The organism is Mycobacterium sp. 23, from assembly GCF_048287075.1.
Lineage (GTDB): Bacteria > Actinomycetota > Actinomycetes > Mycobacteriales > Mycobacteriaceae > Mycobacterium > Mycobacterium gordonae_B.
In genome coordinates this window covers 2,961,972-3,018,308 of the sequence record NZ_JBLVUX010000005.1, presented here as the reverse complement: position 1 = coordinate 3,018,308, position 56,337 = coordinate 2,961,972, and the positions used below count along the sequence as shown (strand labels likewise).

Annotated in this window: 53 protein-coding genes and 3 tRNA genes (2 of these 56 running past the window's edge); 33 read left to right on the top strand and 23 right to left on the bottom strand. The window is 66.5% G+C overall.

Annotated elements, in window-relative coordinates; all coding sequences use genetic code 11:
• Together ACNQS7_RS15215 and ACNQS7_RS15210 are read right to left on the bottom strand one after the other, a co-directional pair.
• Positions 1-318, bottom strand: partial view of a mycofactocin-coupled SDR family oxidoreductase gene (locus tag ACNQS7_RS15215; RefSeq protein WP_418013168.1) — the 5' portion only. 486 nt of this gene lie to the left of the window's left edge; only the first 318 of its 804 coding nucleotides appear in the window; its start codon is at positions 316-318; the stop codon falls past the left edge of the window.
• Positions 319-372: 54 nt separating this feature from the next.
• A complete protein-coding gene (locus ACNQS7_RS15210; protein WP_418013167.1) occupies positions 373-618 on the bottom strand; it encodes a hypothetical protein in 246 nt (81 codons plus the stop codon).
• Positions 619-686: 68 nt separating this feature from the next.
• Here ACNQS7_RS15210 and ligD point away from each other — a divergent pair, with 68 nt between their 5' ends.
• Positions 687-1,646 carry a non-homologous end-joining DNA ligase gene (gene ligD / locus ACNQS7_RS15205; protein WP_418013166.1) on the top strand — a complete coding sequence of 320 codons (960 nt, stop codon included), beginning with the start codon at positions 687-689 and terminating at the stop codon, positions 1,644-1,646.
• A 3-nt stretch (positions 1,647-1,649) separates the two neighbouring features.
• On the opposite strand, the gene ACNQS7_RS15200 is transcribed toward ligD, so the two are convergent.
• Both ACNQS7_RS15200 and ACNQS7_RS15195 read right to left on the bottom strand, forming a co-directional pair.
• Complete coding sequence (locus tag ACNQS7_RS15200) at positions 1,650-2,018, bottom strand: hypothetical protein (RefSeq protein WP_418013165.1); 369 nt, start codon at positions 2,016-2,018, stop codon at positions 1,650-1,652.
• The gene (locus ACNQS7_RS15195; RefSeq protein ID WP_418013164.1) at positions 2,005-2,712 is read right to left on the bottom strand and encodes an SDR family NAD(P)-dependent oxidoreductase; all 708 of its coding nucleotides are present in this window, start codon (positions 2,710-2,712) and stop codon (positions 2,005-2,007) included. The genes ACNQS7_RS15200 and ACNQS7_RS15195 overlap by 14 nt, the downstream gene beginning before the upstream one ends.
• A gap of 83 nt (positions 2,713-2,795) precedes the next feature.
• Between ACNQS7_RS15195 and ACNQS7_RS15190 the strand changes: the two genes are divergently transcribed.
• Positions 2,796-3,737, top strand: coding sequence for a carbohydrate kinase family protein (locus tag ACNQS7_RS15190; RefSeq protein WP_418013163.1), 942 nt, complete (start codon positions 2,796-2,798; stop codon positions 3,735-3,737).
• Here the strand turns inward: ACNQS7_RS15190 and ACNQS7_RS15185 are convergent.
• Positions 3,716-5,059, bottom strand: a complete 1,344-nt coding sequence (locus ACNQS7_RS15185) for a hypothetical protein (RefSeq protein WP_418013161.1) — start codon at positions 5,057-5,059, stop codon at positions 3,716-3,718. The genes ACNQS7_RS15190 and ACNQS7_RS15185 overlap by 22 nt on opposite strands.
• A gap of 181 nt (positions 5,060-5,240) precedes the next feature.
• Between ACNQS7_RS15185 and ACNQS7_RS15180 the strand changes: the two genes are divergently transcribed.
• Both ACNQS7_RS15180 and ACNQS7_RS15175 read left to right on the top strand, forming a co-directional pair.
• Positions 5,241-6,101 (top strand): lysophospholipid acyltransferase family protein, encoded by an 861-nt coding sequence (locus tag ACNQS7_RS15180; protein WP_418013160.1) that lies wholly within the window; start codon positions 5,241-5,243, stop codon positions 6,099-6,101.
• Between the two features lie 84 nt (positions 6,102-6,185).
• Complete coding sequence (locus ACNQS7_RS15175) at positions 6,186-7,628, top strand: amidase (RefSeq protein WP_418013159.1); 1,443 nt, start codon at positions 6,186-6,188, stop codon at positions 7,626-7,628.
• A 169-nt stretch (positions 7,629-7,797) separates the two neighbouring features.
• On the opposite strand, the gene ACNQS7_RS15170 is transcribed toward ACNQS7_RS15175, so the two are convergent.
• From ACNQS7_RS15170 to ACNQS7_RS15160, 3 genes are all read right to left on the bottom strand, one after another.
• Positions 7,798-7,974: a hypothetical protein gene (locus tag ACNQS7_RS15170; protein ID WP_418013158.1), complete on the bottom strand. Its 177-nt coding sequence runs from the start codon at positions 7,972-7,974 to the stop codon at positions 7,798-7,800.
• 88 nt (positions 7,975-8,062) lie between these two features.
• A complete protein-coding gene (locus ACNQS7_RS15165) occupies positions 8,063-9,304 on the bottom strand; it encodes a cytochrome P450 (protein WP_418013157.1) in 1,242 nt (413 codons plus the stop codon).
• A gap of 322 nt (positions 9,305-9,626) precedes the next feature.
• On the bottom strand, positions 9,627-9,830 hold the full coding sequence (locus tag ACNQS7_RS15160; RefSeq protein ID WP_055578804.1) for a cold-shock protein: 204 nt from the start codon (positions 9,828-9,830) through the stop codon (positions 9,627-9,629).
• A 294-nt stretch (positions 9,831-10,124) separates the two neighbouring features.
• Between ACNQS7_RS15160 and ACNQS7_RS15155 the strand changes: the two genes are divergently transcribed.
• The 10 genes from ACNQS7_RS15155 to ACNQS7_RS15110 are packed head-to-tail and all read left to right on the top strand — an operon-like array spanning position 10,125 to position 19,869.
• Positions 10,125-11,474: a cytochrome P450 gene (locus ACNQS7_RS15155; RefSeq protein WP_418013156.1), complete on the top strand. Its 1,350-nt coding sequence runs from the start codon at positions 10,125-10,127 to the stop codon at positions 11,472-11,474.
• Entirely contained in the window at positions 11,471-12,484 is a 1,014-nt protein-coding gene (locus ACNQS7_RS15150; RefSeq protein ID WP_418013155.1) for a 1-aminocyclopropane-1-carboxylate deaminase/D-cysteine desulfhydrase, read from the top strand. Before ACNQS7_RS15155 ends, ACNQS7_RS15150 begins: the two co-directional genes overlap by 4 nt.
• A 10-nt stretch (positions 12,485-12,494) precedes the next feature.
• Positions 12,495-13,673, top strand: a complete 1,179-nt coding sequence (locus tag ACNQS7_RS15145; protein ID WP_418013154.1) for an acyl-CoA dehydrogenase family protein — start codon at positions 12,495-12,497, stop codon at positions 13,671-13,673.
• A gap of 4 nt (positions 13,674-13,677) precedes the next feature.
• Positions 13,678-14,784 carry an acyl-CoA dehydrogenase family protein gene (locus tag ACNQS7_RS15140; RefSeq protein WP_418016002.1) on the top strand — a complete coding sequence of 369 codons (1,107 nt, stop codon included), beginning with the start codon at positions 13,678-13,680 and terminating at the stop codon, positions 14,782-14,784.
• Positions 14,768-15,265, top strand: coding sequence for a MaoC family dehydratase (locus ACNQS7_RS15135; protein WP_418013153.1), 498 nt, complete (start codon positions 14,768-14,770; stop codon positions 15,263-15,265). Before ACNQS7_RS15140 ends, ACNQS7_RS15135 begins: the two co-directional genes overlap by 17 nt.
• Positions 15,262-15,687: a MaoC/PaaZ C-terminal domain-containing protein gene (locus tag ACNQS7_RS15130; protein ID WP_418013152.1), complete on the top strand. Its 426-nt coding sequence runs from the start codon at positions 15,262-15,264 to the stop codon at positions 15,685-15,687. The genes ACNQS7_RS15135 and ACNQS7_RS15130 overlap by 4 nt, the downstream gene beginning before the upstream one ends.
• Positions 15,684-16,886: a thiolase family protein gene (locus tag ACNQS7_RS15125; protein WP_418013151.1), complete on the top strand. Its 1,203-nt coding sequence runs from the start codon at positions 15,684-15,686 to the stop codon at positions 16,884-16,886. Before ACNQS7_RS15130 ends, ACNQS7_RS15125 begins: the two co-directional genes overlap by 4 nt.
• A 1-nt stretch (position 16,887) precedes the next feature.
• Complete coding sequence (locus ACNQS7_RS15120) at positions 16,888-17,304, top strand: Zn-ribbon domain-containing OB-fold protein (protein WP_418013150.1); 417 nt, start codon at positions 16,888-16,890, stop codon at positions 17,302-17,304.
• Positions 17,304-18,878, top strand: a complete 1,575-nt coding sequence (fadD1, locus tag ACNQS7_RS15115; RefSeq protein ID WP_418013149.1) for a fatty-acid--CoA ligase FadD1 — start codon at positions 17,304-17,306, stop codon at positions 18,876-18,878. The genes ACNQS7_RS15120 and fadD1 overlap by 1 nt, the downstream gene beginning before the upstream one ends.
• 37 nt (positions 18,879-18,915) lie before the next feature.
• Entirely contained in the window at positions 18,916-19,869 is a 954-nt protein-coding gene (locus ACNQS7_RS15110; protein ID WP_418013148.1) for a helix-turn-helix domain-containing protein, read from the top strand.
• Here ACNQS7_RS15110 and ACNQS7_RS15105 read toward each other — a convergent pair.
• Complete coding sequence (locus ACNQS7_RS15105; protein ID WP_418013147.1) at positions 19,833-20,552, bottom strand: GAF and ANTAR domain-containing protein; 720 nt, start codon at positions 20,550-20,552, stop codon at positions 19,833-19,835. The genes ACNQS7_RS15110 and ACNQS7_RS15105 overlap by 37 nt on opposite strands.
• 582 nt (positions 20,553-21,134) lie before the next feature.
• Here ACNQS7_RS15105 and ACNQS7_RS15100 point away from each other — a divergent pair.
• The gene (locus tag ACNQS7_RS15100) at positions 21,135-21,446 is read left to right on the top strand and encodes a hypothetical protein (RefSeq protein ID WP_310781720.1); all 312 of its coding nucleotides are present in this window, start codon (positions 21,135-21,137) and stop codon (positions 21,444-21,446) included.
• A gap of 2 nt (positions 21,447-21,448) precedes the next feature.
• Here the strand turns inward: ACNQS7_RS15100 and ACNQS7_RS15095 are convergent, their stop codons facing one another.
• From ACNQS7_RS15095 to ACNQS7_RS15075, 5 genes are all read right to left on the bottom strand, one after another.
• Entirely contained in the window at positions 21,449-23,653 is a 2,205-nt protein-coding gene (locus ACNQS7_RS15095) for an FUSC family protein (RefSeq protein ID WP_418016001.1), read from the bottom strand.
• A gap of 23 nt (positions 23,654-23,676) precedes the next feature.
• Positions 23,677-25,227 carry an alpha/beta fold hydrolase gene (locus ACNQS7_RS15090; protein ID WP_418013146.1) on the bottom strand — a complete coding sequence of 517 codons (1,551 nt, stop codon included), beginning with the start codon at positions 25,225-25,227 and terminating at the stop codon, positions 23,677-23,679.
• A 10-nt stretch (positions 25,228-25,237) separates the two neighbouring features.
• Positions 25,238-25,723, bottom strand: coding sequence for a hypothetical protein (locus ACNQS7_RS15085; RefSeq protein ID WP_418013145.1), 486 nt, complete (start codon positions 25,721-25,723; stop codon positions 25,238-25,240).
• An 89-nt stretch (positions 25,724-25,812) separates the two neighbouring features.
• The gene (locus tag ACNQS7_RS15080; RefSeq protein ID WP_418013144.1) at positions 25,813-26,964 is read right to left on the bottom strand and encodes an IS30 family transposase; all 1,152 of its coding nucleotides are present in this window, start codon (positions 26,962-26,964) and stop codon (positions 25,813-25,815) included.
• A 388-nt stretch (positions 26,965-27,352) separates the two neighbouring features.
• Positions 27,353-28,042 (bottom strand): LpqN/LpqT family lipoprotein, encoded by a 690-nt coding sequence (locus ACNQS7_RS15075; RefSeq protein WP_418013143.1) that lies wholly within the window; start codon positions 28,040-28,042, stop codon positions 27,353-27,355.
• 162 nt (positions 28,043-28,204) lie between these two features.
• Between ACNQS7_RS15075 and ACNQS7_RS15070 the strand changes: the two genes are divergently transcribed.
• Positions 28,205-30,826 (top strand): GH92 family glycosyl hydrolase, encoded by a 2,622-nt coding sequence (locus ACNQS7_RS15070; RefSeq protein ID WP_418013142.1) that lies wholly within the window; start codon positions 28,205-28,207, stop codon positions 30,824-30,826.
• Positions 30,827-30,835: 9 nt separating this feature from the next.
• Here the strand turns inward: ACNQS7_RS15070 and ACNQS7_RS15065 are convergent, their stop codons facing one another.
• Entirely contained in the window at positions 30,836-33,211 is a 2,376-nt protein-coding gene (locus tag ACNQS7_RS15065) for a lysylphosphatidylglycerol synthase transmembrane domain-containing protein (RefSeq protein WP_418013141.1), read from the bottom strand.
• 145 nt (positions 33,212-33,356) lie between these two features.
• Between ACNQS7_RS15065 and ACNQS7_RS15060 the strand changes: the two genes are divergently transcribed.
• Positions 33,357-34,310, top strand: coding sequence for a class I SAM-dependent methyltransferase (locus ACNQS7_RS15060; RefSeq protein WP_418013140.1), 954 nt, complete (start codon positions 33,357-33,359; stop codon positions 34,308-34,310).
• Here the strand turns inward: ACNQS7_RS15060 and ACNQS7_RS15055 are convergent.
• On the bottom strand, positions 34,307-35,566 hold the full coding sequence (locus ACNQS7_RS15055; protein ID WP_418013139.1) for an amidohydrolase family protein: 1,260 nt from the start codon (positions 35,564-35,566) through the stop codon (positions 34,307-34,309). The two genes, ACNQS7_RS15060 and ACNQS7_RS15055, sit on opposite strands and share 4 nt — an antisense overlap.
• 641 nt (positions 35,567-36,207) lie before the next feature.
• On the opposite strand from ACNQS7_RS15055, the gene ACNQS7_RS15050 reads away from it, so the two are divergent.
• Positions 36,208-37,587, top strand: coding sequence for a methyltransferase domain-containing protein (locus ACNQS7_RS15050; protein WP_418013138.1), 1,380 nt, complete (start codon positions 36,208-36,210; stop codon positions 37,585-37,587).
• A gap of 85 nt (positions 37,588-37,672) precedes the next feature.
• Here ACNQS7_RS15050 and ACNQS7_RS15045 read toward each other — a convergent pair whose 3' ends face one another.
• The 4 genes from ACNQS7_RS15045 to recC are packed head-to-tail and all read right to left on the bottom strand — an operon-like array spanning position 37,673 to position 46,722.
• Positions 37,673-38,377, bottom strand: coding sequence for a TVP38/TMEM64 family protein (locus tag ACNQS7_RS15045; RefSeq protein WP_418013137.1), 705 nt, complete (start codon positions 38,375-38,377; stop codon positions 37,673-37,675).
• Positions 38,370-40,127: an exodeoxyribonuclease V subunit alpha gene (recD, locus tag ACNQS7_RS15040; protein WP_418013136.1), complete on the bottom strand. Its 1,758-nt coding sequence runs from the start codon at positions 40,125-40,127 to the stop codon at positions 38,370-38,372. The genes ACNQS7_RS15045 and recD overlap by 8 nt, the downstream gene beginning before the upstream one ends.
• A complete protein-coding gene (gene recB, locus ACNQS7_RS15035; protein ID WP_418016000.1) occupies positions 40,124-43,426 on the bottom strand; it encodes an exodeoxyribonuclease V subunit beta in 3,303 nt (1,100 codons plus the stop codon). Before recB ends, recD begins: the two co-directional genes overlap by 4 nt.
• Positions 43,426-46,722, bottom strand: coding sequence for an exodeoxyribonuclease V subunit gamma (gene recC, locus ACNQS7_RS15030; protein ID WP_418013135.1), 3,297 nt, complete (start codon positions 46,720-46,722; stop codon positions 43,426-43,428). Before recC ends, recB begins: the two co-directional genes overlap by 1 nt.
• Positions 46,723-46,820: 98 nt before the next feature.
• On the opposite strand from recC, the gene ACNQS7_RS15025 reads away from it, so the two are divergent.
• Genes ACNQS7_RS15025 through ACNQS7_RS15005 form a run of 5 tightly spaced genes read left to right on the top strand, consistent with a single transcriptional unit; the run spans position 46,821 to position 50,190 of the window.
• Complete coding sequence (locus tag ACNQS7_RS15025) at positions 46,821-47,336, top strand: nitroreductase family protein (protein WP_418013134.1); 516 nt, start codon at positions 46,821-46,823, stop codon at positions 47,334-47,336.
• 34 nt (positions 47,337-47,370) lie between these two features.
• The gene (locus ACNQS7_RS15020; RefSeq protein WP_418013133.1) at positions 47,371-48,204 is read left to right on the top strand and encodes a lysophospholipid acyltransferase family protein; all 834 of its coding nucleotides are present in this window, start codon (positions 47,371-47,373) and stop codon (positions 48,202-48,204) included.
• Positions 48,204-48,635 carry an SRPBCC family protein gene (locus ACNQS7_RS15015; protein ID WP_310781746.1) on the top strand — a complete coding sequence of 144 codons (432 nt, stop codon included), beginning with the start codon at positions 48,204-48,206 and terminating at the stop codon, positions 48,633-48,635. Before ACNQS7_RS15020 ends, ACNQS7_RS15015 begins: the two co-directional genes overlap by 1 nt.
• Positions 48,636-48,689: 54 nt before the next feature.
• Positions 48,690-49,145, top strand: a complete 456-nt coding sequence (gene cynS / locus ACNQS7_RS15010; RefSeq protein WP_418013132.1) for a cyanase — start codon at positions 48,690-48,692, stop codon at positions 49,143-49,145.
• 10 nt (positions 49,146-49,155) lie between these two features.
• Positions 49,156-50,190: a patatin-like phospholipase family protein gene (locus ACNQS7_RS15005; RefSeq protein WP_418013131.1), complete on the top strand. Its 1,035-nt coding sequence runs from the start codon at positions 49,156-49,158 to the stop codon at positions 50,188-50,190.
• A 98-nt stretch (positions 50,191-50,288) separates the two neighbouring features.
• Here the strand turns inward: ACNQS7_RS15005 and ACNQS7_RS15000 are convergent, their stop codons facing one another.
• The 3 genes from ACNQS7_RS15000 to ACNQS7_RS14990 form a co-directional block, all read right to left on the bottom strand.
• Positions 50,289-50,984, bottom strand: coding sequence for a crotonase/enoyl-CoA hydratase family protein (locus tag ACNQS7_RS15000; protein WP_055578831.1), 696 nt, complete (start codon positions 50,982-50,984; stop codon positions 50,289-50,291).
• Between the two features lie 53 nt (positions 50,985-51,037).
• Positions 51,038-51,895 carry a hypothetical protein gene (locus ACNQS7_RS14995; RefSeq protein WP_055578832.1) on the bottom strand — a complete coding sequence of 286 codons (858 nt, stop codon included), beginning with the start codon at positions 51,893-51,895 and terminating at the stop codon, positions 51,038-51,040.
• Positions 51,896-51,992: 97 nt separating this feature from the next.
• Positions 51,993-52,709: an MBL fold metallo-hydrolase gene (locus ACNQS7_RS14990; protein WP_418013130.1), complete on the bottom strand. Its 717-nt coding sequence runs from the start codon at positions 52,707-52,709 to the stop codon at positions 51,993-51,995.
• A 98-nt stretch (positions 52,710-52,807) separates the two neighbouring features.
• On the opposite strand from ACNQS7_RS14990, the gene ACNQS7_RS14985 reads away from it, so the two are divergent.
• From ACNQS7_RS14985 to nusG, 10 genes are all read left to right on the top strand, one after another.
• A complete protein-coding gene (locus tag ACNQS7_RS14985; protein WP_418013129.1) occupies positions 52,808-53,023 on the top strand; it encodes a type II toxin-antitoxin system VapB family antitoxin in 216 nt (71 codons plus the stop codon).
• A gap of 97 nt (positions 53,024-53,120) precedes the next feature.
• Positions 53,121-53,193 (top strand) — tRNA-Thr (locus ACNQS7_RS14980).
• A 32-nt stretch (positions 53,194-53,225) separates the two neighbouring features.
• Positions 53,226-53,302: transfer RNA gene (locus tag ACNQS7_RS14975), tRNA-Met, on the top strand.
• Positions 53,303-53,356: 54 nt separating this feature from the next.
• Complete coding sequence (rpmG, locus tag ACNQS7_RS14970) at positions 53,357-53,524, top strand: 50S ribosomal protein L33 (protein WP_036352522.1); 168 nt, start codon at positions 53,357-53,359, stop codon at positions 53,522-53,524.
• A gap of 48 nt (positions 53,525-53,572) precedes the next feature.
• A complete protein-coding gene (gene hadA / locus ACNQS7_RS14965) occupies positions 53,573-54,052 on the top strand; it encodes a (3R)-hydroxyacyl-ACP dehydratase subunit HadA (protein WP_055578835.1) in 480 nt (159 codons plus the stop codon).
• Positions 54,039-54,467 carry a (3R)-hydroxyacyl-ACP dehydratase subunit HadB gene (gene hadB / locus ACNQS7_RS14960; RefSeq protein ID WP_055578836.1) on the top strand — a complete coding sequence of 143 codons (429 nt, stop codon included), beginning with the start codon at positions 54,039-54,041 and terminating at the stop codon, positions 54,465-54,467. The genes hadA and hadB overlap by 14 nt, the downstream gene beginning before the upstream one ends.
• A gap of 3 nt (positions 54,468-54,470) precedes the next feature.
• Positions 54,471-54,971: a (3R)-hydroxyacyl-ACP dehydratase subunit HadC gene (gene hadC / locus ACNQS7_RS14955; RefSeq protein ID WP_055578837.1), complete on the top strand. Its 501-nt coding sequence runs from the start codon at positions 54,471-54,473 to the stop codon at positions 54,969-54,971.
• Positions 54,972-55,094: 123 nt separating this feature from the next.
• Positions 55,095-55,167 (top strand) — tRNA-Trp (locus ACNQS7_RS14950).
• A gap of 121 nt (positions 55,168-55,288) precedes the next feature.
• Complete coding sequence (secE, locus tag ACNQS7_RS14945) at positions 55,289-55,750, top strand: preprotein translocase subunit SecE (protein ID WP_418013128.1); 462 nt, start codon at positions 55,289-55,291, stop codon at positions 55,748-55,750.
• A 31-nt stretch (positions 55,751-55,781) separates the two neighbouring features.
• A protein-coding gene (gene nusG / locus ACNQS7_RS14940; RefSeq protein WP_055578839.1) for a transcription termination/antitermination protein NusG crosses the window boundary here: on the top strand, positions 55,782-56,337 show its 5' portion. Its footprint extends 164 nt past the window's final position; only the first 556 of its 720 coding nucleotides appear in the window; the start codon lies at positions 55,782-55,784; the stop codon falls past the right edge of the window.

Here is a 56,337-nt window from a genome sequence, read left to right as displayed (position 1 = left end):
GACGATGCCGGCGTTGGCCACGACGATGTCGAGGCCGCCCAGGTCGGCGACCGTCTGCTCCACCGCTGCATCGACCTGAGCGGAGTCGCGCACGTCGACGGCAATCGGCAGGCAGCGTCGTCCTGACTCCTCGACGAGCTTGGCCGTCTCGCGCAAATCGTCCTCGGTACCGAGCGGGTAGGTGAGGTCGGTCACGGGGCCGGGCGCGTCGGCGACGACGACGTCCGCCCCTTCCGCTGCCAGCGCCACCGCGTGCGCGCGGCCCTGACCCCGGGCCCCTCCGGTGATCAACGCAACCCGGCCATCCAAAGCACCCATAGCCCAGACGTTAGCCTCCGGCCTCGAAACCGGTTGCGGCGGGAACGCTTCAGGTCAGTGGCGTTGCCAGGGCGGATGCGGATTGGGGATGCAGACGCCCCGTACGCATCCCAGCACGCCCCGAACCGGTGGCGGAGTCGCTTTGGGCGGCGGCTGGCATCCGGTCGCCGGACAGGGCGGGTCGCCGGGTCCGTAGTCTGCGTGGGCCGGCGGCACGGCCAGCAAGGACCCTGCGGTCAGCGCTGCTGCGACGAACACCTTGGCTGCGATCATCTGACTCTGCCCTCGAACGAACTTCATGCAAGGTCAACGATAGCGCGCGGTGCGCGGTTCGGAGCCGACCGAGACCCAGCGCATAGGCTTTGCATATGAGCGCCGGGGAGCAGCGCGAGGGAGTCGATCTGACTAACCTCGATCAGCCGCTGAGTCCCGACGCCGGCGCGACCAAACGTGATCTGGTGGACTACCTGGACGCGGTGGCCGACCGGATGGTGCCCGGATTGGCCGGCCGGCCACTCACCGTGTTGCGGGTGTTGCGCGGTCGGGCGCCCTTCATGCAGAAGAACGTCCCCAAGTACACCCCGGACTGGGTGCGCACCGTTTCCATCTGGGCGGAGGCATCTCACCGCGAGGTGCATTACCCCGTGTGCGACGACCGGCGGACGCTGCTCTGGCTCGCCAACCAGCGTGCAGTCGAGTACCACCCCGCGCTGGGGTTGGCCGACGACATCTATCGGCCGACACACCTGGTGCTCGATCTGGACCCGCCGGCCGACGGCGACTTCGCCGCGGTGGTCAAGGTGGCCCACCAGGTGCGTCAGGCATTGCAAGATTGCGGTCTGGCCGGCGCGGTCAAAACCAGCGGTGCCAAGGGCGTACATGTGTTCGTTCCGATCGACGACCACGCAGCCTCCGACGATGTCGCAGCGGCCACCCGGGCGCTGGCCGCTCGCGCCGAGGCGCTCGACCCGGACTCGGCGACAACGGCTTTCATCGTGGAGGACCGCGAGGGCAAGGTGTTCGTCGACGCGACACGAGCCGGAGGCGCCACGGTCGTCGCCGCCTACAGTCCACGGTTGCGTGCGGGCACGCCGGTGTCGTTTCCGCTCGACTGGTCGGACCTGGATCGGGTGCACCCCACAGACTTCACGGTCCACACGGCGGTCGACGCCCTCGCCCGACATGACCCTTGGGCTTCGTCCATGCCGGCGGCGCAACGGCTGCCGAGCGACCTCGTCGAGCAGGGCCGCTCGATCCCGGTCGCCCGAGTCGCCGCGATGCACGAAGGCAAGCGCCGCGCCCGAGCCCGCCGTGCCGAAAAGGGCTGAGCTTCAGGCGGTTCGTGAGGCCTGGTAATACGCGATGCGCCAGCCGTCGGCGCCTCGGGTGACCAGCACACCGATGCGCACGCTGACGACGGTCTGGTCGGGAAAGGCGAAGTCGGCGTGCAGATATCCGAGTACCCCGTCGGCGCCCACCCGCCGCGCCTCCAGGATCCGGTAGGACACCGTCATGCCTCGTGGCTGCCCGGCATAGTACGCGGAAACACCCTGACGCCCAACGCTGTACGGACGCAGGCCCTGAAAAACAGCGTCCTCGGTGAACTGCTCGGCCACCCGGTCAGGCTGGTGGCTGTCGATCCCCGCCTTCCACCGGTCCATCACGTCACCAAGGATGTCTTCGAGTTCAGTGCCCGGCACTTTGGCCTCCGTCCACATGCAGGATCTCGCCGGTGACGAACGAGTTGCCTTCCAGGTACAACACCGCGTCCACCACTTCGCCGATCTCACCCAGCCGTCCAAGGGGATGCATCTGCGCCAGAACGTCATGGGTCGACGGGTCATGCATCGGTGTGCGGATGTTGCCCAGCGCCACGGCGTTGACCCGAATTCCCCTGTCCGCGTACTCGATAGCCAGAGCCTTGGTTGCGGCGTTGAGCCCGCCTTTGGTCAGCGACGCCAGCGCCGAAGGCACCGCGGAATTGGGATGATCGACCAGGCTGGTGGAGATGTTCACCACGTGGCCGCCACCGCCCCTGGCCAGCATCGCCGCGATCGCGGCCCGCGAAACCTCAAAGAAGCCACGGAGATTCACTCCGGTAACGGCGTCGTAGTCCTCGTCGGTGTATTCCGTGAACGGCTTGGGCACGAAGATCCCGGCATTGTTCACGACGGTGTCGACGCGACCGAATCGTTCCAGTGCCCCATCCACGATGCGGGCGCCCACTCCGGGCTGCGCCACGTCGCCGGCGACGGCGAATACCAGGGGATCGGTGCTGTCGGCGATGCGACGCGAGTTGGCGACCACGGCGTAGCCGCGTCGGCGGTATCCCGCGACCAGCGCGTCCCCGATTCCCTGCGAGGCGCCGGTGATGATGGCGACACGTTCGTCCATGAGCGGTCCCTTTCTTACTCGGTGTCGTCGTCAACAACCATTAGGCTCCGGAGCATTCCGTCCGCAGCAGTGGAGGAGAGCACATGGCGAGTCAGATCGACATCGCGGCCGTCGGCGTCCACGTTCTCGACACGCATGTCCTCGGGGTCACCTCCATTCCCGACGGCTCCGACGGCCAGCTCGTCGAGGCCATCAAGATCTCCGCGGCCGGTACCGCGGGCGGCACGGCGGTGGTGCTCAGCCGGCTCGGGGCCCGGGTCCGCTGCTACGGAGCCGTCGGAACCGATGCCCTCGGTGACACACTGCTCGGGTTGCTCGAGGGACATGGCGTCGACGTCGCCGGCATTGCGCGCACCACGGCGAGTCAGACGTCGGCATCGGTCATCCCGGTGCGCCCCAACGGCGACCGGCCCGCCTGGCACTGCCCGGGCGCCAACGCCACTCTGACCCTGGATGCCCTTGACCTCGACGACATTGCCCGCGGCAGGCACCTGCATCTCGGTGGACCGGAGTTTCTGGGCGGAGCTGCCGCCGCGACGCTGCTCAAGCGCGCCAAGGAGAGCGGGATGTCGACGTCGGTGGACATCCTGGCCGGTGGTAATCCCGGCCTGCTGGCCTGGATCGCCGAGGCACTGCCGCACACCGATTATCTGCTGCCCAACGATGAGCAGGTGCTCGGTTTCACCGGCGCCACCGATTTGGAGACAGGAGCCAGGGCGCTGTTGGATGCCGGCGCCGGCTGCGTCGCGGTGACCCGGGGCGGTGCGGGCGCGCTCGTCGTGGCGGCCGAAGAAACGATTGCGGTGCCCGCGTACCCGGTCGAAGTCGTCGACACCACCGGGTGCGGCGACGCGTTCTCGGCCGGGTTCATTCTGGGTCGGGCTCTGGGGCGCGACCTGGCTGAGTCGGCCCGGCTGGGATGCGCTACCGCCGCGCAAGTTGCGGGCGGAGTCGGTACCGACGCGGGTTCTTACGACCTCGCGACGGTCGACGCTTTTGTGGCTCAGAACCAGGGGCCGGGGTAGCGGCCGTCGGTGTCGCGCACCAGGAGGATCTCCCGGCAGTCCCCTTTCTGCTGGGGCGCGGTCTCGCCGCTGCACACCAGGGTCCAGCCGGATATGCGTCCGAACGGCCGGTCGGTCCAGTTCGTGGCAACCGGGTTGGTCTCCGGAAGCGCGAGCACGGAATGCGTCCCGGCGGAATTGGTGATGTACAGGTGGTCACCGAAGAACGCGAGCTTCGAAATCGGTTGCTTCTTGGCCTCATCCCGAGCCGTGAGCAGATCCCAGTGCTGGGTGCGCAGATTCCACACTCCATAGCCGAACTGAGAACCGGCCGAGCCCCGCCCGTCGACGAAGAGCTTGCCGTCCGACAGGGTCGCTGCCAGGCCGCCGCCGGAAATCCGTTCGGTGTCACCGAATTTGACGAGAGTCCGCGATGTCAAGTCGTAGAACGCGGTCGACATCACCGGTGGGTTGTGCGAGTCCCAGTGCGTGATCTGCACGAGCCTGTCTGGCCCGTCGGATAATTCAGCGTCGACCGTTGCCACGTCGTTGTCCTGGTAAACGGGTTCGCCGGTGGGCAAACGCAATTCAGCGCCCAGCGGCCCGCCGGGCACAGGACTGCGCTGGAAAGAGAGCACGTCCTGCCATACCCGGGCCTGCTCCGGGTCGTCCCAGCGGGAGGCCAGGTCGGTATTGGACAGGATTGTGGTTTTCGGAGGCGACGGCGACCCGCGCGTGTCGGTGAAAGCGTTGACCCATGCCACTCCGAAGGTGGTCGGCGCCAGCCGCCAGTCCTTGGCCGCGGCAAGCTTGAGCTCCGGTGTTGGCGGGAGTACCTCCCTGGTGGCCAGCGGCTGACTCGATTTCAGGTCGAACAAATAGGCCGTGGCCTTCACCGCGGCCGGCGCCTGGCCGGGGGTGGTGGTGGCGACGACATAGACGACCTTCATGTCACCGACGTTGTTGGACAGCGCACACATGGCGCCGGTGACCGTCTCGCCGGCGGCGGCCAGCGGCACCGCCGGCATGATCAAATCGGCGGTGTTGGGGTCCAGGACTTTAGGCCGGATATCTTCGAGCGCGGATTTGCTGGCTGAGAATTCGGTGGGGCAGCCGAAGTAGACGGTATCGCCGTAGGTCTTCCAATCTTTTGCCAGCGGGCTGATGTGTGGCGGTGCCGGTGCAACCGTATTGGGCGGCGGTTTGACGGTTGTGTGCGTGGTTTGCGCGGCAGGCGGCGTCACGGTCGCGGATGTGGAGCATCCAGCGAGGACCGCAACAGCGGTCAGCGCGACCATTATGTGTTTGCCGGTTGATGCAAACAGCCTGTTCAGCACAGTCATCAGCGTTCCCCCCGCTAAGTCCGGTGTCCTTTGAGCCTAGAGGGGTGCGTTGTGAACTGCGACTTGAGTCGACTCTCCTTTGATCGAACACGGTGGCGGCGACCGAGGCGCTGGCGGCCAGAACCGCTATGCGCTCACCCAATTGTGATGTGGGTCTCACTGATGCCGCATAATGGCCGCCGTGACTCCGAAGTCCGATTCTGGCCGTCCCGCCGCAGTCGAGCAGTTCGCCGATTCACTTCTCGATGCCGTGGAGCAGGTGGTCGACCCAGGCGGGGCGCGCCTGGATGCCGCTCTGAACGCATTGCGGCGCAACGTCATTGAATTCGTTCGCCGGTATCACCGGTTGGAGGTCGAGGTCGAAGCCGACACGTTAGACGATCCGGTGCTGTTCGTCGCCAATCACGGATTCGGCGGCGTTGTCGACCTCAATGTGATGGCTGTCAGCGCGGCCCTGGAAGACCTGGAACTCGAACGACCAGTCATTTTCCTCACGCATCAGCTGGCGTGGACGGTGGGTGTCGGGCCGATTGTCGAGCACCTGGGCGCCCGGCCGGCCAGTCGGGAAAGCGCCCACGAGGCGTTCGCCGATGGGCAGCACGTCGTCGTATTTCCCGGGGGCGACTTGGACGCGGCGAAGAAGTTCACCGACCGCAACCAGATTGTGTTCGGCGGTCGCAGCGGTTTCGCGCAGCTGGCGATGGATGAAGGCGTGCCCATCGTCCCCATCGTCACCGCCGGAGCCGGCGAGTCGTTGCTAGTGCTCTCCGATGGCGAAAGACTCGCCCGAGCACTGCGCCTGGACAAGTTGCTGCGGGTGAAGGCGCTGCCCACCAGCCTGTCACTGCCCTGGGGGCTCAACACCGGAGCGGTCGGAATGCTGCCCTACCTTCCGCTCCCCACCAAGCTGCAGACCCGCGTTCTTCCCGCCATGGTCGCCGAACCAGACGAGGACGCCCAGGCCTACGCCGAGCGCATCCACACCGCGATGCAGGACGCGCTCACCGAGATGACCACGGGCCGACGCCCGGTGATCGGCTGAGGCGCTTCGATCGAAAATCCCGTCCGGGCTGATCCCAACGACGAGCCGTACTGGGAACCGCGCCGTCGTGGTAGACCAAGGGTCATGACTGGTCTTGCCGAGCAAACCCGCTGGATGGACGCGACGGAGCAGGCGGGGCTGGTTGCCCGGGGTGAGGTCACCGCGGGCGAATTGTTGGAAGCGGCGGTCGCACGCATCGAGCAGTCCGATGCGGCCCTGAATGCCGTGGTCATCGAATGGTTCGAGCACGCCCGGTCGGTTGCGGCCGACCCCGGTCTGCCGGACGGTCCCTTCCGTGGGGTGCCGTTTCTGCTCAAAGACCTCTACACCAGCTTTGCGGGTCAGACTTTGTCCAACGGCAACGCGGCGCTCAAGGAAGCGGGCAAGATCGACACCACCGACACCACGCTGGTGTCTCGGTTCAAGGCGGCCGGCCTGGTCATCGCCGGCCGGACCAACAGCCCCGAAATGGGCAGTCTGCCGACTACGCAGCCGCTGGCCTGGGGGCCGACGCGCAATCCGTGGGCGCTGGACCGGACCCCGGGTGGTTCCAGTGGCGGGGCCGCCGCCGCGGTGGCGGTGGGGATGGTGCCATTTGCGAACGCTTCGGACGGCGGAGGCAGCATCCGCATTCCGGCGTCCTGTTGCGGGGTGGTGGGCCTCAAGCCGAGCCAGGGCCGCATCACCGTGGGGCCCAAGCGCGCCGAAGCGGGCCTGGGTGTGGAGTTGTGCGTCAGTCGCACGGTCCGCGACACGGCCGCGCTGCTGGACGCGGTGCACGGCCCGGGTGTCGGCGACACTGTCATAGCCCCGGCGCCGCAGCGGCCGTACCGGGACGAGGTGGGCGCCGACCCGGGCCGGTTGCGTATCGGACTGCTGGACAGCCATCCGCGCGGCGGTTTCCTGCATGAGGACTGCGTTACTGCCGTGCGGGCGGCAGGGGCGCTATTGGAGGATTTGGGCCACATCGTCGAGCCGGCCTGGCCGTCCTGTCTCGCTGATCCCACCCTGCAGCAGAAGTTCATGGCGCTGTGGGTCACCCAGATGGCCATGGCGGCGCGCGGCTTCGGCGAGACACTCGGCCGGGAGGTGACAGCCCAGGACATCGAGCCCGTCAACTGGGCGCTGATCGAGCGAGCCCGGCACGTGACGGCCGTGGAGTACGCCGCGGCGGAGAACGCGGTGTATGCCTTCCGTCGTTCGCTGCAGCAGTGGTGGGCCGATGGCTGGGATCTGTTGCTCACCCCGACGGTCGCTGAACCGCCATTGCCGCTGGCCGAGTTCGAGAATGATCCCGACCATGTGACCAGGCCCATGCGTCGTGGCGGCGAGTTCGCCGCATTCACGCCCCCTTTCAACATGAGCGGCCAGCCGGCGATCAGCCTGCCGCTGCACCGCAACCCCGATGGGCTTCCCATCGGGGTTCAGCTCGCTGCCGCATACGGCCGGGAGGACGTGTTGATTCGCGTTGCCGCGCAACTGGAGTCGGCGCACCCGTGGTCTTCCTATCGCCCGGTGATTCCGTGACGCAGGAAGAGAGAAGCGTCTCGCCCGATGGACGTTATGTGGTCTATGTCGACTCGTTCGAGGCGCGGGCCTTCCAGTGTCGACTGCGGGCAGCTCACCGCTTCGGTGGATGGAGTTGAAGCCCGTCCCCTGAACCAGGTGGACGGCTTCTGCGGGACGCTCTGGCGACTCAGTAGTAGCAGGTGTAGAAGGTCTGGCTCGCGTAGTCGTAGCAGGTGTAGCTGCCGGTGGGCGGCTGGTTGCCCGGCGCGGCGTCGGCGGGTCCGGCGGCGCCCAGCGCGGCCAGGCCGAGGCCGGCTGCCATCAGGGACATGCCGGTGAGGGCGCGGATGTTGATGGTGGACATTGTGCTTTCCTTTCGCTTGTGGTGCTGGCAGCGAAAGAATCCGTCGGACGGCTCGACGATTTCTTGGCGGCTTCTTGGAGCCAAAGGGCTACAGGTCGAACGCGATCGGCAGACTCAGCGGCCCGCTCAGGCTCACCATCGGCTTCCACGGGGCTGGTCCGGTGATGCGGGGGTTGCGCAGCCGGCCCGTCAGCACGGTCAGCGCCTCGGCGAGTTCACGTCTGGCCAGATTGGCACCCAGGCAGTAGTGGATTCCACCGCCGAACGTCAGGATGGCCGGTGCCCCTTCGCGGGTGATGTCGACGCGGTCTGGCTCGTCGTACACCGACGGATCTCGGTTCGCCGCAGCGGTATTGACCAGAACCATGGTGCCGGCGGGAAAGAGGTAACCGTCGAGTTCGGCGTCCTCGGTCACCAGTCGCAGTGTCCCGCACGCGATGGGGGAGTGGCGCATCGTTTCCTCCACGGCGCGCATGGCCAATTCGGGACGCTCTGCAAGTGACTCCCACTGGTCCGGGTGTGCGCACAGCACGTGGACCGAGGCCGCAAGCTGGTTCCTCGTGGTGTCGGTGCCCGCCAGCAACAATCCTCCCGCGAGCATGCGCAATTCGGCGGGATTGAGCCGGTCGCCGTCGTCCTCGGCGCGTATGAGATCGGACAGCAGGTCCTCGGTCAGGCTGTGACGGCGCCGGACCACCATCTCGTCGACATAGTCGTCGAGCTCTCCCCAGGCCCGCATCACGTCGGATTCGATCTCGCTGACGCCTGCGATGAAGCTGAAGGCCTTGAAGATCTCGTCGGCCCATTGCGAAAAACGTTGCCAGTCCTCGCGTGGCGCGCCGAGCAGCGCGCAGATGATCGGAACGGGGTAGGGGCGAGCAAGGTCGGTGACCACATCGCAGCGGTTGGTTCCCGCGCCTGCTTCGGCGACGCGATCGACGAGATCGTTCATCACCGCCACCATGGTGTCGTGCAGCCGTAGCGTCGCGCGAGGGGTGAAAGCCTTGGACGTCAGGCTGCGCAGGCGATGGTGCGCATCACCCTCGAGGCACAGCAGGCTGTTCATCACCTTGTCCCACAACGGTCCCGAAGTGATGCCCTGGACAACAAGATTCAAGCCGGGCGGGATCTGGAACCGGCTGTCGCGCAGCACTGCGCGCACAAGGTGATAGGAAAGCACCTCGGGCCCGAACGGACCGAGCGCGATCGGCGCCTGCCGTTGCGCGGCCTGGATGCGCGGGTAGACGGCGGCCGGAGTTTCGGTAGGTTCGTAGGACAGCGTCGGCAGGCCGGCGTCGAAAACGCTTGGGGCAGCGGTGCCGACGGTCATGATGGCCTGGGCGGCGCAACCAGCGGCCTGCCCCGCCCCGGAAGTAATGCGCGATCATTCATCGCCGGCCACCTGCCCACTAACGAAGTGTCACCCTTGGGCCTGCGGGCCGCCGGGACAACTGGACCATAATGTATGGCCGTGCGCGACGGTTGTCAACGAAATATCACTGCCTGGTCAGGAATTCACCACACGCAATCACCAGGGCCTCGCGCAGTGCAATACGCTTGGCGATAAGCGTATGGTCTGAGGCGTAAGGGTACCGAAACAAACATGGGCCGGCAGGACATCGCCTGCCAGCCCATGTGTGAAGAACTGCCGGTTAAATGACGGTCACTCCGGTGGCCTGCGGCCCCTTGGCCCCTTGGCCGATGTCGAATTGGACTCGCTGGTTCTCTTCGAGCGAACGGTAACCATTCCCGTTGATCTCGGAGTAGTGAACGAACACATCTCCGGTGTCGCCGTCGGGAGCGATGAATCCGAAACCTTTATCGCTGTTGAACCACTTCACGGTCCCCTGTGCCATACTCTATCTTTTCTCTCATTTTGAACGGATGCCGAAAAACATCCCGCATCACACTAGCACGGCTATCTGCGTGATGACGCTTTCCAGGCCCGGGGTGGACGATTTTGATGAAATGTGTTGCGGTGCTGCGCATTCAGCCATGTGATGACCATCGTTGACCAATCGCCCAGTGCGGCCGACTTTTTGGCTGAATAAATCGCGCAGCACGCGATCGGCGCGTAGCCGCGCTCGCGTCCGCTTCGCTCGAAGGTCCCGGCTGTTGACCCGACAGCCGCGGGCGTCGACGATCGAACGATGCAGCCGAGAATCGCGCCGACGTTGCCACCGGGACCCCGATTACCCGGCTGGGTGCTGGCCGCGCTGATGATGGGCCGCGGTCCCGCGGCGGTGGCTGCCTGCCATCGCCGCTATGGCAGCGTGTTCACGCTGCGGGTGGCACTGCTGGGCACCATGGTCTATCTGGCCGATCCGGCCGACATCAAGACGGTGTTCGCCGGCGACCCCGGCATCTTCCACGCCGGCGAGGCCAACAAGATCTTGCGCGGGCTGCTCGGTGACAGCTCGCTGCTGGTCATCGACGATGACCTGCACCGGGAGCGGCGACGGCTGATGTTGCCACCTTTCCACCGCGACGCGGTAGCCCGCCAATCCGAGTTGATGGCCGAGATTGCGGCGGACAATATTGCCGGCTGGCCGGTAGCGGAACCATTTGCACTGGCGCCCAAGATGTCTGAGATTGCGCTCGAAATCATTCTACGGACGGTGATCGGTGCCTCCGATCGGCACCGACTTGCCGCGCTGCGCGCGATCATGCCCCCGCTGCTCAACCTCGGGCCTTGGGAGAGCATCGCGATCGCCAACCCGAAGCTGCTCCATCGTCGGCCTTGGCGAAGGCTACGGCGGCACATCGCGGAGGCCGACCGCCTGCTCTTCGCGGAGATCAAGGACCGCCGCACCGACGCGGACCTCGCGCACCGGACCGACACGCTTGCCATGTTGGTACGGGCCGACAGCGGGATGACGGACGGGGAATTGCGCGACCAGCTGATGACCCTGTTGGTGGCCGGCCACGACACCACCGCGACCGCGGTGTCCTGGGCGCTGGAACGCCTGACCCGTCATCCCGGCATCTTGGCGAAGACGGTGCGGGCGGCCGAGGCCAGCGCGGCCGGTGATCCGGCGGGAGACGAGTACCTGGACGCGGTGGCCAAGGAGACGTTGCGCATCCGTCCGGTGGTGTTCGATGTGGGCCGGGTGCTGACCGAACCGGTCGACCTGGCCGGTTACCGGCTGCCGGCGGGAGTGATGGTGGTCCCGGCAATGGGGCTCGTCCACGCGAGCGCGGCTTTATATGCGAATCCGGAACGGTTCGACCCTGACCGGATGCTGGGGGCCACTCTGAGTCCGAGCACCTGGCTCCCGTTCGGCGGCGGCAACCGTCGTTGTCTGGGCGCCACCTTCGCCATGGTCGAATTCCGGGTCGTGCTGCGCGAAATCCTGCGCCGTGTCGAGTTGAGTACGACCGGCGACGCCGGCGAACGCCAGAAGCTCAAGCACGTCATCCTCGTTCCTCATCTCGGCGCCCGGGTAAGCGTCCGCGCGCACAAGCCTGTGGGTCAGTCGGCCGCCGCGATGCACCGGTGACCAGCTACCTTCACGAGCGCTTCCCCGAGCTGCGTCGGACATTGCACCGCGTCTACCTCGGTGACGGGCCGACACCGGTGCGCCCGCTGTCTGGTTTGACGACCGCCGGCCCGGCGCTCTGGATCAAGGACGACGGCGCCTACGGCAACGGGGGCTGGGGCGGAAACAAAGTGCGCAAGCTGGAGTGGCTGCTTCCGGAGGCGAAAAGACTTGGCCGACAGACGATCCTGTCTTTCGGCGGTCTCGGCACCAACTGGGGGCTGGCGACGGCACTCTACGCCCGCGATGTCGGTCTGCACACCGCGCTCGCGCTCATCGATCAGCCGGTCGACGAACATGTGGCGGCTCAGCTCACGCGCTTGCGCGCCTCCGGCGCGGACATCTATCTGACCCACAGCAAGTCTCGTACGGTCGCAGCCGTGCCCTTCCTTTATGCGCGGTACCGCCGCCCTTACGTGCTGCCCGCCGGGGGGTCCTCACCCGTGGGTGTCCTGGGTTACGTCGAGGCTGCCCTGGAAATCGCCGCGCAAGTGGAAAAGGGCCTGCTGCCGGCGCCCGGGTACGTTGTCGTCGCAGTCGGATCCGGCGGCACCGTCGCCGGCTTGCATCTCGGCCTCGCGCTGGCCGGCCTCGACACCACCCGCGTGATCGGCGTCGTCGTGAACGACACACTTCGCCTGAGTCATCGCTCGATCACCGCCCTTGCGCGCCGCGCCGCCCGCCTACTGCACACGCGCGGCGCGCGCCTGACCGATGTCACCCTGCCCGCGGAGCGCCTGCTGCTGCTGCGCGACTGGCTCGGTCAGGGCTACGGCCACCCGACGGGCCAGGGCGCGGCGGCACTACAGCTCGCCCACGAGAAAGAGGGTCTGGAACTCGAGCCCGTCTATACCGCCAAAGCGGTGGCGGCACTGCTGGACCTGCACGCCGGCGGCCGGATACCCGACGGACCGGCGCTCTATCTCCACACGAACGGGCCACGCTGCCAGGCGTCATGCGAAACGGGTTAATGTCGCGGTTGTGGAGTTCGAGCTCGACGACGAGCAGCGGGCGTGGCTGGCGGACGTGCGGCAGTTCCTCCGGGACAACGTCACCCCCGCGCTGCGTGCCGAGATGGCCGAGCATGACCTCGAGTTCCAGGGCGGCGAGCTGACCGCGTTCCGCCGCAAGATCGGCGAACGCGGCTGGTTCGGGCTGAACTGGCCACGCGAATACGGCGGGCTCGGGCTGACCGCGATGCACCAGCACCTGTTGATGACTGAATTCGAGTACTGGGGTGTGCCAGGCCCGGACCTCACGGTCACGTCGGTGGCGCCGATGATCATGCGGCACGGCACCGAACAGAACAAGGCGGAGTTCCTCCCGCCCATCGCCAGGGGGGAAATCGTCTGTGCTGTCGGATATTCCGAGCCCAGTGCCGGGACGGATCTGGCCAGTCTGCGTACCCGGGCCGTTCGCGACGGCGACGAATGGGTGATCGACGGGTCCAAGATCTGGAATAGCGGTGCTCAGCGCTGCACACACGAATGGTTATGCGTGCGAACCGATCCCGACGCGAAGAAACACCGTGGCATCTCGGTGATCATGGTGCCTGTCGACACTCCCGGCGTCGAGGTCCGACCGTTGTACGCGTGGTCGGGCTACCGCACCAACGAGACGTTTTTCCGCGACGTGCGGGTACCGGCCGGCAACCTCATCGGTGAGGTGAACAAAGGCTGGACCTACATCACCGGGGCGCTGGACCTGGAGCGCGGAGCGTTGACCAACGCGGGCGATCTGCGACGGGCGCTGGACGAGTTGGTGTCGCTGGCGGGTCGCCCGCTTCGCGACGGCTCGGTACCGGCCCACCAACCCGCCTTCCGACGCCGCCTGGCCCAGGCCGAGGCCGACGTCGAAGCCGCCAAGTTGATGGGGTACGAGGCGGCGTCCCTGCTCGACAGCGGACAGATACCTTCGATCGAGGTGAGTGTGGAGAAGATCTTCACCAGCGAACTGCGCCAGCGCATCGCGGATCTGGCGCTCGATCTGCTCGGACCGGACGGGCTGCTGGCACACCGCAGCGCCGCCGCGCCGCTGGGCGGGTTCTTCGAGCGCCTCTACCGGGTGTCGCCGCTGATGCGCTTCGGTGGTGGCGCCAACGAGGTGCTGCGGGATGTGATCGCCCAGCGTGGCTACGGCATGCCGTCCTACGGCCGGTGATCCGGTGCGACTACTCCCCGATCAGGATGAGCGCGATCTGGCCGCCATGTGTCGCGGCCTGTTGGCCGCGCACAGTCCTTACGACCGGAACGTCCCGCCGCCCCTGTGGAAAGTGCTTGCCGAAGCCGGCCTGCTCGGCCTGGCGATCGACGAGGAATCGGGTGGCTCGGGCGGCACGTTGAGCGATCTCGGTATCTTCTGCATCGAAGCAGGACGGGCGTTGTGCCCGAACGTCATTCACAGCACGCGCCAGGCGGCGCTGGCCATCGACTGGCTGGGTGGGCCGGCCGCGCGAGACGCCTGGTTGCCCCGACTGACGTCCGGAACGTCCAGCGCCACGACGGCACTGTGGAACCCGCGCGACGCGTCCGTGCCGGGTTCGCCGGTTCGCGGCATGGCCGACGGGAACGGACGGTGGCGGCTGTCCGGTGTGGCCGACTTCGTCGCCGACGCCGACCTGACCGACCTGATCGTCGTGGCCGCGCGAATCGATTCCGCCACTGGTGTTTTCGTCATCGATCTGGCGGCGAACGGGATCGCCGTGGAAACGCTGCCGATGATGGGTGGGTATCGCAGTTGCACCGTCACGTTCGATGAGGTGCTCGTCGAGGACGATGTTCACCTACTGGGCGCCGGTGTCTGCCCGGGTGAGTTGCGCCGCGTGGCCAATGCCGCGGTGGCGTTGCTGTGCCTGGACCTGGTCGGGGTGGGTGAGGCGGTACTGCAGCGCACCGTCGACCACACCACGATGCGTGAGCAGTTCGGCCGGCCGATCGCGTCCTTCCAGGCGGCCCAGCACCTGGTGGCCGACATGCGTATCGCGCTCTCGGCCGCCCGGCTGGCCGCGCAATCGGCGGTGTTCCGCATCGGCCGCGGTCACACCGCCACCCGGGAGACGGCTATCGCCAAGATGCATGCCACCGCGGTCAAGCAGGTCACGCTCGACGCCCACCAGCTGCATGGCGGCATGGGATATGTCGTCGACACCGACCTGCACCTGTTCTCCGAGCGCGCCAGGGTGCTGTCGACCTGGGGCGGCGGTGCCGATGTGGCGGCGAAATGGCTTGAGGATGAAATGGATTGGGAGGGGGGCAATGGACAGCCTGATTGACCCGGAATCCGCAGCGCGGGTCGGCACCGTGGTGGCGACCGCGACCGGTGAGGTGAACAAGCGGGACTGGCAACGCTGGGCCGCCGCCGTCGATGATCACAACCCGCTGTGGTTCGATACCGGCTACGCCCGAGCGCACGGGTACCGCGACGTCATCTGTCCTCCCTTGTTTCTGCAGTACGCCGTTCTCGGCGTGACCTCATTGGGCGACCTACGGCCCGACGGATCGTCTGGCGCCGTCACCGGCAGCCTGGCGTTCCCGCGCGCCCCGCGACGGATGGCCGGCGGGGAGAACACGACTTTTCACGTGCCGGCCTACCATCGCGACGAGATCGAGATGGTACGCACCATCGACTCGATCGTCGAAAAGGAGGGCCGGTCAGGCCGATTCGTGTTGGTGACGTGGCGCGGTGAATACCGCAACCAGCACCGCGAACTCATCGCCGAGGCCACCATGTCGATGATCGCCAGGCCCGCATGACCGGGCAGGTATACCTCGACGACGTCGAAACCGGAACTGGGATACCGATTTTGACCGTCACCGTCACCGAGACGCAGATGTTCTTCTTCAGCGCCGCGACGTACAACGGTCACCGCATCCACTATGACAAAGACTGGGCGCGCGGCGTCGAAGGCTACGACAACGTGCTGGTACAGGGGCCGTTGCAGGCGGCCTTGTTGTCGCGCTCACTGACCGATTGGGCCGGCGGTGCCGGCCGATTGGTGTCGTTCTCGGTGCAGAACCGGGCCATCGCGTATCCCGGTCAGGAATTGAGCTTCGGCGGCGTTGTCACCGGCAAGCGGGACCTGCTGGTAGACCTGGACATCTTCTGCCGACGTGGTGACGACGTGCTGATGCCGGGCACGGCGACCGTCTGGCTGCCGCGCAGGAACACCCCGTGACCGGCCTGCGCGGCGAGGCCGCCATCATCGGAATCGCCGAACTGCCGGCCGAGAAGCGACAAGCCGGACCGCCGTCGTTCACCCTCGACCAATATGCGCGACTGGCCAGGCTGGTGATCGAGGACGCCGGAGTGAAACCCGATGTGGTGAACGGCTTGTCGTGCCACGGCATCGCCGAGTCGGAGATGTTCGCGCCGGCGACGCTGTCGGAATACCTTGGCATCGCACTGGATTTCGGTGACCGCGTCGACCTGGGCGGTGCGACCGCCGCGGGTATGGTGTGGCGGGCCGCCGCTGCGGTCGAATTGGGCGTCTGCGGCGCCGTACTCGCGGTGGTGCCCGGATCGCAGTCGATTCCGCGCTCCGAACGGCGGCCCGCTCGCACGCCGGGGTGGTACGGGGCGTCCAGCAACGTCTACGGTTCGCCGCAGGCCGAATTCGAGATCCCGTACGGCAACGTCGGCCAGAACGCACCATACGCGCAGATCGCGCAACGCTACGCGGCCGAATACGGTTACCAGCCGGAAGCTCTTGCGAAAGTCGCGGTGGATCAGCGGACCAACGCCTGCGCCCACCCACCGGCGGTGTTTCACGGCAAGCCGATCTCCGTCGCCGACGTGCTGAACAGTCCGGTGATCGCCGACCCCATCCACATGCTCGAGACGGTGATGCGGGTTCAGGGCGGCGCCGGGGTCCTCATCGCGAATGCCGACATCGCCCGGAGTTCCCGCCACCGGCCGGTCTGGATCAAGGGATTCGGCGAGCACATCCGGTTCAAAACGCCCACCTACGCCGACGACCTGTTGCGTACCCCGATAGCCCGGGCGGCCGAGAAGGCCTTTGCGATGGCAGGTCTGGGCCGCGCGGACGTCGATGTCGCATCGATCTACGACTGCTACACCATCACCGTGCTGATGACGTTGGAAGATGCCGGATTCTGCGGAAAGGGCGAGGGTATGGAGTGGCTGACCCGGCATGACCTCACCTTCCGTGGCGACTTCCCGCTCAACACTGCCGGCGGTCAACTCTCCTACGGGCAGGCGGGCATGGCCGGTGGAATGCACCACGTGGTCGACGGGGCGCGGCAGGTGATGGGACGGGCCGCGGCCGCGCAGGTGCGCGAATGTGACACGGCGTTCGTGACCGGCAACGGCGGCATCATGAGCGAACAGGTTGCGCTGGTGCTGGGGGGTGACTGAGATGACCGAGCCCCGCCCGCTGCCCGAACCGACACCGGTGTCGCAACCGTTCTGGGATGCGTTGCGGCAACACCGCATCCGCATCCAGTACTCGCCGTCGTCCGGCAGGTACGTCTTCTACCCGCGCACGCTGGCGCCCGGGACCCTCGCCGACGACCTGGAGTGGCGCGACATCGACGGCGCCGGGACGCTGTACACCTACACCGTTGCGCGCCGACCGACCGGGCCGCCCTGGGCCGAACGCGTGCCACAGCTGCTCGCGGTCGTGCAGTGGGATGCCGGGCCGCGGGTAAGCACCGAGCTCATCGATGTGGAACCCGAGCAGATCCACGTCGGAATGCGGGTGTCGCCGGTGTTCCACGATGTTCCCGATCAGCAGGTGACCTTGTTGTACTACACCAAAGAGGCTGACTGTTAATGCCTTTCGAGACAATCCAACAGTTGCTGCGTGCTCGCCTGGACGACGACGGCATCGCGATCGCATACGGTGAGCGGAGATGGACCTGGCGCGAGCACCTCGCCGAGGCATCCGCGGAAGCATCCGCGCTGCTCGGCCTGATGGCAGCTGACCGGCCGCCGCACGTCGGCGCACTACTCGGCAACTCCCCGGCGATGCTGCGGTCGATGGCGGCCGCGGCACTGGGCGGATACGTGTTGTGCGGCATCAACACCACGCGGCGCGGGGAGGGGTTGGCCGCAGACGTCCGCAGGGCCGACTGCCAGATCATGTTGGTCGACTCCGAGCACCGTGGCCTGCTGGATGGTCTGGATCTGGCGGGGGTGACCGTTCTCGATGTCGACGGTGCCGAATACCGGGACTCGGTCTCCGTCGCGAAACCGCTGGTGCCCGTGGAGCGCAGCGGCGCCGACCCGGTGGTGATGATCTTCACCTCCGGCACCAGTGGTGACCCGAAGGCGGTCCGGTTCGCGCACGCGATGGGGGTCTTGTGCGGTGCGAGCCTGGTCGAGCGATTCGGACTGTCGTCCGAGGACGTGTGTTATCTGTCGATGCCGTTGTTTCACTCCAACGGAGTGGCGGCGGGCTGGACGGTGGCGATCGCCTGTGGCGCGACCATGGTGCCGGCGAAGTTCTCGCCAACAAGGTTCCTGGCGGACATCCGCCGTTACGGAGTCACGTACATGAACTACGTCGGCAAGCCGTTGGCCCTGGTGCTCGCCACCCCTGAGTTGCCCGATGACGCCGACAACCCCCTGCGTGCGGCATTCGGCAACGAAGCCACCGAACACGATCTCGACCGGTTCGCGCGGCGTTTCGGCTGCCGGGTGGTGGACAGCTTCGGTTCCAGCGAATTCGCCGTCGTCGTGATGCGCGAGGACGGCACACCGCCGGGATCGATCGGCAAGGGTTATCCCGGCGTCAGCGTCTACCACTCGGACACGGTAACCGAATGTGCGGCAGCAGTTTTCGATGAATACGGTGCGCTGGTCAACTTCGACGAGGCTGTCGGCGAACTGGTGAACACCTTCGGTGCCGGCGGATTCACCGGCTACTACAACGACTCCGATGCCACCGACGAGCGGATGCGTCACGGCATGTACTGGTCGGGCGACCTCGCCTACCGGGATGCCGATGGCTGGATCTACCTGGCTGGGCGCACCGCGGACTGGATGCGTGTCGACGGCGAGAATCTGGCGGCGGGCCCCGTCGAGCGGGTATTGCAGCGGTTGCCGGAGATCAACCACGTCGCCGTATACGCGGTGCCCGACGACAGCGTCGGTGACCAGGTGATGGCGGCGATCGTGCTGAACAACGGCGCGACGCTGACGCCCGGGCGGTTCGGCGATTTTCTCGCTGCGCAGCCCGATCTGTCGCCGAAGGCCTGGCCCCGGTATGTGCGGATCGCCGCCACGCTCCCGCGTACCGCCACCAACAAGGTCCTCAAACGCGAACTCATCAGCGAGGGCCCGAGTGCGGGGGACGGCGTGCTGTGGCAGCGAGAGGCGAGGGGTCTTCGCTACCGTGCGGGTTAGGGCAAGATGGGGGTGACCCGTAGAGGTGGCGGAGGCTATGAACTCTCTCGACTTTGACAGCTGCGACCTGGGCGAGACGGAAGAGTTCCTGGTGCGCAACTACACCGCGATGCGCATCGAGGCCGACGGTGAGAATCGCCGCGCCCGCATTCATCGGCGATGGGCGGGACCCGTCACCTTCGACGAGCTGTCGTTCAGTTACGACATGAGCTACGACGCCGAACCGCTGGGCAAGGTCCTGTTATGCCGGGTACACAGCGGGCGGATCCTGGAGAATTTCATCGGAGAACCCCAAGACGTGTTCGCTCCCGGCGACGTGACTTTGCTCTCGCCGCCCGAGTTGCCCTATTCCGGGCAGGTCTGCCGGGCCGGCTACGACCTCACCGGGTTGCATCCGGCGTTGCTGGACCGGGTGGCAAGCAGCGCTCCCGGCGTCCGAAGCGACCCGGTGCGGTTGACCGGTCATCGGCCGGTGACGGCCGCCGCCGGGCGGCGACTGAGTGCCGTCATCGATTATCTGCGTGACCACGTCCTGTCCGACCCGGCCGCCTGCGCCTCGCCACTGGTCGCCGGCTCCTTCGCGGCCTACCTCGCGGCTGCCGTGCTCGATGCCCTGCCGAGCAACGCCTTGCTCGACGCGACCGCCACCGACCGCCGCGACGCCGCCAAGCCGGTATTGGTGCGGCGGGCAACGGCGTTCATCGACGAAAACGCGCACCGGGACATCATGCTGAGCGACATCGCCGAGCACGTCTACGTCACGCCGCGGACCCTGCAATACATGTTCCGTCAACACCTGGACTGCACGCCCATGGACTACCTGCGCCGGATTCGGCTGCATCGCGCCCACCACGAATTGCTCAGTGGCACACGTGCGTCCACTACCGTGACGCAGATCGCCCATCGGTGGGGGTTTGCCCACGTCGGTAGGTTCGCCGCCTACTACCGGGAGATCTACGGACGCTCTCCGCACGACACATTGCGCAACTGAGAAGGCGCTGCACCGGCCGCGTCATCTGGGTGCTCGAGTCGTATCACCTTCTCGGCGATGTGCACGAGTTTGGTGTTCGATTCCTGAGACAGCCGGCGCAGCATGGTGAACGCGGCCACGGCGCTGATGTCGAAGCGTTCCATCAGGATGCCTTTGGCCTGGCCGATCACGTCGCGGCTGGCCAGCGCTGCGCGGAAGTGCTGCTGACTGCGAATCACGTTCCACGCCAGGCCGATATGCCCCGCATACAGGAGTCCCAGCTCGGCCGATTCCCCGCTGAATGCTCCTGCGGATTCGGCGTAGAAGCTGAATGCGGCCGAGGTAGCCTCCTCCTCGAACAGCGGAAACGACATCATGGAGCGGACAGGCGTCCGTTGCAGCGCCGCATCGCGATAGCTCGGCCAGCGCCGATCGGCGACCAGGTCGTCCACGCAGACGGTGCGCCGACCTCGGGCCGCCGACAGACACGGACCTTCACCGACCTCGCGCTGCACATCGTTCAACATGGACGGGTAGCGATGGTTGGTCGCCAAGGTCTGGACCGCCCCGCATTCGTCGAAGACGGTGAGCCCAACGTACTGGGCCCCCGGGACCGCGGCCACGGTGATCGCGATGATGTCGCGCAGCAGCGTCCCGAAGTCCGTCTTGCGGTTGCGTTGTAGCTCGTCAAGCTTGCTGAGCATGGTGTATACGTTCAGTCGTTCGGCCGACAGGGTCTGTTCAGGTAGTTCCGATAACCGCGAGCCGACGTCGTGGCCCCTCACGATCCCCTCCAGCAATCGGTGGCTGCAACTGACTCCACTATCCCAGGCAACCGATTGCGCCGACAACCGCCGCGGGCCGCTCAGAACGCTGCCGTCATCAGCTCGGACCAGCACAAAATGGTTGCGATAACAGGCTTTTTACCGTCGTTGCCCGTCAGCCCGCCGACCCGCGATTTTCGCGGACAGGATTACCGCGAGCGGCTTGTTTTTCGCATTTCGGCCGGGCCGCTGAAGCCACCCCGATCGATGGGCTGCTCGTTCCACCAGATCGGAACTGTGGCGCACAGTTCGGCCAACTCTTGAATCGGCAATCGGTGCGCGTAGATGTCTGGATCGGTGAAATCGAATCCCGGCGGCAGGTCTGGGGGGCCATCGCGTGACTCGTTCACGGCTCCTTCAGGAGGGTCAACGCGATGCTATCGGCGCCGTAGTGGACGAGCGCAAGAGTTTCGCAAGAAATCCGCGAACATCGGGCAAGCGCACCGCGGCACCCTGAGAGCCATGAAGATTGCGACGATACTTGCAGCAGGACTGGCGGTCGGCGCGCTGGTGACAGCGGGTCCCGCGCGGGCCGATGCGCAGTCCGATGTGCAGGAGCTGCAGCGGCAGACCTCTGAATTGCACGCGAACTGGGACAACCTCTCTCAGGCGCAGCGAAGTCAGCAATTGTCGCAGTTGCAGCGGCAGGCGACCATCGTGCAGGGCGAGGTGAACAACCTGCCGCCGGAGCAACAGCCCGAGATCCAGGCCAGGCTGACGGCGGTGACTTTCGAGCTGGCCGACATCCTTCGCAAGGTCTGGCCGGTGCCCTGAGGTCAGTTCTGTTGCGGGGCAGATATTTTGAGGCCGGCCTCGCTGTCCAGGTGGCTGGCGGCGGCAACGATGGCCCGGTCGATCTGACGCAACGGATGAAGCACCGAGGGGTGCCGTTGCGTATCGGGTCCGGACGCCGCCGGGGTGAAGGTGCTGTCATGCTGTCGCGCCAGCGCCTCGGCGGCATCCAGGGCATCGGCCGCCGAGACGACCGAAGCGGCGTGCTCGCCGTCGAGCGTCGCCACCAGTGAGTCGATATTGCGCCGAATCTGATCGGCGGCAGCCGTGACCGCGGTGGCCAGTTCCTGTGGGCAGTCCGGATTGCGGTATTGCTCGCTGCGCCTCGCCAGGATGCGGGCGTAGCGGTCGCAGGCACGGAACAATCTCAGCCGGCGCTGGATGCTGCGGCGGCCGGCGAATCCCGCGACCCCGGCCAACAACGGCTTGGCGGTCGCCCGTACCTGTTGCAGCTTGCGATCGAGCTGGCGCGCCTGCTCGGTCGGGCTTTCGGGTAGGTCGTGATTGAACATGGTCGCGATGGACGTCGCGATCAGAGCGGACAGTTCAGCCAGAAAATCGCGGGTGTCCTGCCGCAGCACGGTGCCGATGTTGGTGGGCAACACCAGGATTGCGACGGCACAACCGATCACCGCGCCGATGGCGGTCTCCTCGATCCGCACCAGCAGCACGTCGAAACTGAATTGGCCGAGAAGGCCGTACAGCAGCGCGAGCATCGTGGTGATCCAGAAGGCCATCAAGCTCTGGGTCAGCTGCATGAAATAGAAGGCGCAGAACAGACAGACGAAGATCATCACCAGCGAGGCGGTGCGGTCACCGGCGACGAGCGTGGCCACCAGGATGCCGCACGGCACGCCCAGCACGGTGCCCAGCAGTCGCTGCCAGCCCTTGGTGAGGGTATCGCCCCAGGTGTTGGTGCCGGCGAACACCACGAACGCGGCGATCACCGCCCAGTACCAGCGCGCCGGCGAAACCAGGTCGCCGGTGACGATCGCCAGCGACGCCGCGACGGACGCCTGGATGGCCTGCCGGGTGGTGGGGAGCAGTCCAGGCCGGGACTCGTCCGGTTCGCTCTGCTCACCACCGACGTCGTCGTCGGGCTCCCCCGTCGTCGCGCCGTCGGCGACGGCGTGCTCGATCTGCTCGCGCACCTCCGACGTCGCGGTGGCTGCGGAAATTACCGCCAGGGCAAGGCGGCGCACCGCCGCATCGTGGGGTTCGCAGGGCGGTGTGGGCTGACGGTCCAGAATGCCCTGCGCCTGATCGGCCGCACGGCCCAGCCCCGCCGAATTCGGAACGCCGATGGCCCAGGCGAGTTCGGTCAGCGCGGCGGCCAGTTCGACGCGCGTCGCCGCCGGGATCTCGGATTCCTCCGATGCCGCGCGGATACCGGCGATCGCAACCCATTCCACGGCAAGTTCGGCGTCATACAGCCACGGCGCCAACTGATCGCCTCCCGGCCCGAGCCACAGTGCCGCGGGGTTGGCCTTGTCCTCGATCTGGTCCTGCACCATCAGCGCCGTCTCGTTGAGCCGGGCAATCCGCACCCGCAGTCGCCGGCGACGCCGTTCGTCGAGACGTCCGCTGCGCACGACGTCGGCGGTGGTGTCGACGACGATCGCCATACGCGCTCGCAGGGAGCGAATGGTGGCTCGCAGCACCCGTTCTGGGCGATCGGGCAGCAGGTATGTGGTCATGACGAAGGTACAGAGGGTGCCTACCAGGACGGCGAGGATCATCCACGGCAGCTCGTGCACGCCGGCCCTCAGGAACAGGTTGAAGAAATAGGCCATGAACGCGACCATGCCGAGTGCCCGGCCGCGGGCACCGAACCGCCGGACATAGACGGCGAGGAACACGACGACCACGAATACCACGTCGCTGACCCATTGATAAGGCGTAAGCAGCGCGGCCGCGGTGATGGACAGGGCCGCCGGCAACGGCAACAACGCCATCGTGATCCGTTGTTGGCGGGGGTCGGGCTCGTTGACCGACCGGGCTGCGATCATCGTGATCACCGCGCCCAGCAGCGCGACGGTCAACGGTTGGTGCACCGCGCTGGTGAGCACATACATAGCCAGCAGGGAGCAGGCCAACGCGATAGTGGTGCGGGTGGCCAGGCGCAGCCGCAACAGGCCCGGGTCGGAACCGACGGTCCACGTGCGGGCGCGCTGGTAGCGCTCGGTCATCGATGCGGGGAAGTTGGCGGTCTTCATCCCGGAGGCAGGCTGAATGTCGGGATGGCGACTTGTCCGATGCAGGACTGATCGACATCGGTTCGCGGATTGTCGAGAAAAGTAGTCATGATCCGTTGGGCGCACGCCGATGCCGGAATCACGCCGTGGCCGACACCCGGGAAGCGCAACGCGACGGAGTCGGGCAGGCCGGTGGTCACCTCTTTCACCCATTGCGGCGCGGTGCTGGAGTCGAACGAACCCGACAGGATCAGGGTCGGAACCTTGCTCAACACGGGAAGTGTGTCGGCCGTGTCCGACCGGCCCAGACCCCACGCCTGGCACTCGCGAAAAATCCAGCTGCCGGTCGGGGTGATCCGCAGCACCGAGTCAGGCAGACCGGGCATCGCCCGCCGCGCCTGGGCGAGGGCCTGATCCGGGTTGGTCCAGGCGGCCATCTCCTGGCAGTACGCGCCCAACGCCAGTCCGGCACCCAACAGGCCGCGCTCGGATCCCGACGGAGCGCCGGCGGCGATCCCGGCGCCGGCCAGGGCGCCATCGCCGCGGGAGAGTTGGTAGATCATGCGGGGGATGTCGATGACCCTCGCGGGATCGGCGCTCCAGTCCAGCACCAGGGGCACCACCTTGAACCCGTCGATGGTGACGTGCGTCGGCCCACCCGTCGGGTTCGTAGTGTCGACCTCAATCGGGTTGCGGCTCAAGGTGTTCACGGTGTCGACGAATACCGTCGGCAGGTTCGGGTAGGCCGCGGCGCAGGCCGGCTGGTCGGCGCACGCCACGAAGATCGCGGCCAGACCACTGGCCGGGGCGTCCCACCAGTGGTCGACGATGTTCACGTGTGGTGCCACCACCGAATCCAGGACCATCGACCGGATGCCCTTGGGGTGGTCGCGCAGCAGTTGCTGAGCCAGGTCGGTCCCGTAGGAGACGCCGTAGACGTTCCACTGGTCGATGCCCAGTTGCTCGCGAAGGTCGGCGATATCGGCGGCGTTCTCCCTGGTGTCGTAGGCGGCGAAATCGGCACCCGAGGACGACAACCGGTTGCGGCAGGCGGCGACGGCGGCCGCGTCGAGGTCCGCCGTCGCGAGTGCCTGGAAAGCCAATTGCACTGCGCGGGTTTCGAAGTCGTCCATCTCCGGGCAGCTCAGGTGCGGGTCGCTGTGTACTGTGCCGCGCTGGTTCACGAAGATGACGTCACGGTCGGAATTCATCCCGGCCGCCACCACGGCCGGTGCGTTCAGCGTTCCGGCGCCGCCGGGGCCGCCGGCCAGGAACACGATGGGGTCGGGCTTGGCGGCATTGTTGGCGGCCTTCACCCGTGCGATCAGAATCCGGATCGTCCGGCTCTTGGGGTCGTCACGGTTCTCCGGCACGGTGAGATAACCGCAGCTGTAGTTCGAACCCAGGTCGGCCTGCGGCACTCCGGGGAAGTTGGGCTGCGGGCAGGGCGCACCCGCATACGAGACTCGGCTCGTCGATCCGTGCGAACAGCCGGCGGCACCGGCAACCAGGACCATCGACACCAGGCAGGCCAGCGGCCGGCACCCGGCGAATTTCGGCAAGGGCAAAGGACGCTGCTCAGCCGGCCGGCGTGAATTTGATGGCGGCCAGCTTGAGTCGCTCGATCGCTTCACCGAACTCCTCCGCCGTCGGAATCCGGTTGTCGCGGAACTTCAAACCCATCTGCCGCTGCGCGCGCTTGACATCGTAGGACTGCGCGCCGCGCAGGTATAGGTCGCGGGTGACGGCGCGGTCCTCGATGAGTTCGCCGCGCATCGCGGTGGTCTTGCCGTCGTAGACCACCTGTGCCGGGGCGCCGCCACGGAAGTTGAACTTCCAGGCGGCACTGGCCAGCGCGTACAGGTCGCCGTCGATGACGTGCGCGCTCACCGGGAGTCTGAATAGCTTGCCCGATTTGCGACCCGAGAAATTGAGCACCATGAACTGCTTGCGCAGCGAACCGCCGAGCGGGGTCCCCAGCAGGAAGCTCAGGGCGGGGTTGACGGCTTTGAGCAAGGCTGACGGTGGATGCCCGACGTCAACCGCATACGACTGGTCTGTCATGCGTTCAACCGTAGACAATCCCGCCGTGCCGCGGGAGATGCCTCGACTCCGCCGAGCGTGACGACAGGGTGCGGATCGGACTCTTGGATTCAGGCGGTGGCTGCAACGAATGTGGACGGGTCTGAGAGTAGTCGGTCGAGTTCTTCGGCGGGTGTGCGCCAGCCGAAGCGTTTGCGGGGTCGTGCGTTGAGTTCCGCGGCGACCTCGTCGAGCCAGCCGGGGCCGTAGAACGACAGGTCGGTGCCTTTGGGGAAGTACTGGCGTAGCAGGCCGTTGGTGTTTTCGTTGGTGCCGCGTTGCCAAGGGGTGTGTGGGTCGCAGAAGTAGATCGGCAGGCCGGTGGCCTCGGTGATCTGGGTGTGCAGGGCCATCTCGCTGCCTTGGTCCCAGGTCAGCGAGCGACGCAGGACCTCCGGGATTTCGGGAATCTTGGCGGTCATCGCCTCGGCCAGGGTGGCCGCCGTGTGGTCACCGGGCAGCTTGAGCAGCACCACGAATCCCGTGGTGCGCTCGACCAGGGTGCCGATCGCTGAGCCCGAGGCGGTGCTGCCCAGGATCAAATCCCCTTCCCAATGTCCAGGGATCGCGCGGTCATCGGCTTCGGCGGGACGCTCGCTGATGTTGATCATCCCCTTGAGCTTGCCTACGCCAGTTTCGCTGCGGCCCTGTGGCTTTCGCCGAGTCCTGCCGGTACGCAACGCGGTCTTGACCAGCCGGGCCAGCTCCCCGCGCGGCTGGACATACATCGCCTGATAGATCGTCTCGTGTGACACCCACATCTCCGGATCGTCGGGGTAATCTTCGCGTAGCCGGCCCGCGATCTGCTCGGGGCTATGGTTCTTCTCCAACCGTGCCACCACCTCGGCCAACAGTGCAGGCCTGGACTCAAGGTGACGCAGTTTGGGGCGCTTGCGGTTGGCCTCAGCCACGTCCTGGCCGACCCTGGCCCGATACCCCGAACCGGTCATCCCCTTGACCACCTCGCGCTCGATGGTGTCACGATGGCGGCCCAGCCGCTGCGCCGCGTCCCGCGGGGCGCAGCCAGATTCGAGCAACTCCTCAAGTCGGCACCGTTCGATGAACGTCAACGGCGCGCGCGGTCGACGCGCCGCATCGATCTCAGCTTCGGCGCAGGGTCGGGTTCTGGGCACATAACCAGCCTGTTTGACCCAGATACGGGCCCGGGTGAGCGACACGCCGGCGTGCACCGCGGCCTGCTCGGGGGAATCGCCCGAATACATCGCTGCCCAAAACGCTTCCCGGACAGCAGCCGCGTACCGAATCCCATGATGTCGGGCCACCGGCGGATACCCCGCGGCCCGAGCCCATTTGTTGCCCGTAGTGTGCGACACCCCAGCCACCGTTGCCGCCGCCGTTCGCGACAAACCCGACCTGACACCCTCCAAGAACACGGCCCGCGCCGCATCCAACTCCGCCTGTTTGCTACTCAAACCTGCCAACGACACCAGACAACACCCCTAAACCGATCAGGTGTTGCAGCGACCACTTGAGTCTGAGACTGAAATCTCACCCTCAGTTCACGCTCGGCGGGCCGGATCGCCCGCGCCGGGCAAAAGCAAAGCGCCGCGGAGCGCATAGGCCCCGCGGCGCTTTGGCTTCGCGTACCGATCAGGGGGTGATTGTGGTCTGGTCGTCGATAACCGCCGTGGCGTCCATCAACGGCCCGGCCTCGGAGTCGAGCCCGTCGGCGTCGAGCTGGAGCACGAACAGACCGTTCGGCCCGGTGATCACCACCGTCTTCTGGGCCACCGTGCGCTTCTTGCCGTTCTTGGTGTAGGACCCGCCGAACTGCCACGCCGGGAAGCCGCCGAGGGTGGATTCTTTGCCGTTCGCGCTGCCGCCCTCGAATTCGGGCAGGTTCTTCAATTCACCGGGAGCGTATTCGAGGATTTTCTTCGGGTCGGCATTGCCTTCCAGCTTGGAGACGATGGCCACGATCGTAGGTGCGTCGTTAGGGTCGGCCGGCGCGTCGAAGACGATGCCGCCGTAGGGCGCGCCCTGTCCTTCGGGAACGCTGTGCCAGCCGTTGGGTACCGGCAGGTTGATGGTCGGGGAGCCAGGGTCGCCGTGGTGCACCGGCACCTCCTTGAGGTTGGCTTCCCGGATGTAATCGGCAATCGTCTTGTTCGCCTGCGCCCCCGGCGTTGCGCTGGTCGTGGTGGTGGAGGTGGCCGTCGACGTCGAGGTGGACGTGCTCGTCGACGTCAATGTCTTGACTTCGGTCTTGGTTTCGGAGTGGCAGCCAACCAGCGTCAGGCTCAGTGCCACCGTTGCGACTACTGCCGTCAGGTCCTTCATCTATCGCATCTCCAGGAGTTGTGGCACCGGTATCTGTGCCGGTGACGTCGCAGAAGAGACTAGCCGAATTGCGTAATTGGTAGTCGGTATGCGTCAGATACGTTAGGTGGGTCGTTTGACGAAAAGGCCACTCGAATACCGCGCGTGCAGTAAGAGACATCTATGCGGTCCCGCAGGTCGCTGAGAGTCACCGTCGCCATTGTCGCGGCGCTGGCTCTCTTCGTGCCGTTCTTTCTGCTGTCTCCCACCGCCTACGACGGCGAACCCGCGGCGGTGACCAATCCGGTGGAACATGTCGACACTCTCGTGGGCACCGGTACCGGGGGCGACATCGTCGGGGAGATCAACAATTTCCCGGGTGCCACCGTCCCGTTCGGCATGGTGCAGTACTCACCGGACACCGTCCACAATTACGCCGGTTACGACCACGCCAACGAGCGTGCCACCGGATTCAGCATGACCCACGCCTCGGTCGGCTGTCCCGCCTTCGGCGACATCTCCATGCTGCCGACCACCAGTCCCGTCGGGTCACAGCCCTGGCGGGCGTGGGACCGAATCGCCCACGACAACACGGAGTCCGGTGTCCCGGGCTATTACACGGTGCAATTCCCCGATACCGGTGTCAAAGCCGAACTCACCGCCACGACCCGAACCGGGCTGGGCCGGTTCAGCTATCCGCGGGACAACCAACCGGCGCTGCTGCACGTGCGCTCGGGTGCATCGCTGGCCGGCAACTCGCGCGCGGCCATTGCGCTCGGCGAGGACAACACCACGATCACCGGGTGGGCGACCAGCGGATCGTTCTGCGACAAACAGAACACCTACACGGTGTATTTCGCGATGGAGTTCAACCAGCCGTTCATCTCGTACGGGACCTGGGACGGCTATTCGGTGTATGACGGTGCCCGCCAGGCGAATTCGCCGTACAGCGGCGGTTACGTGTTGTTTCCGGCGGGCGCCGTGCTCGAGGTGCGGACCGCCATCTCCTACGTGAGCATCGAGGGCGCACGGGCGAATCTGGTCGCCGAGCGGGGGACTTTCGACGGTGTCCGCGCCGCCGCGGCGAGCGCGTGGAACGATGCGCTGTCGCGGATCACGGTGTCCAGCCGCACCCCAGGGGACGTGACGACCTTCTACACCTGCCTGTACCGGTCGTTGTTGCATCCCAACACCTTCAACGACACCGACGGCCGCTTCATCGGGTTCGACAGCGCGATTCACACGGTGGCACCGGGGCGTACGCAGTACGCCAATTTCTCGGACTGGGACACCTACCGCAGCCTGGCCGCGCTGCAAGGACTGCTGTTCCCGAAGGAAGCCAGCGACATGGCTCAATCTCTGGTCACCGATGCGGAGCAGAGCGGGTCACTGCCCCGCTGGGCGCTGGCGAATGCCGCGACGAGCCAGATGACCGGCGACAGCGTGGTCCCGCTGATCGTGAGCCTGTACATGTTCGGGGCCAAGGACTTTGACACCGCGGCGGCCCTGCGTTTCATGGTCAGCGGTGCGACCCGGGGTGGTGCCGGTGTCGACGGCTACGTCGAGCGACCGGGTATCGGCGCCTACCTGCAGCTGGGATACGTCCCACAACTCACCGAGTTCGGTCCCGGCGCCTCGATCACTCTGGAGTGGTCCATCGATGACTTCGCCATCTCCCGATTCGCCGCCGCACTGGGTGAGGACGGGACCGCGGCCGAATTCCAGAACCGGGCACAGTACTGGCAGAACCTGTTCAATCCCACCACCGGTTACATCTCACCGCGCAGCCCCAGCGGCCTCTTCCGCGACGGCCCCGGGTTCCGGGAATCCACCTCGGCTTTCGGTCAGCCCGGTTACGACGAGGGCAACGCCGAGCAGTATCTCTGGCTGGTGCCGCAGAACGTCGCCGGCCTGGTGACCGCCCTCGGTGGGCGCAAGGCGGTCACGGCGCGCTTGGACCGATTCACCAAGCGGCTCAACGAGGGTCCCAACGAGCCTTACCTATGGGCCGGCAACGAACCGTGCTTCGGCGTGCCGTGGCTGTACAACTACGTCGGTGAGCCGTGGCGGACGCAGCGCACTGTCGACCGCGTCCGTGGGCTGTTCGGCCCGACGCCGGACGGCGCACCGGGCAACGACGATCTCGGCGCGATGTCCAGCTGGTACGTCTGGGCCGCACTCGGGATGTATCCGGTCACCCCGGGCACTGCACTGCTCAGCATTAACACCCCATTGTTCGATCGCGCCGTCATCGCCTTGCCGACCGGACAATCCATCAGGATCACCGCGCCGGGCGCCTCGGGTTTCAACCGCCTGAAATACATCAGGGCTCTGCGCGTCAACGGCGAACCGAGCGACCGGACATACCTCCCCGAGACTTTGATCGGCACCGGCGGTGATCTTGCCTTCTCACTCGGGTCGCGGCCGGACAGCTGGGGTACTGGACCGTCCTCGGCGCCGCCGTCGTTCGGCACGGGTAGTGCGGCGGTAACCGTCAACGTCGCGCACCCGGTCGTCACGATCACACCTGGGACGACAGGCACGGTGCGGCTGGACGCCCAGCGGATGATCGAGGGGCCCCGCGACTACACGGTCACCGGTACGTCGTATGCGCCGGGAATCACGGTCAAACCGGCCTCCGGCCCCTTCGATGACGAGGGGGCCGCGAAGGTGGACGTCGCGATCACGGTGGCGAAGTCCGTATCCGAGGGTTACTACCAGGTGTATCTGACCACGACCGTCGCCGGGAGCAGTAGATATCTGACGATCATGGTCGACGTCGCGGGGGCAGAGTCCGCCGAATGAGTCTGGTGCTCAGACCATTTCGTTTTTGGTGAGCCACCGCATCACCGGCCACCCGACGAACACCGGGAGCCAGCAGGTGAGCACCCGGTACAGCAGCACCGAGGGCACCCCGATGGCGGCGGGCACGCCGAAGGCGGCGAGCCCACCGATCAGCGCGGCTTCCACGGCCCCGACCCCGCCCGGCGTCGGCGCCGCTGAAGCCAGCGTTCCGCCGACCATCGTCACCACCGTCACGGTGACGAACGTCGTCCCGCCGCCGAACGCTTCGACACTGGCCCACAACGCCAGCGCCGCGCCCAAAGTTGTTCCGGCGGCTCCCAATACGATCAGCCCGAGTCGCTTGGGCTCCCGAGCCAGATCGGTCAGGTCGCGGGTCACCTCGCCGACCTTCGGACGCAATTCGGTTGCCAGCCAACGTCTCAGGTTCGGCACCAGCAAGAAGGTGCCGATGATGCCCAGTGCCACACCGGCGATCAGGTACAGCACCGTGGCGTTGGGGACGAAGTGCGAGAGATCGGTCGATGTCCCGGCCACCGCGCTGAACAAGATCAGCAACGCCAGGTGAACGATCACCTGCACCGACTGCTGCAGCGCCACCGCCGCGGTGGCGCGCAGCGCGGTCAGCCCGCCCTTCTGCAGGAACCGGGTACTCAACGCCAGGCCGCCGACGCCGGCCGGCGTTGTGGTTGCCGCAAACGTATTGGCCACCTGCATGATTGACAGCTTCCAGAAGCTCACCGCGCCGTCGGCGCAGGCCCACAGCGCCCCGGCCGCACCGACATAGGTCAGCGCCGACACCGACAGGCCCAGCAGCGCCCACCACCAGTTCGCAGTCCGGAGTTCGTGGAAGAAGGTCGGCACGGTGCTGATGAAGGGGTAGGCGACATAGACCAGAGCGCCGATCAACACCAGTTGGATGAACTGGCTGCGGCTGAACCGGGTGATGGTCTCGGTTTCGATTTCGTCGGCACCGGTCTGGCGCTTGACCTCGGCCCGCGCGTCGGCCATCACCGCTTTCGGGTTGGCCACCGTTTGCCGGATACGTTTGGGCACAGCGGCTTTGGTCAGCCTACGGGATGCGGTCAGGATGGTGTCTTTGCCGAAAGCCGCGATCGCCGCGCCGACCGCGGACTCCGCGTCATACAGCGCCGACGTCGTCACCAGAAGCTGGGCGATGTCGGACTGCAGCTGGGCGTCAGTAGCGCCGTACTCGGCGGCGCCGAACCCGCCGAAGAGCACCTTGCCGTCGGCGACCGTGATCTCGTTGCAGCGCAGGTCGCCGTGCGAGATCTGGTGGCCGTAAAGGACATGCAGGGATTCCCAGACACTGGTGACCGGTGTGTCGTCGGCGCATTCGTCGAGCGGAATGCCCTGCACTGGCTGGTGGGCGTACATCGTCCAGCCGCGATCCAGGGCAGCCAGCGCGATCGCGGAGGTGTTGGCGACACCGGTGTCGGCGATCGCGATCGCCATCAGTGCGCGATGCTCGACGGCGCGGCGCAGGGAGGTTTGCAGGGGTGCGGTCTCGGAACCGCGCAGCCGCAATTTCCACCACACTTGGCGCAGGGCGCCGCCGCTGCGCTGGTGCGGGCCGTACAACTCGACGGCCGCGCGGGCAGAGGGTTCGGTCGACTCGGCCGACAACACCAGCGGTCCGGGTCCGCCCGGGCGTATCACCAGGAGCCGCGACACCAGAAATCCGCGCCTGGCCATGGCGCGGACCGCGCCGTCCAGTGGCACCTCGAGGGCGGGCGTGCCGACCACCAGCACGACGAAAGCGCCGACGAACCAGCCCACCGAGAGTCCCACCACCGCGCGGGCCGGCACGATTGCGCTCACCACGAGGTGGATTGGCACGAACGCCAGGAGCAATGCCCACCACCAGTGCCGCCAGCGCGCCGGGAGCCAGGGTCCCGACACGGTCAGCACCGCCGCGAGCATCGCGATCCAGCGCGGGTCATCGAGAAACTGGGCCGGCACGGTGGTGAGCTTGTCGTTCAGGTCGAAGTGCCACCTCGGCGCGGCGATGCGGTTGCTGCTGATCGACAACGGGAGAACCGCCATCAGTGCGGCCGCCCCGTATGCGCCCAGGAGCTTCCACTGACGGGACAGGATCAAGCCGATCAGGATCACGAACGGCAGCGCCAGGATCGCGATGCCGTACACCAGGTACACCAGATCGGACTGGGTCGGGGTGAGGACCCCGACGATCTCTGAGATCGACTTCTCCAGCGCGACCCAGCGAGGACGGGTGATCAGGGAGCTGGTCACCACCGCCACGAGGGCGACGGCGGCCAGGGCGAGCCGGATGATGTCGTTGGTGCGGCGGGTCAGCGGTTGCAGCAGGCTGCCGGACACGGTGATGTCGCGGCCGTCAACTCGCATGTGCAGGGGTCCTTTGAGGTCCTTGTGATCCGTCTTCCGAATTGCCGCTGTTGTCTGTTCTACGACAACTTAACGTGCCGGCCGGTTCACATCCTGCTCACGTAGTGTCGGCACAGTCGTGTGTTGGGGAGTAGGAGGACTGGGCGTGGTGCGGACCGAGAACGACACCTGGGAGATCACCGAGAGTGTGGGGGCCACGGCGCTGGGCGTTGCCGCGGGCCGGGCGGCCGAGACCGAGAGCGACAATCCGCTGATCAGCGACCCGTACGCGCGGATTTTTCTGGATGTGGTCGGCGACGGAATCTGGAACTGGTTTGCCACGCCGGACCTGCCGCAGGAACTTGTCGAGGCCGAGCCGCAGCTACCGGTCCAGATGCAGTCGATGGTGAATTACATGGCCTCCCGCACGGCCTTCTTCGACACCTTCTTCCTGGACGCCACCCGCTCCGGGGTCAGCCAGGTGGTGATCCTGGCGGCCGGCCTGGATTCGCGGGCGTGGCGGTTGCCATGGCCGGACGGCACGACGGTCTACGAACTCGACCAGGCGAAGGTGCTGGAATTCAAGGCGTCCACGATCGCCGAGCATGGCGCCGACCTCGGCGCCGAGCCCACCTGCAACCGTGTGGCCGTTGCGGTTGACTTGCGGCACGACTGGCCGGCAGCGCTGCGCGAGGCCGGATTTGATCCCGCCGCCCCGAGTGCCTGGTCGGTGGAAGGACTGTTGCCCTATCTACCGGCCGCCACGCACGAGCTGTTGTTCGAACGCATCCAGGAGCTTGCGTCGGCGGGCAGCCGGATCGCGGTGGAGGCACCCGGGCCGGATTGGATGGACGAAGAGGTGCGGGCGCGGCGGCGGGAGCGGATGGACCGGCTGCGCGCGGTGATGGCGAAGGTCGAACCGGACCGTGAGATGCCGCGAACCGACGAGCTGTGGTACTTCGAGGAGCGCGAAGACGTCGGTGAATGGTTGCGCAGACACGGCTGGGACGCGACGGTGACGCCGTCCCCGCAATTGATGGCCGGCTACGGACGCGGCATCCCGGACGGGGTGGAGGACACCTCGCCGCGAACTCAGTTCGTCTCGGCGGTGCGCGGCTAGCTGACCTTCCCCTTCACCAGCCGGCCGTCCTTGATGATCGCGGTGAACGCCTCGTCCGGACGGGCGATCAGCGAGATGTCGGCCACCGGGTTGCCGTCGACGAGGATCAGGTCTGCCAGAGCGCCCTCGGCGACCACGCCCAGCCGCCCCGGATAGGGGTTGCGCGGGCCGGACATGGCGAGCAGCTCGGCGTTGCGGACGGTGGCCTGCTGCAGCACTTCGGCGGGAGTGAACCAGCGGGTCAGCTTGGCCAGCTGGGCGCCCTGGCGTTTGGCGAGTGCGGCGTCGAACAACGTGTCGGTGCCGAACGCGATCTTGACGTTGTGCTTGATGGCCAGCTCGTAGGCGGTGTCGGTGCCGGTGACCATCTGCTGGAACTTGGGCACATTGCCGGGCGGCACCGTCACGGCGTCTTCATCGTCGAGAAAGGGTTGCAGGCACCACCACACGTCCTTCTCGGCCAGCAGCGCAGCCGTCTGGTCGTCGATGAGATGCCCGTGTTCGACGCAACGGACGCCGGCGGCCACCGCGGTGCGGATCGCCCGGGGCGTGTAGGCGTGCACGGTGACGTACGTGCCCCAGTTCTCTGCGGCCTGAACCGCGGCCCGCATCTCGGCCTCGGTGAACTGGGAGACATCGAGCGGGTCGTATGCCGAGGCGACGCCACCGCCCGCCATCAACTTGAGTTGTGAGGCGCCCCGGCGGAGCATTTCGCGCGCCCCACGCAACACTTCGGCTTCGCCGTCGGCGATCACGGCTGCCCCGATGATCTCGATGTAGCTGAGGTGGCCGCAGATGCCGCGGGGTACCTCATGCGGCATCCGGAAGTCGCCGTGCCCGCCGGTCTGCGAGATGAAGCCCCCCGCCGGGTAGATGCGCGGCCCGAGAATCGTGCCGTCGTCGATCGCCTGCTTGATGCCGAATACCGGACCACCGAGGTCGCGGACGGTGGTGAAGCCGCGCAGCAAGGTCTCCTCGGCGCTGACCACAGCCCGGGCGAAGACGTAACCGAGTTCGCTGACCTGGGCCACCAGCGCCGAGATGGTGGTGAACATCGCGTGCCAGTGCGCGTCGATCAGGCCGGGCATCAAGGTCTTGCCGGTGCCGTCGATCTTCGGGCCATTGGCGTCGCCGTCGGGTGGCGTGATCGACTCGATGAGGTTGTCGCGCAGCGTGACATCCTGCGGCCCGGTGATCCGGCCCTCGATGCTGTCGAAGATGTTGACGTTCGAGATGCGGAGCGCGTCGGTAGTCATCTCATCCAGTGTCGCCTAGAGCGGGGCGGGTGGACGCGCGGGCTGTGGTGTGTCGGCCGTACACCATCAGCTGAGCCGTACGTGTTCGTCGCATGACAGACGTTTAAATCCACGTCAAGACAAATCATTCGCAGGATATCGAAAACCATTGTGGCCACTACTTTTTGATGGTATTCGTTGTCGAACCTGCTACGGGCATCAGGCCCGAGGTGCAATCCGATTCGCCTTTGCGGGCCATGAATTAGGTGAGCTGATGTGTTGCTTTTTCGACCCCGGATTTCTCGGTGTGGTGAGCCTGCGATACCAACCTTTCCGCAGTGTGATCGGTTGGTGGAACGGGCATCGGCACGATCATTCGTCAGGATCCCGACATCAGCCCACTGCGTGCGGCCTGCCAATACCAAAGATGGCTTTAAGTGAAGCGCTGGGTGTCGTTGACAAGAGGCGCAGTACGCCCCGCCGCGGAAAATGACCAGGCGGCCGTTATAGACGCGGGCTCGGCGCCAGGATGCCCGTCGAATTCGAATCCGTTGTCGTGAAACGCGGCGACTGAAAGTAGGTCTGACATCGCAAACGCGACAACCGGACGGGTCGCCACCAATGCGATTCGCCGAGGATTCGACCGCGGATTCACAGAGAGCATGACGCGGGACTTCTACGACTCGGAGGACGCCACGTATCGCACGTTCTGGGATCCCGATGGAAGCTTGCACTGGGGCATCTTCGAGGACCACAGCACCGGGTTCCTCGCTGGCTGCCAGCGGTGGAACGAGGAGATGCTGCTCGCCGCCGGGATCGGGCCGACATCGCGTGTGCTCGACCTTGGTTGTGGCAACGGGTCCGTCGCCGCCTGGCTGGCGCGAGAAACCGGCGCGGCCGTTACCGGGATTGACCTGAGCGCAGTCCGGATCACCAGCGCCCGCGGCCTTGCCGCGGAGAATCCGGACTTGCGCCTCGCGTTCACCATCGGGTCAGCGGCGGCGCTGCCGTTCGACGACGGCGCGTTCACCCACGTCTTGAGCCAAGCCGCTCTCTACCACGTACACGCACGCGAGACGGCGCTCGGCGAGGCTATGCGAGTGCTCGAACCGGGCGGCATCTTCGCTTTCGACGATTTGGTAACGCCCGTACGACCGGTGAGTAGGCTCGCGCGCGAGGTGATCTACGACCGGCTTCTGTTCGAGCCCACGTTCTCGGCCGACGAGTACGTCGATGCCCTCGCACGGCACGGCTTCGTGGTCTACGAAACCCGTGATCTGAGCACGCATCTCGCCCACAGCTATGAACTCTTGTCGGACCGTGCGCAGCACTTGTGCCCGAGCCTGGCGAGAGCCTATCGGCGGATCCCTGAAGTAGTGCAAAGCGGGCACGTGGGCTGGAGTTTCTTCCTCTGTCAAAAGGTCGTCGGTAAGCTCGCGTGGATCTACCAGCCGGACCGATGGCTGAGCCTGGAGCAGAAATACGACGCTTGGGCCCCGAGCTACGACGCCGACCTTGGCAACAGCTATCTCGAGAACCCTCGCCGCGCCGCTGCGCTGCTATCCCGTTGCCTGCCTGCGGGCGCCGGCCCGCTACTCGATGCGGGAGCCGGCACCGGACTCGTCGGCGAGGAACTGCGCAGGCTCGGGCATACCGATCTCACCGCGCTCGACAGATCCGGGGGGATGCTCGCGCATGCGCAGGCCAAGGGGGTATACCGCTGGCTGGTGCACGGGACACTGGCCGAGGCGCCGAGCCTGTTTCCCGAACAGTATTTTTCTGCCGTCGTCGCAGTCGGCGTATTCACCTTCGCGCACGCAGAAGCCACCGATCTCGCCGCGCTGGATCGGATTCTCGAGCCGGGTGGGTTTCTCGTCATAGCCGTCAGCGTCGATTACCTCTCTCGATACCGCGCGCTGAGCAAGACGCTCGGCGATCTCGGGTACGAAGCAGTCGCACGCGACTCATACGACATCGTCGACGGCGAGCCGATGAATGTCTTGGCCTATCAGAAGCCCAACCCGATCGTGGGGGTCGCCTGATGGGTTCGCGTGACGCACGGTGGGCGCCCTGGGGCAGCATCGCCGAAGACATGGGCCGGCCGCTGGTCGTGCGGTGGGACTGCGCTCAATTCGCGTCGTCCTCTTGGACGGGGTGGTCGCGCCAGTGCCGGTACAAGTGCCGCGCGGCGAATACGCCGAGAACCGCGGTGACGCACCACACCGCTATAGCTGCGTAAGCCAGGGGTGACGAGCGGTCCCGGATGGAAGCGCCCAGCGCGGTATAGACGAACGCCCTCGGTGCCGACCCGATGAAAGATCCAATTGCGATCTGCCACAGCGGGATTCCGAATGCTCCGAACGTGTAAGAAGCGAACGCGTCCGAGATGCCGGGGACGAAACGCTGGCCCACGACCGCCCACAACCCACCCCGTTCGACCACCGAGTCGATTCGTTCGGCCCGCTTGGGCCCCACCAGAACCCGTGCGCTGTCCCGGCCGGCCCGGCGGCCGACCGTGCTTGCGACGATTGCCGTGCCCATTGCCGCGCCGAGCGTGACGAAAAGGCCCAGCACGGGACCGAACAGCAGCCCACTGCCCGCGGCCAGAATCGAACCGGGCAGAAACATGGCGCCGAGGAAACCCGACACGACGACATACACCAGCGGCGCCATCGGTCCCGTCGACGTGACAGTCCGTCGCACCGCGTCGATGTCGATCACTCGCGCGACAGCCACCAGATAGAACATGGTGAGCAGGAACGCGACGAACAGGACGAGTCGCAGGATGTGGGGCCGCCGGGACGCGCCGGTGGTGTCGTCGGTGTCATCCATGGTGGCCGGCCAGTCGCCGCGCCAGCCCGCTGGCTCGCACCGCCCGTCGCGAGATCGCCGCGCGCACCGACCCTTCCGGGCCGATCACCCGCACTTTCAGTTTCGCCCGGGTGACCGCGGTGTAGAACAGCTCCCGCGTCAGCAACCGCGAATCTTCAGGCGGCATAAGCACACTCACCACATCGGATTGACTGCCCTGGCTCTTGTGAATCGTCATGGCGTGCATCGTCTCGACATCGGACAGCCGACTGGTCGCCAACTCCAGCAAATCCTCGGCACCGGCGATGACGGCTCGAAGCGCGCCCTGCTGGCCTGCGCCGGCAACCACGGCCACACCGATGTCGCCGTTGTAGACACCCAGTCCGTAGTCATTGTTCGTGACAAGCACCGGTCTTCCCGCGTACCACGGCGACCAGATCGCCTGGCCGGTGGACTCGACCAGCCACCGCTCCACCTGGCGGTTCCAGTGAGCGATCCCGTAGCGCCCGCGGCGGTGCGCACACAACAGTCGGTGCTCGTCGAGGGTGGCCAGAGCAGCCTTCGCGTCGCCGAGCATCGCGGCCTGCCGCAGTGCAAGGGCATGCGGCACAAGCACTTTGCGCAGACTCTCGGTAGGGTCCGCGGTGTCGATCCATTCGACGTGATCGCCGCCGGAGCGCAGCAGGTCGATGGCGAGGTCGGCATCACCGTCGCGAATCGACGAGGCCAGCCGGCCAATCGATTCGCCGAATCGATGCGACGTCAGCAGCGCCGCAACCCGGGCGTCTGCGCGCGATCCCAGTCCGTCGACCAGATCGGCGAGTACCGCACCCGCCTCCACCGATGCCAACTGGTCAGGATCGCCGACCAGGAGCAGTCGGGTGTGCGGGCGCACCGACTCCAGTAGCCGCGCCATCATGGTCAGCGACACCATCGACGTCTCGTCGACCACGATCACGTCGTGCGGCAACCTGTTGCCCCGATGGTGACGGAACCGCGACGATGTATCAGGCCGACTGCCCAGCAGCCGGTGCAGCGTCGTCGCACGCAATCCCGAGACCCGTTGACGATCAACCGGATCCAACTCATTTACCTGGAGCTGGACCGCCTCGTGCAACCGTGCCGCCGCCTTGCCCGTCGGAGCCGCCAGCGCAATGCGCAGCTGCGGCTTCCCGTCCAGCTCCGCCTGTTCGGCGAACAGCGCCAGCAGCCTGGCCACCGTAGTGGTCTTGCCTGTCCCCGGACCACCGGTGAGGACGGTCAGCCCCTGCCGCAGGGCGATGCCGGCGGCCTCGCGTTGTTCTTCATAGCCGGGCGGGAACAGCCGGTCGATATCGGGAACCGCCGGCCGGCCGGGAGCCGACAGCAGGGCCGAGAAGTCGTCGGCGACCTGTTGCTCCTCGCGCCAATACCGGTCCAGATACAGCAGATGGCCGTCGTACACGCGGAGTACCGGCGGCTCGTCGGCCAACGGACTGGCCTGCACGGCCGCAAGCCACTGCGGCGCAGACGGCCACGGTAGGTCGTCCATGCCGACCTGCGCCTGGACCGATTCCAGGTCCACACACACCGACCCGCCGCGCAGGGCGCGCACCACCAGCGCCAGCGCCAGCGCGACGGCGGGTTCGGACTCGCCTGCCATCGCCGTAAGGCGCTGTGCGACATGCACATCGGCCGCTTCCAGCACACCGGCATCGTTGAAGAGGCGCAACAGCTCGCCGGCACTGGCGGCCAGCCGCCGGTCGGCGGGGTCGATCGTCTCGGGGGTCATGCGGCCGCCGCGCGCGCGTCGAGCAGGTCGGACAGAGCGGTCACCAACTCCGGCGGCGGCGCCCAGCTGAACACCCCGGTGGGATGACCGTCAAGCACCGGGGTACCGGGTCCGCACATTCCGCGCAGGAACAGATACAGCACCCCGCCGAGATGCCGGCCGGGATCGTAATCCGGCTGTCGCCAACGCAGAAAACGATGCAGGACAACGCTGTACAGCAGCGCTTGGAGCGGGTAGTCCGAGTGCAACATGGCCTCGGCCATCCGGGGCGGCGTGTAGTCGGCGGCGGTCAGCGGGCGGTCCGGCTCGCCGAGCCAGTTGCTCTTGTAGTCCACGACCAGATAACGATGCCCCGACCCATGCGGAATCCGGAGTACCGCGTCGACCGAGCCGCTGAGGTAGCCGCGTAGCGACTGGTTGCCGAGCGTGTCTCCCACCAACCGGTCGGGGTAGGACGCCAACGGGTCGTCAACCCGGAGATGGGCGCGCAGCAACCGCCCGACGTCCGCGAGTCGGGTGTCCGCGTCGGCGCCCCGCACGTCGCCACCGGCCAGCGGAAACTCGAAGTCCAACTCGCGCAGCCGATCCGGCAGGCCGATCTGCCGTAGCGTCAGCCCGGCCGCCAGTGGCCCCAGGGGTGTGTCGTGCATCGGCACCATCGCCGCGGCCAGTTGGGAGGCGGGCACCTCGACCGGCCACCACGCCGAATGAACACCGATCTGCGCCTCGAGTTCGGCGGCGAGGTCGGCCGCGAAGGGGTCGGTGGTTTCCAGCACCGCGTGCACCAGCGTGCCGAACTGCGCGCCGGTGGGAAGCTCGGCCATCGGGGAGGGCACGTCCGAGAATGCCCCGGGCCCTGTCAGCGGGAGGTCGGGAACTTCGTCGTCCAGTTCGGTGAGCTCGGGCTCGCTGCTCACCCCGGTGGTCCGCTCCGCCGCGCGGATCAAGCCCGAGTAGGAGGTGCGCCGCCAGGCGGTATCGATGGCGCGGTGGAAGTGCCGGGTCCCCAGGTCGGACGGAGGGTGGTGGCCGGACATCGTCGGTGCCGCGGCGATCACCGACTCCTCCACCACCGGCCCGCCGGCGTCCTGCCACTCCCGAAGCCGCTCCCAGGCCTCGTCGTCGGTGATCTTCTGCGGTTCACACCGATCGGGGACCGCTGATTGTCCGGGCCGCCGGCCGCGTAGCAGCCGCGACAGCCCGCCGTTGGGCTCGCCGTGAGCCGGTGACCACCACGCCACCACCTGCGACTGAGCCCGGGTCAGCGCAACGTAGGTCAACCGGCTGTCGTCGCTGGCCGTTTCTTTGCGGCCCAGTCTCTCCACGGCGGCGAAGTCGGAACTGTCCTTGCCACCGATGTGCAGGCAGCGCTTGCCCTGATCGTGGAACAGCACCAGGTCGCGATCACCAACGTTGCGATTGAACGCGAACGGCAGGTACACCACGGGGTACTGCAGTCCCTTGCTCACCCAGACCGTCATGATCTGGACCGCGGCGGCGTCGCTGTCGATCCGGCGATTGCGTTCGGTGGCGCCGGCTCGTTCTTCCCGCTGACCGCGCAGCCAGTCACGGAGAGCGGGCAGGGAATAACGCTCCCGGTGGGCCACCTCCTGCAGGAGTTGCGTCACATGCGCCAGGTCGGTCATGTGCCGTTCGCCGCCGTGCCACGAGAGCACCCGGTCTGCCATGCCGCTCATCTGCGCGGCTTCGAAGATCGCGGCGACACCCCGCTCACGGGCGTGGTCCGCCCACTCCCGCAGGGTGTCGGCGATGTCGTCGGTGAGTGCGTCACCGCCGGCCGCCAGGTCGTGCGCCGTCTTCCCGAAGAACATCGTCGTCGCGGCCGCCCGCACCACTCCCGGGCGGTGCGGCTGATCGAAGGCCTCCAGCAGCGACAGCCAGTCGTCGGCGGCCTCCGAGCTGAACACGTCGGAGTCGCCGGTGTAGACGGCGGGAATACCGGCCTCGGTGAGTGCGCGGTGGCAGACACGGGCGTCCTTGTGGCTTTCGACGATGACAGCGACATCGCGGGCTTCCAGCGGCTCACCGTCGAAGGTCGCCGCGCTCGTCAGCAGCCCGCCGATGTCGGCGGCGAGATCGCGGCCGATGTGCTCGCGCAGCTCATCGATCGGCAGATTCTGAGTCCCTTTGCGGCCCAGCGTTGCTCGGCGCACCACCCGAAGCCGGAACGGATCGTTGCGCGGAGCGTCGGAGAGGCGATGACCGCGGTGCGAGGCCGCGACATCATGCACCACGATCGCGGGGTCGCCGAGCTCGGCTCCGCGCAGCACGGCTTGCAACCGCTCGACCAGTGCGCTGTCGCTGCGCCAATTCGTACCCAGCGTGCGCTTGTCGCCGGCGGTCCTGGCCGCATCGAGGTAGGTGACGATGTCGCCGCCGCGAAACGCGTAGATCGCCTGCTTCGGGTCCCCGATGAGGATGAGCGTGGACCGCCCACTGAAGGCCCGGTCGATCACCTGCCACTGAACCGGATCGGTGTCCTGGAACTCGTCGACCATGACAATGGGCCAGCGTTGATGCATCCGGACCCGGGCGGGGGAGTCGTCGGTGTCCAGTGCGGCGGCCAACCGGATGAGCAGGTCGTCGTATCCCAGCACGCCCCGGCGTCGCTTGCGTCTTTCCAGCTCGGCCAGAACGTCTTTCGCAAAGGCGATGCAGACCGCGGCGCGCGAACCCGGCTCCGGGTCGGTCGGCCGCAGGTGTGCGGACGGGCTGGCGACCACCGCGCGGGCGATGCGCAGCGCCTCGCGGTACGTCAATGCGGGATCGTCACGCTCGCGCCCGAAATGGGCCAGATAGAGGTCATCGACGATCTCGGTCACCAGGTCGTTGAGGTCCTCCAGCAAGGTGACGCCTGAATCTGTATCACCGGCCGTACCAAGGGATTTGAGCACCAACTGGCAGAACTGGTGGGTGGTGGCGATGGTGGCCGCGTCGAAGCCGGCCAGGGCGTCACGCAGCCGCTGCTTTCGAGCGTTTCGCTGCGCCTCGGTGCCGTCGATCAGGTGGCGCACCAGGTCGTTGCCGTCTGCGATCGCACGGTCGCCGAAAGCGGCGACCGCGTCGACGAGCTGGCAGCGCACCCGCTCGCGGAGCTCCTGACTCGCCGCGCGGCCGAAGGTGATCAGCAGCATCTCGTCGAGGGTCGCCCTGCCTTCGGCGACGTAGCGGGTCACCAGGCCGGCCAACGCGAATGTCTTGCCGGTTCCCGCGCTGGCCTCCAGCACCGTGGTGGACCGCTCGGCGGGCAGCGGGCCGTGCAGGTCGAATGGCGGGATCATCCGGGCCTCCGTTCGGCGCGCAACAGGGGCAGCCACAGGCGCGCGGCGAAGGCGCCCAGGCGGTGTTCCTCGCCTTTGGCGAAGGCCGGGTATTGCTCACCGGGCCGCAGCGGTTGCATCAGGTCGCTCAGCCGTGCGTGTCGGCCCCAGGCCCGCACCTGTGCCTGATCTTGATCCTCCCCGGGATACAGACCACTTCGCCACCGGTACTCCGCCTGCTTGACCGGGTCGTCCCCGCAGTGCCGTGCGACCGCCCAAGCGTAAGACGTCTTGACCGGCAACGGAATCGGCTCCCGGCGTCCGGCATCGTAGATTGCCACCAGGTCCCGTAGCACCTCCGGGGCGGGCTGTTCGGGTCGTCCAAGATGTTCCTCGCGGGGGGTGGTGCCCCGCTTGGGCCGGCCGATACAGACCGCTGACCAGTCTCGGTCGGGATGGTGAGCGTGCAACGCCAGCAACGGAATCCACGATTGAAGCAGATGTTTGCCGTCGAGCTTGGAATACGTCACCGACACCAGGCGATCGCCGAACACCCCGGACACGGTGCCGGTCAGGCGCCGACCCCCGAGATCGATATCGACGTCGTAGGTTGCGCTGTCGGTCTGGCGGTGTCCCAAGGCGGTTGACGCCAGCAGCGCCGCCTGATCACGGATATCGGTCACCTTGCGCCACCCCAGCTGACCCGGGGGCAGGGTGCCGCGCCGCCACTCCGCCTGCCGCGCGTCATCAGGAGCGAGCCCGCCCAGGATGTCGCTCAGCATCCGATCGCCGACCGTCCATTCCTCGAGCGCGTTGATCTCGACCGGCATGGCGTCCTCGACACCGTCGACATCCCACGGCAGCGTGTATTCCAGCGCCCGGAAGAAGCCTTTCACCGGGTCCTTGAAGAACGCGACCAGATCGGCGAGGACGACGTCGTCCGGCGGTGGCGGCGGCAGCAGGTCGCGGATCAGTCGCGGTTGCTCGGATCGTTCGCCGGTGGCGGAGCGCGCCGCGCGTAACACCGTCGGGTCGAAGCTGAACGGCGCGCCAGGCACCAGCGCGCCGCGCTCCACATTCCGAATATCAAAGGGCTGCAACGGATGTTCGACCACGATCCGTGACCGGACGGGCCCGGTGGTGGTCGTGTCCAGGGCGTCGAGCAGCTCCGCCAGCGGGACGGCCGGGGGCCGGCGCTGGCCTGAGTATTCGTTGGCGCCGGTGTAGGTGATGACCAGATTGCCGGTGGCCGCGCCGATGGCGTCGAGCAGCAGCTGACGGTCCTCGGACCGGACGTCGCGCTCGCCGGTGAGCGGTTGCCGGGCCAGTACGTCGTCACCGTCTACGACGCCGAGCCGTGGGAAGACGCCGTCGTCGAGTCCCACCAGACAGACCACCCGGTGTGGGACGGAGCGCATCGGCACCATCGTGCACACCGTCAGGGTGCCGGTGCGGAAGTTGGCGCGGGTGGGACGCCCGGCGAGGTGCCTCTGCAACAGAGCGCGGATGTCGGGCAGGCGCAGCAGCGTCTGGTCGCGCGAACCCGCGGTGCGCAGCACGTCGGCGAATTCGCGTTGCATCTGGTTGGTCTGCCAGGCGTCGTCCTCGGCGGTGTGGGTCAGCAGGCCGATCCCGTCGGCCAACGCCGTCAGCCACTGCCGTAGCGGCTGCGCTGCGGTCAGCGAGTCGACCACGCGCTGCAGCCGGTCGATGTATTCGGCGAACTGCCCGACCAATTCGACCCGGTTGCTGCCCACATCGTCCAGGGGGAGCGTCGAATCGATCCAGGCGTGTGCAGTCTCGGACATCGCGACTCCGGCCAGCACCCGGTCCAGCCCGAACCGCCAAGTGTTGTGCACGAAATCGACCCCGAACGGCTTGCGGTGTTCCTGATCGAAGCCCCACCGGATGTTCGACTGCCGCACCCAGCGGGTGATGCCCTCCAGGTCGTCGTCGCTGAAGCCGAAGCGGGCTCGGACCGGGGCGGCCTGGGCGAGGTTGAGCACTTCACTCGAGGTGACCCGCCCACCGGCCAGCGACAGTAGCTGCGACGCCACGCCCAGTAACGGATTGGTCTGCAGCAGTGAGCGATCCGCGAGCCGAACCCGAAGGCGGTGGGCCGGGTGCGCGCCGTTCACCACGTCGCCGAGGCCGAAATCCGCGACGATCAACGGGGCATACGTCTCGATGTCCGGGCACATGACCAGGATGTCGCGCGGCTCGAGGGTCGGATCGTCGGCCAGCAGTCCGAGCAGCACCTCCCGAAGCACGTCGATCTGCCGGGCCGGACCGTGGCAGCTGTGCACCTGCACGGACCGGTCGTCCTCGGCCAGCGTGCGGCCGTGCGGCCGGACGGCATTGGCGGCGAGGTCGGCCTGCAGCCACCCGAGCAGGGTGTCCCGGCGATCGGGTTCGCCCAGAGCCTCGTCGGTCGCGGGATCGCCCGGCAGGCTTCGTTGCAGCTCACGCAGATCCCGTCCGAGGGTCGCCAGCAGCGGATGCCCGACCGCGCGATGGCTGGTGTCCTCGCGACGGGGCACCGTGCCCCGCACGCCGCCCAGTGCCCGCCACAATGCGTCGCTGGGATGGGGTAGCCACAGATGCAGCTCGTGGTGGACGGCCACGGCTTCGAGCAGCTCGACCTCACTGGGCGCCAGCCGGGTATGGCCGAACAAAGACAGGCGCGACGGCAGCGCCGCCGGACCGTCGTGCAGTCTGGCCAGGGTCTTCCCGTGCCGGATATGCGGGGGATCGGCGGGTATCGTCGCCACCAGCGCGCGCCACAGCTCGGGTTGCCAGTGCAGGTCGGCATCGAGGTCGCCCAGGTCTCCGGCCAGCCAGCCGACGAGCAAGCCGGGACGCTGCCGGGCATACGAGGCGAACAGCCCGGCCAGGCGGCGGGCGACCGCGTACCGCCGGCCCCGGCGCAGATCCGCTTCATCGCCAATGTCGAAGTACCCCAGATGCTTTGCCAACGTGCGGCACCACGGCTCAGCCAGTGAGCGGTCGATCACCTCGAGCAGCGGCCAGGTCATGGCCTCCGGAGACCAGGGGTCGTCGTCGACGGTGCCGACTATCTCGGCGATCAGTGACGCCGGGTTGCGAAACGACACCCCCGCGCAGACGCCGTCACCGCGATCCGGCGTGGCGCCCAACCGGTGGGACAGGCGCTGACTGAGCCAGCGTTCCACCCCGCGCGCCGGCACCAGCACGAGCTCCTGCGCGAACGGGTCGGGCAGCGGCCGGGCCAGCAGGGCGCCGAGACCGTCGGCAAGCAGATCGGTCCGTTCGGCACGGTGGAGATGAAGCGCCATTGCGGGCCACCCTAGACCGGCCGTCCGACACCGACGGCGCTACGGGTGTACAAAGGGGCGCGGGGGCCGGGCCCGATCGCGCGAAACGGGAGGACGTCATGGAGACCTGGGATGCGATACGTGCACGACGCAACGTGCGCCAGTACACGGCGCAGCCGGTTGCAGAGACCGACCTGGAGCGCATCGTGGAGGCGGGATGGCGGGCGCCGTCGGCGAAGAACCGTCAACCGTGGGACTTCATCGTGGTCACCGATCCTGCTCAGCTGCAAGAACTCTCGACGGTCTGGATGGGCGCCGGTCACCTCGCCGGCGCCGCGGCCGCGATCGTTCTGGTGATTCCGGTCCCGCCGGATGAGCGCAGAAAGCTCATCGATCAATATGACATCGGTCAGGCGACGATGGCGATGATGCTGGCGGCCACCGACCTGGGTATCGGTACCGGTCATTCCTCGGTGGGCGACCAGGACCGGGCGCGCGCGATCCTCGGCGTCCCCGACGACCATCTGGTCGCGTACATGCTCGGCGCGGGCCATCCCGCCGACCGGCCGCTGACTCCGATCCGCAAACCGAATCGGCGGCCACTGCACGAGGTGGTTCATCGTGGCCGTTGGTGAGTCCGCTGGGCTCATCATGTGCCAGGCTTGAGCAATGGGCGGCGTCGCTGATGCCCTTGAGTGGGCCGGCAAGCAGATCACGGGCCGGGTCCCGAAGGCGGACCTGGACCAGCGCGACCCGGACTTCATCCGGGATCAGCTGCCCGGAACCTGGTTGCTGGCATCGTTGTACTTCCGTGCCGATGTGCGCGGGCTCGACCGCATACCCCCGACGGGACCGGTGCTGCTGGTCGGCAATCACAGCGGCGGCAACGTGCCGCCCGACACGTTCGTCTTCACGCTGGCGTTCTGCTCGTACTTCGGGGTGGAGCGTCCCTTCTATCAACTCGCGCACAACCTGGTGACGCTCTATCCGCCGTTGCGCTGGCTCCGCAAGTTCGGCACGGTGGCGGCCAGCCCCGAAAATGCCCGTTTGGCACTGGAATCCGGCGCAGCCGTCCTGGTGTACCCGGGCGGCGACTACGAAGTCTTCCGCCCGTCGTGGCAACGGCACGTCGTCGACTTCGGCGGCCGCAAGGGATTTGTGCGGCTCGCCCGCGAGACCGGCGTGCCGATCGTGCCGGTGGCCGCCGTCGGCGGCCAGGAGACGGCGTTGTTCCTCGGCCGCGCGCAGTGGCTGGCCAAACTGCTGATGCTGGACAAGTTGATCCGGCTCAAGAGTGTGCCGGTCTCGCTGGCGATCCCCTGGGGGCTGAACGTCAGTGACCTGCTGGGGCACATTCCGCTACCCGCCAAGATCGTCATCGAGGTCCAGGAGCCGATCGGAGTCCATGATGACGACCAGGGCGTGTACGACGAAGTGATCGCCAGCCTGCAGGCGGGCGTGGATCGGCTGGCCGCCGAGCGGCGATTCCCGGTGATCGGCTGATGCGCGTCGAACGCCGGATCGTCGTGAACGCCGATCGGGACACCGTGTGGAAGGTGCTCAGCGACCCGGATCGCTACCCTTCCTTCCTGGCTCATCTGGAGCGCTGGGAGACGTTGACCGAAGGCCCGGTCCGGGTAGGCGCCCGCTACACGGTGTTGTGGAAGATCGGCTCGATCCCGGTCGGAGGCATCGCCGAAGTGGTGGAGCTCGACACCGCGCGCGATCTGGCCTGGATCAACATCACCGGCGTGACCCAGCGTGGCCGCTTCCGGCTGCGCGATGCGGGTCCCGGCCGGACCACGGTCACCTTCCGACTGGCCTACAACTCCGAAGGCGGCCTGCTCGGACTGATCGCCGACCGCGTCGCATCGCGCTGGGTGGGGCGTTCACTGGCTGAAAGCCTGAAAAACCTTCGCCGCCTTGTGGAGTGATGCGGCGCGTGAGCCGGGTCAGGCCGTGTCGGTCCAAACGTGCATGCTGGGTGCATGAACAGAAACGAGATCACCGAAAAGATCGTCGTTGCCCGATTGTCGAGGGGGCTCAGTTGGCAGCAACTGGCCGACGCGATCGACAGGCCCCTGCTGTGGACGACGTCGGCGCTGCTGGGCCAGCACCCGATCCCGGCGGAGCAGGGGAAGGTCCTGGCCGAGATGCTGGGGTTGGACGAGTCCGTCGTTCCCGTCCTGGCGGCGCCGCCGATGCGGGGCGGCCTGCCCAGCGCCGTGCCCACCGACCCCACCATCTACCGGTTCTACGAGGCGCTCCAGGTCTATGGCGGCGCGCTCAAAGAAGTGATCCACGAACAGTTCGGTGACGGCATCATGAGCGCGATCAACTTCAGCATCGACCTGCAGAAGAAAGCGCACGACTCGGGCGATCGTGTCGTAGTCACGTTCGACGGGAAATTCCTTCCGTATCAATGGACTTCGGCCCAAGACTGAAGGGGCGCTGATGGTGGAGCAGCGGGGCAGGACCGCGCGGCGCAAACCTGTCGACATGGTTCTCTCGGGCGGCGGTGTCAAGGGTGTCGGGCTGGTCGGCGCCGTGGTCGCCGTCATGGAGGCCGGTTATTCACTCAAACGGGTCTCCGGCGTCTCCGCGGGTTCGCTGGTCGGATCGATACTGGCCGCCGCCTCCAACGGCGACCAATTGACCACCGGGCAGATCAAAGAGCTTGCACTGACCCTGCCGTATGAGAAGTTTCGCGATGCCGGTCCGGTCGGACATCTGCCCGTGGTCGGTCCGGCGTGGGGTCTGTTGCGTGAAAACGGAATGTACAGAGGCGATTTCGCCCACGACTGGATCCGCGGCGAGCTGCGGAATCTGGGCGTGCGGACCTTCGGCGATCTGGCGCTCAGTGACCGGCAGATGCCCGCCGAGCGCCGTTACCGGCTGGTGGTCACCGTCGCCGACCTGACCACCGGGCAGCTGGTGCGGCTGCCGTGGGACTACCGGCGGCTGTACGGACTCGATCCCGACGAACAATCGGTGGCCGACGCGGTGCGCGCGTCGATGTCGATTCCGTTCTTCTTCCGGCCGGTCACCTTGACCAGCGCGGCCGGACGCACATCCACCCTGGTCGACGGCGGGGTGCTGTCGAACTTTCCGATCGACTCCTTCGACCGGCCGGACTGCAAATCGCCGCGCTGGCCCACCTTCGGCATCACAGTGGTGCCGGAGTTGCCGGCCAGCAACGACCAGCTGATCCCGGGGGTGGGCGCGTTACGGCTCCTGGGCCCGCCGTCGGTGCTGCTCGAGCAGCTGATCGCCACCATGTTCGTCGGCCATGACCAGACATATCTGAATCAGCCGTGGGTGAGCGCCCGGGCGATCCGGGTGGACTCGACAGCGGTGAACTTCCTGGATTTCAGCATCTCCCGCAAGGACGCCGAAGCGCTCTACACCAAGGGATACGAATCGGCACAGGCGTTTCTGTCGACCTGGAACTGGGTCGACTATCTGGAGCGGTTCCGCCAGTTCCAATGACGTGACAGCGCCACGGTGTCAGACTTGACGGTGGAGGAGGCGCCGGTGTGCAGCGGTTGTTCGGGCAACCGCACCACCTGGCCAGATGCCGGACCCCCCTAGACGCCGAATTCCTTTTCGATGTTGTCGATCCCGGCGCGGATCGCCTTGAGCGCGTCGGCGCGGGCACGCAGTTTGGTGGCGGCGTGCGCGGACTGATTCAGGCCGGCGAATTCGTGAGCCGCCTCCTCGGCGCGGGCGATCACCCGGTCGGGCAGTGCCATCTCATCGATGAAGCCGGCGGCCAGTGCCGTCTCACCGAAGAACGTCTTGGCCAGGCCGGTGGCCTGTTGGTAGGCCGACCGGGTCAGCCGCAGTTTCAGGACCTCCAGGGCCGCCCAGGGAATCACCATCCCGATTGCGACCTCGTTGGCCTGGATGTTGTACGCGTGGGCCGCAATTCGGTGGTCACCCGAGCACAGCAGGAATGAGCCCATCGCGATCGCCGGGCCGGTGCACGCGATGACCACCGGCTTGGGATAGGACAGCAGCCGGTAGGACAGCTCGAATCCGCCGCGCAGCATGTCGATCGCGGGCTGCACCTCGCCCGAGGTCAGGATCTTCAGGTCGAATCCGCCGCTGAACACCCGCTGGTTGCCGGTGATCACCAGCGCCCCCACGTTGTCGGCGTCGGCCTGGTCGAGCGCGTCGTTGAGGGCCTGCTGCATGGTCGGGCCGAGCGCGTTGACTTTGCCGTCGTCCATCCGGATGACCCCGATGGTTTCGTCGTGGGTGTAGACGACCGGACCGCTCATGGGTTACTCCTTCGCTCGGCGAGTCGATTGAACCAGATCGCGGCCCGCCGGGCTTACACCCGCTGGCTGCGATGCTTTCCCAGTTCGTTCTCGGCGTCGCCCCAACGCAGACTCACGTCGGTGGGCTCGTCGAGTTGGCGGGTGCGCCAGCGGTCCTGGGTCTCCTGTACGGCGCGGTTGATGCGGTCGATCTCGCTGCGGAAAACCTCGGGGCGAGTTTCCTTGCTGGCGTAGTGGAAGTAGGTCAGCAGGTTGCGCAACAACTCCAGCTTCTGCTTCTCGCGCTTGGCCAAGTCGTGCGTCGTCATCAGTTCGATGCGCTGGACGGGAGGTAGGGCGTCCCAGTCCAAGACCACCTTCGTCTCCAACGGCTGCCGGGTGCGCTGCCAGAATTTCCACCCGCGGGGCCGCTCGGGACGGTCGTAGTAGGTGACCGTGCCCTCGAAGCGAGATTCCACGCCGTGCCCGATTTCCGCGCGGTCCAGTGCGGAGTCCCACACCATCCGCCACTCCTGCCCGGGCGCCAGTGTGGGCAACTCCCGCGGCAGTTGCAGTTCGACGACGTCGGCGTAGCCGTCCGAGGCGTTCTCGTATTCGGCGACGGTCGGGGGGTTGGGGAAGTTGAACCGGATGTCGTAAGCCGCGGTGCGGCCGAAGTTGCGCACCACCAACTCGATGACATGCCAGTCCGCGACGTGCGGCTCCATCAACATGGCGACATGTGGGCGCGTCTTCTCCGCAGCCAGCGCCCGATTCCGCTGCAGCTGGCGGTGGGTGAAGATCAGCGCGACGACGCCGAGCGCGATCGCCGCCCACGCGGCCCAGGCCAACCAGGTGCTGGACTCGATCGAGTCGATGCCCCGCCAGCTCTGCGGCCAGCTTTCCGGCCAGTTTCCTCGGACCCACCCCATGGATTCCACCCTCCACTTAATCCTCGGACCTGGAACTTAGCTGCACTGATCGTAAAGGGGCTTCCTGTGTATCGCTGAGCGGGTCATCGAGCGAGCGTCAGCCGCCCATCATCATTCGCCACTGGTCGAGATTGGCGGGCCGGTAGACGTAGTTGGAGCGTTTAACTTCCGACAACGAGGCGCTCGGGTCGGCCGAATACCAGTGCCCGGGGAACACGGTCGGGTCGCCCGGGAGCGCGGCGAGTTGCTGGAGGCTGCGATACATCTCGTCGGAATCGCCGCCCGGGAAGTCGGTCCGTCCGCAACCTTCCAGGAACAGCGTGTCGCCGGCGACCAGCCGTCCGTCCAGCAGGAAGCACTGACTGCCGGGCGTGTGGCCGGGTGTGTGCAGCAGTTCGATCTCGACGTCGCCGATGCTGATCCGGTCGCGGTGCTCGTGAGCGGTCAGGTCGCTCATCGGGATTCCGGTGATGCGGGACACCCACAGCGCCTCGTGGGTGTTCACGTGGATCGGCACGCTCACCCGCTCCATCAGCTCGGCTAGGCCCTTTAGCTCGAATCCCATCATCGACCCGCCGACGTGGTCCGGGTGGTGATGGGTCACCAGCACCCCCGACAGGTGCATGTCGTCGGCCTCCAGTGCGTCGACCAGGTCCCCGGCCGCATAGGCCGGGTCGACCACCATGGCGTCCCCGGTTTCGCGGTCGCCGATGAGGTAGGCGAAGTTGCGCATCTGCGCCGCGATCACATCGTTGGCCGCGAAGTCGCGGCCGGAAAGTAACTGCCGGAAGTACAACCGGTCCGAATTCGACACACCACCAGCCTATGGGGCGCGCGAAAACACCTTCGGCCTGGCCTTCTGCCTATTCCCGGTACCTATTCCTACCTGCGCCGAGTCGCTAATATCGGTTCATGTTGAAGAGGATCGAAGTCCTACTTGACATGGACTTGGTCGACGAGATCATTCGCCGTTACCACGTGGCCGGCGCGCGGGAAGCCGTCAATCTGGCCATGCGGACAATGCTCGACGAGGCCGACAACGCCGACCCCGGCTCGCATGCCGAGGATTACGACGAGTTCAGTGACCTCAGTGCCTGGTCACTGCACCGCAACAGCGACACGGGCTGACCGGCTTTTCCTGCTTGGGCCCACGTGGTTTGGAGACGTTGTGCGCCAGGCTGTACCCTCTTTTTGGCCCGCGGCAGGTCTTCGCTGTGGGTGAACGGCCCCCTTAGCTCAGTCGGTAGAGCGTTTCCATGGTAAGGAAAAGGTCAACGGTTCGATTCCGTTAGGGGGCTCGGCGGACGCCGAGCAGGTGCGCGGCCCCAGAGGCGGTGTAGCTCAGTTGGTTAGAGCGAACGACTCATAATCGTTAGGTCGCCGGTTCGAGTCCGGCCATCGCTACCACCACAGCACGACAAACGAATATAGAGACTTCGAGAGATTTGAGAGAGAACCGTCATGGCTTCCAGTACCGACGTGCGGCCGAAGATCACCTTGGCGTGCGAGGTGTGCAAGCACCGCAACTACATCACCAAGAAGAACCGCCGCAACGACCCCGACCGTCTCGAGCTGAAGAAATTCTGCCCGAACTGCGGTAAGCACCAGGGGCACCGCGAAACGCGCTGACCGCGCGCACCCCAATTACAGAGAGTCGACTAGGTAGGTTCGAGAACTGTGGCCCTGTCCGAAAAGATCCTCGGGATGCATTATCGCTACCCCGACCATTACGTGGTGGAACGGGAAAAGATCCGCGAGTACGCCACGGCGGTGCAAAACGACGAGCCGGCTTTTTTCGGTGAGGACGCGGCGGCAGAACTGGGCTACGACGGCCTGGCGGCCCCGTTGTGTTTCATCTCGGTATTCGGATACAAGGCGCAGTCTGCCTTTTTCCGGGACGCCAACATCGCGGTGACCGACCAGCAGATCGTTCAGGTTGACCAGGTTCTGAAGTTCCTCAAGCCGATCGTCGCCGGCGACAAGCTGTACTGCGACGTCCACGTGGATGCGGTGCGCGAGGCGCATGGCACCCAGATCATCGTGACCAAGAACATCATCACCAACGATGCCGGCGAGATCGTCCAGGAGACGTACACGACCCTGGCGGGCCGTGCCGGTGAAGACGGGGAAGTAGGATTTGCCGATGCCACTGCGTGAGTTCAGTTCGGTGCAGGTGGGTGACCAGCTCCCAGAGCGGACCTACCCGTTGACCCGTCAGGACCTGGTCAACTACGCCGGGGTCTCGGGTGACTTGAACCCGATCCACTGGGACGACGAGATCGCCAAGATGGTCGGGCTGGACACCGCGATCGCCCACGGCATGCTGACGATGGGTATCGGCGGCGGCTATGTCACGTCGTGGGTGGGCGACCCCGGGGCTGTGACGGAGTACAACGTGCGGTTCACCGCGGTGGTCCCGGTACCCAACGACGGCAAGGGTGCGGAGTTGGTGTTCAGCGGCCGGGTGAAGTCCGTTGACCCGGAGACCAAATCGGTGACCATCGCACTGACGGCGACGACCGGCGGCAAGAAGATCTTCGGCCGGGCTGTCGCCTCGGCGAAGCTGGCCTAGCGGATGGCTCTCAAAACAGATATCCGCGGAATGTCGTTTGTCTATCCCGACTATTTCGAGGTAGGCCGCGAACAAGTTCGCCAATTCTCCCGGTCGATCAAGTGCGACGATCGGGTCCACTACGACGAGGCTGCGGCAGCCGAATTCGGCGGCGACCGCATCGTAGCCCCGCTGACCTTCGTGACGATCCTGGCGAAACTCATCCAGGACGACTTCTTCCGCAATGTGGACGTCGGCTTCGAAACCATGCAGATCGTGCAGGTCGACCAGAAGTTCGTGTACCACGCGCCGATCCATGTCGGAGACAAGCTCTACGGCAGTCTGCGCATCGAATCGGTCAACGAGCGTTTCGGCGCCGACATCGTCATGACGAAGAACTTCTGTCACAACCAGGATGGCGTCCTGGTCCTGGAGGCCTACACCACCCTGATGGGTCACGAAGGGGACAACTCCATCCAGCTCAAATGGGACAAGGAATCGGGTCAGGTAGTCAGAACCGGGTAATTAGTATCTGGCTCCTACGTCGATGTACACTCGGACCTCGGGGTTTTCCCATTACAAGCGCGCTGTCCGTCGGTTCGCGATTGCCGAACGGGGGGCGCGCGAGTCATGTAAGCCCCGGAAAATAGGGGCGTAGCTCAACTGGCAGAGCAGCGGTCTCCAAAACCGCAGGTTGCAGGTTCAAGTCCTGTCGCCCCTGCTGACGGCGGGCCGCACGAGGAGGCGGGCCATCTGACTCGCGTGCCATGGTGGACACTGGAAAGAGTGGCCACTTTGAGCGGTACGGCACGCGAAACAGCTAGCGAACGAAGGAGCACGCGGTGAGCGACGAAGGCGACGTTGCCGACGACGCCGCAGGCGACAGCGGCGCCGTGGTGACCAAGGCGGTGGCGCGGCCGCAGCGGCCCACGGGAAAGCGTTCCCGGGTGCGCGCGGCGGAGGCCGAGGAAGGCGACGAGTCGACCGACGTCGAGGTCGCCGAGAAGGATTCGGCCAAGAAGGACGCGTCGAAGTCTTCGAAGGCGTCGAAAGCCAAATCGACGCAGAAAGACAAGGCGAAGAAGCCTAAGAAAGCCGGTTCGACCAGCTCGATGAACCCTTTCGTGTTCGTCTACACCTACCTCAAGCAGGTTGTAGCCGAGATGCGGAAGGTGATCTGGCCCAACCGCAAGCAGATGCTCACCTACACGTCGGTGGTGCTGGTCTTCCTGGCCTTCATGGTGGCGGTGGTAGGTGGAGCCGACCTGGGTCTGAGCAAGCTCGTGCTGTTGGTGTTCGGCTGAGACTTGAGAGCGATAGAGAGGACTGAGAACCGTGACGACGTTCGACGGTGACACGTCCGCGGGTGAGGCGGTCGACGTGCAAGAGGCGGACGCCCCGCAGGACGCGGTGGCGGCTCCGGCCGAAGATGTCGACCCCGCCGCTGCACTCAAGGCGGAACTGCGCAGCAAGCCCGGCGACTGGTACGTCATTCACTCCTACGCGGGCTACGAGAACAAGGTGAAAGCCAACCTCGAGACCCGGGTGCAGAACCTTGACGTCGGCGACTACATCTTCCAGGTGGAGGTCCCCACCGAAGAGGTCACCGAGATCAAGAACGGCCAGCGCAAGCAGGTCAATCGCAAGGTGCTGCCCGGTTACATCCTGGTGCGCATGGACTTGACCGACGACTCGTGGGCCGCGGTGCGCAACACCCCGGGAGTCACCGGGTTCGTCGGCGCGACATCGCGCCCGTCGTCGCTCTCGCTCGACGACGTGGTCAAGTTTCTGCTGCCCCCGGGTGCGGCGAAGAAGGCCGCCAAGGGTGCGGCAAGCACGGCCGCCGCGGCAGAGACCGGTGGGCTGGAACGCCCCGTCATCGACGTCGAGT

Bases quoted from the DNA above. Each gene is read 5' to 3' on its own strand.
- ACNQS7_RS15055 (WP_418013139.1), bottom strand. From the start codon at position 35,566: ATGACTACCGACGCGCTCCGCATCTCGAACGTCAACATCTTCGACAGC.
- recD (WP_418013136.1), bottom strand. From the start codon at position 40,127: ATGACCCCCGAGACGATCGACCCCGCCGACCGGCGGCTGGCCGCCAGT.
- cynS (WP_418013132.1), top strand. From the start codon at position 48,690: ATGAACAGAAACGAGATCACCGAAAAGATCGTCGTTGCCCGATTGTCG.
- ACNQS7_RS15110 (WP_418013148.1), top strand. From the start codon at position 18,916: ATGAACTCTCTCGACTTTGACAGCTGCGACCTGGGCGAGACGGAAGAG.
- rpmG (WP_036352522.1), top strand. From the start codon at position 53,357: ATGGCTTCCAGTACCGACGTGCGGCCGAAGATCACCTTGGCGTGCGAG.
- ACNQS7_RS15065 (WP_418013141.1), bottom strand. From the start codon at position 33,211: ATGCGAGTTGACGGCCGCGACATCACCGTGTCCGGCAGCCTGCTGCAA.
- ACNQS7_RS15120 (WP_418013150.1), top strand. From the start codon at position 16,888: ATGACCGAGCCCCGCCCGCTGCCCGAACCGACACCGGTGTCGCAACCG.
- ACNQS7_RS15170 (WP_418013158.1), bottom strand. From the start codon at position 7,974: ATGTCCACCATCAACATCCGCGCCCTCACCGGCATGTCCCTGATGGCA.
- ACNQS7_RS15135 (WP_418013153.1), top strand. From the start codon at position 14,768: ATGGACAGCCTGATTGACCCGGAATCCGCAGCGCGGGTCGGCACCGTG.
- ACNQS7_RS15085 (WP_418013145.1), bottom strand. From the start codon at position 25,723: ATGACAGACCAGTCGTATGCGGTTGACGTCGGGCATCCACCGTCAGCC.
- recC (WP_418013135.1), bottom strand. From the start codon at position 46,722: ATGGCGCTTCATCTCCACCGTGCCGAACGGACCGATCTGCTTGCCGAC.
- ACNQS7_RS15025 (WP_418013134.1), top strand. From the start codon at position 46,821: ATGGAGACCTGGGATGCGATACGTGCACGACGCAACGTGCGCCAGTAC.
- ACNQS7_RS15045 (WP_418013137.1), bottom strand. From the start codon at position 38,377: ATGGATGACACCGACGACACCACCGGCGCGTCCCGGCGGCCCCACATC.
- hadC (WP_055578837.1), top strand. From the start codon at position 54,471: ATGGCTCTCAAAACAGATATCCGCGGAATGTCGTTTGTCTATCCCGAC.
- ACNQS7_RS15100 (WP_310781720.1), top strand. From the start codon at position 21,135: ATGAAGATTGCGACGATACTTGCAGCAGGACTGGCGGTCGGCGCGCTG.
- ACNQS7_RS15155 (WP_418013156.1), top strand. From the start codon at position 10,125: ATGCAGCCGAGAATCGCGCCGACGTTGCCACCGGGACCCCGATTACCC.
- hadB (WP_055578836.1), top strand. From the start codon at position 54,039: ATGCCACTGCGTGAGTTCAGTTCGGTGCAGGTGGGTGACCAGCTCCCA.
- ACNQS7_RS15075 (WP_418013143.1), bottom strand. From the start codon at position 28,042: ATGAAGGACCTGACGGCAGTAGTCGCAACGGTGGCACTGAGCCTGACG.
- ACNQS7_RS15095 (WP_418016001.1), bottom strand. From the start codon at position 23,653: ATGACCGAGCGCTACCAGCGCGCCCGCACGTGGACCGTCGGTTCCGAC.
- ACNQS7_RS14985 (WP_418013129.1), top strand. From the start codon at position 52,808: ATGTTGAAGAGGATCGAAGTCCTACTTGACATGGACTTGGTCGACGAG.
- ACNQS7_RS15080 (WP_418013144.1), bottom strand. From the start codon at position 26,964: ATGTATTCGGGCGATTCCCCCGAGCAGGCCGCGGTGCACGCCGGCGTG.
- ligD (WP_418013166.1), top strand. From the start codon at position 687: ATGAGCGCCGGGGAGCAGCGCGAGGGAGTCGATCTGACTAACCTCGAT.
- fadD1 (WP_418013149.1), top strand. From the start codon at position 17,304: ATGCCTTTCGAGACAATCCAACAGTTGCTGCGTGCTCGCCTGGACGAC.
- ACNQS7_RS15190 (WP_418013163.1), top strand. From the start codon at position 2,796: ATGGCGAGTCAGATCGACATCGCGGCCGTCGGCGTCCACGTTCTCGAC.
- ACNQS7_RS15165 (WP_418013157.1), bottom strand. From the start codon at position 9,304: ATGACCGTCGGCACCGCTGCCCCAAGCGTTTTCGACGCCGGCCTGCCG.
- ACNQS7_RS14995 (WP_055578832.1), bottom strand. From the start codon at position 51,895: ATGGGGTGGGTCCGAGGAAACTGGCCGGAAAGCTGGCCGCAGAGCTGG.
- ACNQS7_RS15015 (WP_310781746.1), top strand. From the start codon at position 48,204: ATGCGCGTCGAACGCCGGATCGTCGTGAACGCCGATCGGGACACCGTG.
- ACNQS7_RS15000 (WP_055578831.1), bottom strand. From the start codon at position 50,984: ATGAGCGGTCCGGTCGTCTACACCCACGACGAAACCATCGGGGTCATC.
- ACNQS7_RS15175 (WP_418013159.1), top strand. From the start codon at position 6,186: ATGACTGGTCTTGCCGAGCAAACCCGCTGGATGGACGCGACGGAGCAG.
- ACNQS7_RS15185 (WP_418013161.1), bottom strand. From the start codon at position 5,059: ATGACTGTGCTGAACAGGCTGTTTGCATCAACCGGCAAACACATAATG.
- ACNQS7_RS15195 (WP_418013164.1), bottom strand. From the start codon at position 2,712: ATGGACGAACGTGTCGCCATCATCACCGGCGCCTCGCAGGGAATCGGG.
- ACNQS7_RS15070 (WP_418013142.1), top strand. From the start codon at position 28,205: ATGCGGTCCCGCAGGTCGCTGAGAGTCACCGTCGCCATTGTCGCGGCG.
- ACNQS7_RS15050 (WP_418013138.1), top strand. From the start codon at position 36,208: ATGACGCGGGACTTCTACGACTCGGAGGACGCCACGTATCGCACGTTC.
- ACNQS7_RS15020 (WP_418013133.1), top strand. From the start codon at position 47,371: ATGGGCGGCGTCGCTGATGCCCTTGAGTGGGCCGGCAAGCAGATCACG.
- ACNQS7_RS15160 (WP_055578804.1), bottom strand. From the start codon at position 9,830: ATGGCACAGGGGACCGTGAAGTGGTTCAACAGCGATAAAGGTTTCGGA.
- ACNQS7_RS15130 (WP_418013152.1), top strand. From the start codon at position 15,262: ATGACCGGGCAGGTATACCTCGACGACGTCGAAACCGGAACTGGGATA.
- ACNQS7_RS15210 (WP_418013167.1), bottom strand. From the start codon at position 618: ATGAAGTTCGTTCGAGGGCAGAGTCAGATGATCGCAGCCAAGGTGTTC.
- ACNQS7_RS15105 (WP_418013147.1), bottom strand. From the start codon at position 20,552: ATGCTCAGCAAGCTTGACGAGCTACAACGCAACCGCAAGACGGACTTC.
- ACNQS7_RS15005 (WP_418013131.1), top strand. From the start codon at position 49,156: ATGGTGGAGCAGCGGGGCAGGACCGCGCGGCGCAAACCTGTCGACATG.